51 protein-coding genes and 1 pseudogene (2 of these 52 running past the window's edge) are annotated in these 57,671 nt (G+C 54.8%); 13 read left to right on the top strand and 39 right to left on the bottom strand.

From position 1 onward, the window contains the following. The 5 genes from ACE99V_RS00795 to moaA form a co-directional block, all read right to left on the bottom strand. On the bottom strand, positions 1-325 hold the start of the coding sequence (locus ACE99V_RS00795) for an efflux RND transporter periplasmic adaptor subunit (RefSeq protein WP_400489073.1). Its footprint begins 905 nt before the window's first position; the window shows 325 of its 1,230 coding nt (coding positions 1-325); it begins with the start codon at positions 323-325; its stop codon lies beyond the left edge, outside the window. Between the two features lie 15 nt (positions 326-340). Beyond that, the gene (locus ACE99V_RS00790) at positions 341-3,481 is read right to left on the bottom strand and encodes an efflux RND transporter permease subunit (RefSeq protein ID WP_400489041.1); all 3,141 of its coding nucleotides are present in this window, start codon (positions 3,479-3,481) and stop codon (positions 341-343) included. Further along, positions 3,478-3,936, bottom strand: a complete 459-nt coding sequence (locus ACE99V_RS00785; RefSeq protein ID WP_400489040.1) for a MarR family winged helix-turn-helix transcriptional regulator — start codon at positions 3,934-3,936, stop codon at positions 3,478-3,480. The genes ACE99V_RS00790 and ACE99V_RS00785 overlap by 4 nt, the downstream gene beginning before the upstream one ends. Before the next feature lie 808 nt (positions 3,937-4,744). Next, positions 4,745-5,227: a cyclic pyranopterin monophosphate synthase MoaC gene (gene moaC, locus ACE99V_RS00780; RefSeq protein WP_400489039.1), complete on the bottom strand. Its 483-nt coding sequence runs from the start codon at positions 5,225-5,227 to the stop codon at positions 4,745-4,747. Position 5,228: 1 nt separating this feature from the next. After that, the gene (moaA, locus tag ACE99V_RS00775; protein WP_400489038.1) at positions 5,229-6,236 is read right to left on the bottom strand and encodes a GTP 3',8-cyclase MoaA; all 1,008 of its coding nucleotides are present in this window, start codon (positions 6,234-6,236) and stop codon (positions 5,229-5,231) included. A 175-nt stretch (positions 6,237-6,411) separates the two neighbouring features. On the opposite strand from moaA, the gene ACE99V_RS00770 reads away from it, so the two are divergent. From ACE99V_RS00770 to acnA, 3 genes are all read left to right on the top strand, one after another. Beyond that, complete coding sequence (locus tag ACE99V_RS00770; protein WP_400489037.1) at positions 6,412-7,125, top strand: molybdenum cofactor biosynthesis protein MoaE; 714 nt, start codon at positions 6,412-6,414, stop codon at positions 7,123-7,125. A gap of 6 nt (positions 7,126-7,131) precedes the next feature. Beyond that, positions 7,132-8,157, top strand: a complete 1,026-nt coding sequence (locus tag ACE99V_RS00765; protein WP_400489036.1) for a ThiF family adenylyltransferase — start codon at positions 7,132-7,134, stop codon at positions 8,155-8,157. 298 nt (positions 8,158-8,455) lie between these two features. Then, entirely contained in the window at positions 8,456-11,185 is a 2,730-nt protein-coding gene (gene acnA / locus ACE99V_RS00760; RefSeq protein ID WP_400489035.1) for an aconitate hydratase AcnA, read from the top strand. 119 nt (positions 11,186-11,304) lie between these two features. On the opposite strand, the gene ACE99V_RS00755 is transcribed toward acnA, so the two are convergent. Next, complete coding sequence (locus ACE99V_RS00755; RefSeq protein WP_400489034.1) at positions 11,305-12,042, bottom strand: YheC/YheD family protein; 738 nt, start codon at positions 12,040-12,042, stop codon at positions 11,305-11,307. A gap of 783 nt (positions 12,043-12,825) precedes the next feature. Beyond that, positions 12,826-13,569: an IclR family transcriptional regulator gene (locus tag ACE99V_RS00750; protein WP_400489033.1), complete on the bottom strand. Its 744-nt coding sequence runs from the start codon at positions 13,567-13,569 to the stop codon at positions 12,826-12,828. 213 nt (positions 13,570-13,782) lie between these two features. On the opposite strand from ACE99V_RS00750, the gene ACE99V_RS00745 reads away from it, so the two are divergent. Next, the gene (locus ACE99V_RS00745; protein ID WP_400489032.1) at positions 13,783-14,532 is read left to right on the top strand and encodes a YheC/YheD family protein; all 750 of its coding nucleotides are present in this window, start codon (positions 13,783-13,785) and stop codon (positions 14,530-14,532) included. Positions 14,533-14,779: 247 nt separating this feature from the next. Here ACE99V_RS00745 and ACE99V_RS00740 read toward each other — a convergent pair whose 3' ends face one another. The 8 genes from ACE99V_RS00740 to ACE99V_RS00705 form a co-directional block, all read right to left on the bottom strand. Further along, on the bottom strand, positions 14,780-16,123 hold the full coding sequence (locus ACE99V_RS00740; RefSeq protein WP_400489031.1) for a YjiH family protein: 1,344 nt from the start codon (positions 16,121-16,123) through the stop codon (positions 14,780-14,782). Positions 16,124-16,182: 59 nt separating this feature from the next. Then, a complete protein-coding gene (locus ACE99V_RS00735) occupies positions 16,183-17,181 on the bottom strand; it encodes an agmatinase family protein (RefSeq protein ID WP_400489030.1) in 999 nt (332 codons plus the stop codon). Beyond that, on the bottom strand, positions 17,178-18,461 hold the full coding sequence (gene hutI, locus ACE99V_RS00730; RefSeq protein ID WP_400489029.1) for an imidazolonepropionase: 1,284 nt from the start codon (positions 18,459-18,461) through the stop codon (positions 17,178-17,180). Before hutI ends, ACE99V_RS00735 begins: the two co-directional genes overlap by 4 nt. Positions 18,462-18,473: 12 nt before the next feature. Next, positions 18,474-20,150 (bottom strand): urocanate hydratase, encoded by a 1,677-nt coding sequence (gene hutU / locus ACE99V_RS00725; RefSeq protein ID WP_400489028.1) that lies wholly within the window; start codon positions 20,148-20,150, stop codon positions 18,474-18,476. A 161-nt stretch (positions 20,151-20,311) separates the two neighbouring features. After that, on the bottom strand, positions 20,312-21,802 hold the full coding sequence (locus ACE99V_RS00720; protein ID WP_400489027.1) for a helix-turn-helix domain-containing protein: 1,491 nt from the start codon (positions 21,800-21,802) through the stop codon (positions 20,312-20,314). A 41-nt stretch (positions 21,803-21,843) separates the two neighbouring features. Beyond that, positions 21,844-22,752, bottom strand: coding sequence for a class I SAM-dependent methyltransferase (locus ACE99V_RS00715; protein ID WP_400489026.1), 909 nt, complete (start codon positions 22,750-22,752; stop codon positions 21,844-21,846). 223 nt (positions 22,753-22,975) lie between these two features. Further along, positions 22,976-23,371 (bottom strand): hypothetical protein, encoded by a 396-nt coding sequence (locus ACE99V_RS00710; RefSeq protein WP_400489025.1) that lies wholly within the window; start codon positions 23,369-23,371, stop codon positions 22,976-22,978. 265 nt (positions 23,372-23,636) lie between these two features. Beyond that, entirely contained in the window at positions 23,637-25,973 is a 2,337-nt protein-coding gene (locus ACE99V_RS00705) for a DNA translocase FtsK (RefSeq protein WP_400489024.1), read from the bottom strand. A gap of 186 nt (positions 25,974-26,159) precedes the next feature. Between ACE99V_RS00705 and ACE99V_RS00700 the strand changes: the two genes are divergently transcribed. From ACE99V_RS00700 to ACE99V_RS00685, 4 genes are all read left to right on the top strand, one after another. Beyond that, positions 26,160-27,407, top strand: coding sequence for a hypothetical protein (locus ACE99V_RS00700; protein WP_400489023.1), 1,248 nt, complete (start codon positions 26,160-26,162; stop codon positions 27,405-27,407). A 113-nt stretch (positions 27,408-27,520) separates the two neighbouring features. Further along, entirely contained in the window at positions 27,521-28,750 is a 1,230-nt protein-coding gene (locus ACE99V_RS00695) for a cysteine desulfurase-like protein (RefSeq protein ID WP_400489022.1), read from the top strand. A 120-nt stretch (positions 28,751-28,870) separates the two neighbouring features. After that, complete coding sequence (locus tag ACE99V_RS00690) at positions 28,871-29,170, top strand: DUF3817 domain-containing protein (protein ID WP_400489020.1); 300 nt, start codon at positions 28,871-28,873, stop codon at positions 29,168-29,170. 69 nt (positions 29,171-29,239) lie between these two features. Beyond that, positions 29,240-29,542: a hypothetical protein gene (locus ACE99V_RS00685; RefSeq protein ID WP_400489019.1), complete on the top strand. Its 303-nt coding sequence runs from the start codon at positions 29,240-29,242 to the stop codon at positions 29,540-29,542. A gap of 24 nt (positions 29,543-29,566) precedes the next feature. Here ACE99V_RS00685 and ACE99V_RS00680 read toward each other — a convergent pair whose 3' ends face one another. The 15 genes and pseudogenes from ACE99V_RS00680 to ACE99V_RS00610 all read right to left on the bottom strand — a co-directional run bounded on the left by ACE99V_RS00680 (position 29,567) and on the right by ACE99V_RS00610 (position 43,248). Next, positions 29,567-30,706, bottom strand: coding sequence for a glycerate kinase (locus ACE99V_RS00680; RefSeq protein ID WP_400489072.1), 1,140 nt, complete (start codon positions 30,704-30,706; stop codon positions 29,567-29,569). 420 nt (positions 30,707-31,126) lie between these two features. Then, positions 31,127-31,735 carry an adenylyl-sulfate kinase gene (cysC, locus tag ACE99V_RS00675; protein ID WP_400489018.1) on the bottom strand — a complete coding sequence of 203 codons (609 nt, stop codon included), beginning with the start codon at positions 31,733-31,735 and terminating at the stop codon, positions 31,127-31,129. A gap of 22 nt (positions 31,736-31,757) precedes the next feature. Further along, the gene (sat, locus tag ACE99V_RS00670) at positions 31,758-32,900 is read right to left on the bottom strand and encodes a sulfate adenylyltransferase (protein WP_400489017.1); all 1,143 of its coding nucleotides are present in this window, start codon (positions 32,898-32,900) and stop codon (positions 31,758-31,760) included. A 32-nt stretch (positions 32,901-32,932) separates the two neighbouring features. Continuing rightward, a complete protein-coding gene (locus ACE99V_RS00665; RefSeq protein WP_400489016.1) occupies positions 32,933-33,643 on the bottom strand; it encodes a phosphoadenylyl-sulfate reductase in 711 nt (236 codons plus the stop codon). Further along, positions 33,640-34,722, bottom strand: coding sequence for a sulfate permease (cysP, locus tag ACE99V_RS00660; RefSeq protein ID WP_400489015.1), 1,083 nt, complete (start codon positions 34,720-34,722; stop codon positions 33,640-33,642). Before cysP ends, ACE99V_RS00665 begins: the two co-directional genes overlap by 4 nt. 23 nt (positions 34,723-34,745) lie before the next feature. After that, the gene (gene cobA, locus ACE99V_RS00655) at positions 34,746-36,263 is read right to left on the bottom strand and encodes a uroporphyrinogen-III C-methyltransferase (RefSeq protein WP_400489014.1); all 1,518 of its coding nucleotides are present in this window, start codon (positions 36,261-36,263) and stop codon (positions 34,746-34,748) included. 85 nt (positions 36,264-36,348) lie between these two features. Beyond that, positions 36,349-36,588, bottom strand: a complete 240-nt coding sequence (locus ACE99V_RS00650; RefSeq protein WP_400489013.1) for a DUF3906 family protein — start codon at positions 36,586-36,588, stop codon at positions 36,349-36,351. A 16-nt stretch (positions 36,589-36,604) separates the two neighbouring features. Beyond that, positions 36,605-38,230, bottom strand: a complete 1,626-nt coding sequence (locus ACE99V_RS00645) for a nitrite/sulfite reductase (protein WP_400489012.1) — start codon at positions 38,228-38,230, stop codon at positions 36,605-36,607. Between the two features lie 21 nt (positions 38,231-38,251). Beyond that, complete coding sequence (locus ACE99V_RS00640) at positions 38,252-39,007, bottom strand: sirohydrochlorin chelatase (RefSeq protein ID WP_400489011.1); 756 nt, start codon at positions 39,005-39,007, stop codon at positions 38,252-38,254. 110 nt (positions 39,008-39,117) lie between these two features. Then, a pseudogene (locus ACE99V_RS00635) lies at positions 39,118-39,818 on the bottom strand (potassium channel family protein). Between the two features lie 85 nt (positions 39,819-39,903). After that, positions 39,904-40,341, bottom strand: a complete 438-nt coding sequence (locus ACE99V_RS00630; protein WP_400489010.1) for a DUF350 domain-containing protein — start codon at positions 40,339-40,341, stop codon at positions 39,904-39,906. 18 nt (positions 40,342-40,359) lie between these two features. Continuing rightward, complete coding sequence (locus ACE99V_RS00625) at positions 40,360-41,604, bottom strand: glutathionylspermidine synthase family protein (RefSeq protein ID WP_400489009.1); 1,245 nt, start codon at positions 41,602-41,604, stop codon at positions 40,360-40,362. Between the two features lie 3 nt (positions 41,605-41,607). Then, a complete protein-coding gene (locus ACE99V_RS00620) occupies positions 41,608-41,874 on the bottom strand; it encodes a hypothetical protein (RefSeq protein ID WP_400489008.1) in 267 nt (88 codons plus the stop codon). 13 nt (positions 41,875-41,887) lie between these two features. Beyond that, a complete protein-coding gene (locus ACE99V_RS00615) occupies positions 41,888-42,337 on the bottom strand; it encodes a hypothetical protein (RefSeq protein ID WP_400489007.1) in 450 nt (149 codons plus the stop codon). A gap of 134 nt (positions 42,338-42,471) precedes the next feature. After that, positions 42,472-43,248: an inositol monophosphatase family protein gene (locus ACE99V_RS00610; RefSeq protein WP_400489071.1), complete on the bottom strand. Its 777-nt coding sequence runs from the start codon at positions 43,246-43,248 to the stop codon at positions 42,472-42,474. Positions 43,249-43,402: 154 nt separating this feature from the next. Here ACE99V_RS00610 and ACE99V_RS00605 point away from each other — a divergent pair, with 154 nt between their 5' ends. Next, complete coding sequence (locus ACE99V_RS00605) at positions 43,403-43,780, top strand: hypothetical protein (protein WP_400489006.1); 378 nt, start codon at positions 43,403-43,405, stop codon at positions 43,778-43,780. A 72-nt stretch (positions 43,781-43,852) separates the two neighbouring features. Here the strand turns inward: ACE99V_RS00605 and ACE99V_RS00600 are convergent, their stop codons facing one another. Together ACE99V_RS00600 and ACE99V_RS00595 are read right to left on the bottom strand one after the other, a co-directional pair. Further along, positions 43,853-44,323 carry a PaaI family thioesterase gene (locus tag ACE99V_RS00600; protein WP_400489005.1) on the bottom strand — a complete coding sequence of 157 codons (471 nt, stop codon included), beginning with the start codon at positions 44,321-44,323 and terminating at the stop codon, positions 43,853-43,855. A gap of 59 nt (positions 44,324-44,382) precedes the next feature. Next, positions 44,383-45,327: a DMT family transporter gene (locus ACE99V_RS00595; RefSeq protein WP_400489004.1), complete on the bottom strand. Its 945-nt coding sequence runs from the start codon at positions 45,325-45,327 to the stop codon at positions 44,383-44,385. Positions 45,328-45,594: 267 nt separating this feature from the next. Here ACE99V_RS00595 and ilvD point away from each other — a divergent pair, with 267 nt between their 5' ends. Continuing rightward, on the top strand, positions 45,595-47,271 hold the full coding sequence (gene ilvD, locus ACE99V_RS00590; protein ID WP_400489003.1) for a dihydroxy-acid dehydratase: 1,677 nt from the start codon (positions 45,595-45,597) through the stop codon (positions 47,269-47,271). Positions 47,272-47,341: 70 nt separating this feature from the next. On the opposite strand, the gene ACE99V_RS00585 is transcribed toward ilvD, so the two are convergent. Further along, positions 47,342-47,839: a C40 family peptidase gene (locus tag ACE99V_RS00585; RefSeq protein ID WP_400489002.1), complete on the bottom strand. Its 498-nt coding sequence runs from the start codon at positions 47,837-47,839 to the stop codon at positions 47,342-47,344. 436 nt (positions 47,840-48,275) lie between these two features. Between ACE99V_RS00585 and trmB the strand changes: the two genes are divergently transcribed. Next, positions 48,276-48,920: a tRNA (guanosine(46)-N7)-methyltransferase TrmB gene (gene trmB / locus ACE99V_RS00580; RefSeq protein ID WP_400489001.1), complete on the top strand. Its 645-nt coding sequence runs from the start codon at positions 48,276-48,278 to the stop codon at positions 48,918-48,920. A gap of 620 nt (positions 48,921-49,540) precedes the next feature. After that, a complete protein-coding gene (gene proS, locus ACE99V_RS00575) occupies positions 49,541-51,007 on the top strand; it encodes a proline--tRNA ligase (protein ID WP_400489000.1) in 1,467 nt (488 codons plus the stop codon). Positions 51,008-51,178: 171 nt separating this feature from the next. Here proS and ACE99V_RS00570 read toward each other — a convergent pair whose 3' ends face one another. The 4 genes from ACE99V_RS00570 to ACE99V_RS00555 all read right to left on the bottom strand — a co-directional run bounded on the left by ACE99V_RS00570 (position 51,179) and on the right by ACE99V_RS00555 (position 54,768). Continuing rightward, complete coding sequence (locus ACE99V_RS00570; protein WP_400488999.1) at positions 51,179-52,048, bottom strand: ABC transporter permease subunit; 870 nt, start codon at positions 52,046-52,048, stop codon at positions 51,179-51,181. Then, complete coding sequence (locus tag ACE99V_RS00565) at positions 52,033-52,983, bottom strand: ABC transporter ATP-binding protein (protein WP_400488998.1); 951 nt, start codon at positions 52,981-52,983, stop codon at positions 52,033-52,035. The genes ACE99V_RS00570 and ACE99V_RS00565 overlap by 16 nt, the downstream gene beginning before the upstream one ends. Before the next feature lie 76 nt (positions 52,984-53,059). Beyond that, a complete protein-coding gene (locus ACE99V_RS00560; RefSeq protein WP_400488997.1) occupies positions 53,060-54,223 on the bottom strand; it encodes an anti-sigma factor in 1,164 nt (387 codons plus the stop codon). After that, positions 54,220-54,768 (bottom strand): RNA polymerase sigma factor SigX, encoded by a 549-nt coding sequence (locus ACE99V_RS00555; protein ID WP_400488996.1) that lies wholly within the window; start codon positions 54,766-54,768, stop codon positions 54,220-54,222. The genes ACE99V_RS00560 and ACE99V_RS00555 overlap by 4 nt, the downstream gene beginning before the upstream one ends. 208 nt (positions 54,769-54,976) lie before the next feature. Here ACE99V_RS00555 and ACE99V_RS00550 point away from each other — a divergent pair, with 208 nt between their 5' ends. After that, positions 54,977-55,318: a hypothetical protein gene (locus ACE99V_RS00550; protein WP_400488995.1), complete on the top strand. Its 342-nt coding sequence runs from the start codon at positions 54,977-54,979 to the stop codon at positions 55,316-55,318. Here the strand turns inward: ACE99V_RS00550 and ACE99V_RS00545 are convergent. After that, positions 55,256-56,083 (bottom strand): hypothetical protein, encoded by an 828-nt coding sequence (locus tag ACE99V_RS00545; protein ID WP_400488994.1) that lies wholly within the window; start codon positions 56,081-56,083, stop codon positions 55,256-55,258. The genes ACE99V_RS00550 and ACE99V_RS00545 overlap by 63 nt on opposite strands. Before the next feature lie 278 nt (positions 56,084-56,361). Continuing rightward, on the bottom strand, positions 56,362-57,671 hold the 3' portion of the coding sequence (locus ACE99V_RS00540; RefSeq protein WP_400488993.1) for a hypothetical protein. The gene runs 91 nt beyond the window's last position; the window shows 1,310 of its 1,401 coding nt (coding positions 92-1,401); the start codon falls outside the window, past its right edge; it ends in the stop codon at positions 56,362-56,364.

The following is a 57,671-nucleotide window of genomic DNA, read 5'->3' as shown; positions in this document are numbered from 1 at the left end:
CCTCCGCCTGACGTACGCTGTTCATCAGGTCGTTCTTGTCCAGTGAAAACAGGACCTGGCCTTTTTGAACCTGCTGCCCCAACGCGACGTTCAACTGTACGATTTTCCCGCTCACTTTTGGCGTCAATGCCACCTCCTGATTGGGAGCCAATTTGCCGGTCACACCTGACCGTGTGGCGACACTGCCTTTTTTCACCGTATCCACTTGCACGGGTACCGGTTTGTTTTGCTCTGCCGTTTCAACCGGTGCCTGCTGCCCCGTGCAGCCGGCAAGCACAATCACAACGGAGAGCAAAAGCCCCAGACTGCTTTTGTTCAGTTTCATCATCACTTCCGCCTCCTATCCGACCGTTACGATCTCTTCGTCCGAAGAGGTTTTTGGGTTCCATTTTTGTCTGCGATTCCTGAACTTGCGTCCCAAATCATCAAACCAGGTGTAGACGACCGGAATCAAAACCAAGGTAATCAGCGTAGAGAAGCTGAGACCAAAGGCCACGACAATCGCCATCGGGGCCTGCGACTCGTTTCCTGCCCCGCCGCCAAAGGCAAGCGGCAGTATGGCCAGAATCGTCGTCAAACTGGTCATCAAGATCGGACGCAGACGCCGCGGACCTGCTTGAAGAATGGCTTCGTCGCGATCCACTCCGCGCTTCCGCAGCTGATTGACATAGTCGATCAACACAATCGCGTTGTTTACGACGATCCCGATCAGCAAAATGTAACCGATCAAAGCTGGAACGCTAAGCGGTTTTCCGGTTACAAACAGTCCGACCACGACGCCGATAAACGTCGGCGGGATGGAGAACATGATAATGAACGGGGTAAACAGCGATTCAAACTGGCTGGCCATGACCATGTAGACCAGCACAATCGAGAGGATGATCGCCAAGCCGAGACTTCCAAACGACTCCGCCATGTCCTTGCTCTGCCCGCCGACCTCGACGGTGTAACCATCCGGCAGCTTCAATGCGCTGAGCTTCGCCTCAATGTCTCGCGAGATGGATTGCAGGTCTCGCCCGGCGATATCCCCGGAAATGGTTACCTCGCGCGTCTGGTTCGCCCGCTTGATCAATTGCGGCACGTCCTTGTACACGATATCCGCTACGGAAGAAAGCGCAATTTGCGCTCCGCTTGCCGTCGGGATTCGCAGCTGCTGCAGATAGGTAATATCATCCTGGTACGCTTTTGGCAGCATCACTCTCACATCAATCTGGTCGTCCCCGGTCTGGAAGGTGGTTACCGTCTGTCCATCAAATGCCGTACGGACGTTGGACAAAATCTGGCTGGTCGTCAATCCGTACAGACTTGCTTTTTGCGGATCGACTACGACTTGAATCTCCTGTCGAGTCTCTTCCAGGGAGGTCGTAATATTGCGGGTACCCGGCACCTGTTTTATCTCGCCTTCGATAATCGAGCTGATATCTTCCAATACGGCCAGATCATCCCCGCGAAGGCTGACCTGAAGTGCAGCACCTGCCGGACCTCCTGATTCATCCGTCTCTTTCACTTCGATTTCCGCACCGGAAATGCTGCTCAATTCTTTGCGCAATTGCTCCGTTACCTGTTCGGTTGAAACGCTGCGTTTTTCCTTTGGTACCAGCGTCAGATTCAGCTGGGCCTTGTTTGACGTACTTGTGGCAATGAGGGCTGGTCCGCCGCTGGATCCGATGGAGGTATACAACTGTTTCAATTCGGGCAGATCCTTGACCCGATCTTCTACCTGTGCCACTACTTTTTCAGTCTCTTTCAAAACAGTGCCGTTTGGCATGCTGATCGAGACGGTAATTTTCCCTTGATCCAGCTTGGGAATAAACTCCGCGCCGATCATCGGGGTAAGGGCAACGGCCCCGACAAACAGGGCAATGGTTGCAGCAAAGACGGTTTTGCGGTGCTTGATTGCCCATCCGAGCAGTCTGCCGTAGCCTTTTGCCAACTTGTTAAAACCGACGTTAAACCACACGACCGGGTTGTAGCCTTTGTAGCCGGCCAGCTCTTCTTCTTCCGTCTTTGGCACTTCTTTCAGCCAGCGCGAACTGAGCATCGGCACAAGCATCAAAGACGCCAGCAAGGCTGCGATGTGGGAATACACGACCGTAAGCGCGAGCGGTCCAAACAATTCGGAAGCCAGACCCTCTACGAAAACGATCGGCAGGAACACCGCAATTTGCGCCAGAGCAGACGCCATAACCGCCGTTCCCACTTCCCTGGAACCGAGACGAGCGGCTTCCATCATGCTTTTTCCGGATTGGCGATAGAGAAAGATGTTCTCCAGAATCACGACCGCAAAGTCAACCAGGGAACCGAGACCCAGAGTCAGACCGGAAAGCGAGATCAGGTTGATGGTTTGTCCGGTAAAATACATCAGACAGAAGGTTGCCACGATGGAGATCGGTATCACGATCGATACGATCAGCATGGAACGGGCACTGTTCAGGAACAGGTACAGCACGACAATGGCAAACAGTCCGCCAATCAGCGCGTGTTCTCCTACGGTGTAGATGGAATCCTTGATGAATTGAGAGGAGTCACTGATCACGTCCACTTTCACCGATTTGGGCAGGACAGCCTCAAGCGACTTCAGCTCTTTTTTGACTGCGTCGGCCACTTCGATGGTGTTTCCGCCCGACGCTTTGGTGATGCTGATGCCTACACTGGGTTTTCCGTTCAGGTAGGCCTTTTGCGTAACCTCTTCGTAGGTATCTGCGATTGTAGCGATGTCTCTCAGCGGGATGCTGCCGTTTTGCACGCGGACCGGCGTCTCGCCGATGTCCGCTACAGCGGCGTATTCACCCTGTACGCGAATACTCAGCTTGGTGTCCCCTTGGCGAACCGCCCCGGAGGAACCGGAGACGTTGGTCGCCATCAGCGCTTGCTGCACCTGGTCGATGCTGATGCCATACGCCGCCAGGCGATCAGGGTTCAACACCACTTCAATGATTTTTTCTTTGCCCCCGGAAATGCCGACGGAGGCAACGCCGTCAATTCGCTCCAGACGCGATTTAATCACGTTTTCCGCCAACGACTTCAACTTGACAACATCGTCGTCGCCGGTCAAAGACATCGTCATGATCGGCTGAGCGTTCGGGTCCAGCTTGAGAATGCGCGGCGCATTGGCCGAATCAGGCAAGCGGCCTCGTACCTGATCCACTTTGTCCCGCATGTTAAGCGTAGCCTGATCCATGTCAACGCCCCAGTTGAACTGGAGGATGACCTGGGACGCTCCTTCTATCGAGTTGGATGTAATGGTTTTCACGTTGGGCACCGTTCCAAGCGCTTCTTCGATGGGCTTGGTAACCAGCTTCTCCACCTCTGCCGGCGTGCCCCCGTTGACACTTGTCACCACAACCGCTACCGGAAGATTCAGTTCCGGATACAATTCGACCGCCAGCTTCGGCAGTGATACAAATCCGAATATAAGGATGGCGACGCACAACATGAAGATGGTCACGGGGCGTTGAATTGAGAATCTGGACAAATTCATGGCGATGACTTACCTCCCTTTTGCAGCATATCCCACCGTTTCTGTAGATACGTTGTAATCATGGCAAGAATTTCACTGCATTTCTCCATCTCTTCCTCCGTCATCCCCGCGAACAGGTTTTCAAAGTATCCTTCTTTCATGCAGGGGATTTTTTCCTCCAGCGACTGCAGACTGTCCGCCAGACTGACCCTGACGATCCGCCGATCCTGATCATCCCGGTTGCGAATGACCAGTCCGTTTCGTTCCAAGCGGTCCACAATGCCGGAAACCGTGCTGTACGAAAGGTCCACCAGTTGACTGATCTCGCCGATCGTCTTCGGCCCGCCTTTCAACTTGTCCAGAACAATCAGCTGCGGCATCGTGAAACCGCAGCGCGCCAGTTCCTCCGTGATAATGGCAATGTACAGTTCATTCATTCCGTTCAGCTGCGCTGACATGCGCTGTAATGGCTTCATTTTTTTCCACCCCAAACATTTCGCATCACGAAAATTATTGCACACTAAATATTTCGTGACAAGAAATAAATCGTGAACACGATGTGAAATAATTGGAAAAAATAAGGAAGGCTCTCACGTCCCACGCCTTCCATTCAGCAAACATTCTCTCTCTCCTTGACTTAAAAACAATTTACACCTATCTTACTACACTTTCCTGCCCGTTAAGTGGAGCAAACAAAAAGGCTGACAAAGCAACCGATAATGAACTCTCGATCCCCGTCGTAAATAAGAAAACCCAGCCGACTTAAGCGATCGCTGGTGTCGGCTGGGGCCCCGAACACTTCTCTAGTGGCTGTATGGGATTTCCAAATTTGTAAATTCTTATACACTAAAAATAGGCTCTTATATTGTGATCTAAACACAATGTAAGAGCCTTTCTTTGTTTTCATCAGAAAATGTATAACATTTTCAGTCTGTCGACAAACCCGTATGTATGTGTGAGGGACCGATTTCTCCAGCTACCCGCGAGCTGTGACGACCCGCTAGCGGAGCGGGGTGGGCGCGGGGATCCGCAGCGTCACCTCTGAAACAATATCGTAGCGATGCTACTTTGACGCTGCCCCCGCGAATCGTCGCGGAGCGGACAGTGACACATCCCTGCGGGGAGGAGGGCCGAGCGGAGCGGAGGAATCGATCCCGAATAGACACGAATACCTTTTTCGACAGTCTCAAAATGTATAACATTTTATTATTTTATATCTATTTCATTGGTTTTCCCCAGCCACCAGTTCATTCTATAATAATCAGCCTCCTCTCTTTCCTGTGATTACTCCTCGTTGCGGCGGTAGTCGCCGCTTTTTCCCCCTGTCTTCCTGAGCAGGTAGGTGGGGCCAAGCACCATATCCTTGTCCATCGCCTTGCACATGTCGTAAACCGTAAGCACAGCGGCGGTCGCTGCCGTGAGTGCCTCCATCTCGACACCGGTTTTGCCGGTTGTCTTCACGACAGCCTCGACACCCAGCGTATCGGCCCCTTCGTAGGAGAACCGGATGTCAATCCCGGTCAACGGCAGCGGGTGACACATCGGGATGATGTCCCAGGTCTTTTTGGCCGCCATGATCCCCGCTACCTGGGCCACCGCCAGCACGTCCCCTTTGTCTACCTGTCCAGCCCGGATGCGGCTGAGAGTCTCCGGTTTCATTTTGACCTGACTCCGAGCGAGAGCCTCCCGCTTGGTCACTTCCTTTTCCGAAACGTCCACCATCTGCGCACGGTTCTGCTCGTTAAAATGCGTCAGCTGATCGTTCATGCTATCCTCCAATTTGCGACATGCGCCGCAGCGTCGGCGTGTGGCTCTGCGCCTGTCGTTCCAACGCCTGAGCCATTTCGTGGTTTTCCGGCTTGATCGCCAGGGCGCGGTAAAACAACTGGCGAAGCGCTTCCTTGTCGCCGATGTGCGGCCGCACGTTCAATTCGTCGATCCAGTACAGGCACGGCTTCAGGTGTCCATCGGCGGTCAACCGAAGCCGGTTGCAGTTTCCGCAAAAATGGTCGCTCACCGGGTGGATCAGTCCAATGCTTCCCCGCGCACCCGGCAGTCGGAAATCCTCACTCGGACCGTTTCCTTTTACCTTCTCCGTTTTCTCGGGAGTTAGCCCCAACGCCTTTGCCCGATCAATCACCGCGGACAGCGGAAGGTATTTTTCCCGCCATCCGTCGTCATCGTGCCCGATTGGCATGTATTCAATGAAACGAACGTGAATGGGCCTCTCCAGCGACAGGCGGAGGAAGTCGTCAATCTCGTCATCGTTCATTCCCTTCATTAATACTACATTCAGTTTGATCGGGGAAAAACCAACCGCAAAGCTGGCTTCCAATGCCTCCAACACCCGATCCAGGTCGCCCCCCCGTGTAATCATCGCAAAGCGGTCGGGCTTCATCGTGTCCAGGCTGATGTTGACCCGCGTCACGCCCGCCTGTTTCAAGGCCTCCGCTTTTTGCGCGAGATAGATGCCGTTGGTCGTCAACGCGATGTCCTCAATTCCCGGGATGGCGGAAAGCACTGCCACCAGTTTCTCCACGTCCCTGCGCACCAGAGGTTCGCCGCCCGTCAGGCGCAATCGGCGCACCCCCAGACTGGCGGCTACTTCCACGACCTCGACGATCTCTTCAAAGCGAAGAATCTGCTCATGCGGTTGAAACTCCATCCCCTCGGCAGGCATACAGTAGACACAGCGCAAATTGCAGCGGTCGGTCAAGGAAATACGCAGATAATCGTGTTGTCGGCCGAACCGGTCGATCAGTTGACCACTCGTCAAGAAAAACACCTCCGTTTCCCACTTTCTTCTTTCTATAACCTTAACCTCGCAGGTGTATAAAATCAATGGAGAAATGCAGTCTGTCCTCTCTGTCGTTTGGCACTTCCCAACCGTTTGTGATATCGTCTGAGAAGAGAGATCTGCTTGAATGATGAATGGGAAACGAGGAGGTACTATGCAACTGAATGTATTGTTATTTGCGGGCCTTGCCGAGCGGGCCGGCGAGCGGGAAATTCGTTTGGAACTGAACGGGGAAATCACGGTTCGAGAGCTCCTCGATACCATCGCCAAAAGGTATCCCGCTCTCTCCCCCTTGCTTGACAGCTGCTTTGTTTCCATTAACAAGGAGTTTGCTGCCCCTGATCAAACGGTGCGCCCCGGTGACGAGGTGGCGGTTCTGCCGCCGGTCAGCGGCGGGGAAGAACCGCGCTTTGCCGTCACGCAGGAACCGCTGAGCGCAGACAAGCTGATCCATCTTGTCTCCAATCCGCGCGCCGGAGCCGTGTTGACCTTCGTCGGTACAGTCCGGGAGTTCACCCACGGCCAGCGAACCGTCTCGCTGTCGTACGAAGCATACATACCGATGGCCGTGGAAAAAATGAAGCAGATTGCAGCGGAAATGGAAGAGCGCTGGCCGGGCGTACAGGTGGCCATGCACCATCGGATCGGTGAACTGGCGATAGAAGAGATAGCAGTCGTCATTGCCGTCGCCACACCGCACCGCAACGAGTCCTTTGAGGCCGGACGCTATGCGATTGAACGGCTGAAACAGATTGTCCCGATCTGGAAAAAAGAAATCTGGGAAGACGGCAGCGAATGGAAAGGGCACCAGCAAGGGCCGTGGAATCCGTTGGCCCCGATCGATCCTCCATTCCGCGAAAGGGGTTGAGGCGGGATGCAGACGCGTTACTCTCGGCAAATCCTGTTTCCTCCGATCGGACGAAGCGGTCAGGAGCGGCTTGGATCGAGCCGCGTTGCCATCGTGGGGATGGGCGCACTGGGTACCGTTCTCTCCAACCACATGGTTCGGGCGGGAGTCGGGTTTGTGCGCCTGATCGACCGAGACTTTGTTGAACCGAGCAATCTTCAGCGGCAGATGCTGTACGATGAAGACGACGCCCGAGCGCACTTGCCAAAGGCAATGGCCGCCTACGAAAAGCTGAAACGGATCAACTCCGAGGTGAACATTGAGCCCGTCGTCGCCGATCTGACACCGTTTAACGCCGAATCGCTGCTCGCCGACGCGGATCTGGTTCTGGACGCCACCGACAACTTTCAGGTGAGGTATCTGATCAACGATGTCTGCGTGAAGCACGCGATCCCTTGGGTGTACGGAGGGGCGGTGAGCGCCACCGGTACATTTACTGCCATCCGTCCAGGAAAAACCCCCTGCCTCCGCTGTCTCTTTCCCGAGGCACCCAAACCGGGTGAAATGCCCACCTGTGATACGTCCGGGGTAATCGGACCCATCATCCACATCGTGGCGTCGTATCAAGCAACAGAGGCACTGAAGCTGCTTGTCGGAGCGTCCGAATCTTTCAATCCGTACCTAGAGCACTTCGACTTGTGGAACAACCAGCATCAGCAAGTCCGTGTCAGCAAAGCGCGCCGTCCGGACTGTCCGACCTGCGGAGTACGGCAGTTTGACTTTCTCCATGCGGACACGCAGGAAGGTTTGGCGGTTTCCCTATGCGGCCGTGATACCGTGCAGATTTCCCCTGCTGCGGACGCCTCCCTCGATCTGGACCGCCTGGAAAAGCGTCTCGCTCCGCTGGGCAAGGTAGAGCGAAACAAGTTTCTCCTCCGCTTCCATGCGGAACCGCACACACTGGTCGCCTTTCCCGACGGCCGGGTGCTTGTTCAGGGAACGGATGACGTGAGCGTGGCACGATCCTTACACGCCAAATACATCGGCGCATAATCATCTAAGAAAACCCACCCGGCATTAGCTATCCTCAACCCACTCGGCGTTAGCTATCGCTGAGCCGAGTGGGTTCCCTTTCTGCGCCGGGCGGGGCCCCGAACATTTTTCTAGCGGCTGTATGGGATGTCCAATTTTATACATTCTACTGAAAATGGTTTCCTTTCACGTGTGAACAATTTATGAAATTGAGGGTAGAAGACGAGTAACAAATCGAGTATAATAGGAGCGTAATCGAAGAAACGAAACGACGTTTCACTAGATGAAACCTTAACCGACGTACAAGGAGGTCATTCGATTGGCTAACAAAGATGCTTACAATGTGAAGTCCTCCATGCAGGTAGGCGACAAGTCCTACAAGTACTATCGCCTGCAAGGCCTGGAAGAGCAAGGAATTGGCGAAGTCTCCAAACTGCCGTTCTCCATTAAGGTGCTGCTGGAAGCGGCTGTTCGTCAATTTGACGGCCGTGCCATCACAAAAGAACACGTACAACAACTGGCCAACTGGACAAAAGGCCGTGACGAAAACCAAGAAGTACCGCTCATGCCGGCTCGTATCGTCCTGCAGGACTTTACCGGCGTACCGGCTGTTGTTGATTTGGCTGCGATGCGTATTGCAATGAAGCGCGCCGGCGGCGATCCGAAACGCATCAATCCGCTTGTGCCGGTAGACCTCGTCATCGACCACTCCGTCATGGTTGACGACTTCGGGAACGAAAACGCGCTGGAAAACAACATGAAACTGGAATTTGAGCGCAACCAGGAGCGCTACCGCTTCCTGCGCTGGGCACAAACCGCTTTTGACAACTTCCGTGCGGTGCCGCCCGCAACCGGTATCGTACACCAGGTGAACCTGGAGTACCTGGCAACTGTCGTTGCTACCCGCGAAGTGGACGGCGAACTGGTGGCCTTCCCGGATTCTCTCGTCGGTACCGACTCCCACACCACCATGATCAACGGTCTGGGCGTACTCGGATGGGGCGTCGGCGGTATCGAGGCGGAAGCAGGCATGCTGGGCCAACCGCTCTACTTCGTAACTCCTGAAGTAGTAGGTTTCAAACTGACAGGAACTCTTTCGGAAGGCGCAACCGCTACCGACCTGGCCTTGACCGTAACCCAAATGCTGCGCAAAAAAGGCGTAGTAGGCAAATTCGTAGAATTCTACGGCCCTGGTCTCTCCAACATCTCTCTGGCAGACCGTGCGACCGTTGCCAACATGGCACCAGAATACGGTGCAACCATGGGCTTCTTCCCGGTTGATGCGGAAACGCTCAACTACCTGCGTCAAACAGGCCGCGATGAAAGCCTGATTAACCTGGTTGAAACCTACACCAAAGCACAAGGCTTGTTCCGTACGGATGACACGCCGGACCCAATCTTCAGCGAAACCTTGGAGCTGGATCTGTCCACCGTCGTTCCGAGCCTTGCCGGTCCGAAGCGTCCGCAAGACCGTGTCGAGCTGACTTCCATGAAGGAATCCTTCAACAACAGCCTGCGCACGCCAATCGAAAAAGGCGGTTTCGGCCTCAGCGAAGAGAAGATCAACGCGAAGGCGGAAGTTACCTATCCGAACGGCGAAAAAGCTGAACTGAAAACCGGTTCCGTGGTCATCGCTGCGATTACGTCCTGTACCAATACCTCCAACCCAAGCGTAATGCTGGGCGCCGGTATTGTAGCGAAGAAAGCGGTAGAAAAAGGTCTGAAGAAGCCTCCGTTCGTGAAGAGCTCCCTGGCGCCTGGTTCCCGCGTCGTTACCCAATACCTGATCGACGCCGGCCTGATTGATTCGCTCAATGCGATCGGCTTTAACGTCGTCGGTTACGGCTGCACCACTTGTATCGGAAACTCCGGTCCGCTGCCGGAAGAAACCAGCAAGGCGATTGCTGAAAACGACCTGACTGTCGCTGCGGTCCTCTCCGGTAACCGCAACTTCGAAGGCCGCATTCACGCACAGGTGAAAGCGAACTACCTCGCTTCTCCGCCGCTGGTGATCGCATATGCGCTCGCGGGTACCGTCAACATCGACCTGACAAAAGACCCGATCGGCATCGGCAAGGACGGCCAACCTGTCTACCTGAAAGACATCTGGCCGACTCCGCAAGAGCTCGCAGAAGCGATGGACAAAGCGATGAATCCGGAACTGTTCCGTTCCCAATACGCAAATGTGTTTACGCAAAACAAGGCATGGAACGAAATCGACGCACCGACCGGCGACCTGTACGAGTGGGATGAAAACTCCACGTACATTCAAGAGCCGCCGTTCTTCAAAGACCTCACTGGCGAAGTGGGACACATCGGAGAAATCAAAGGCGCGAAAACGCTCGCTCTGTTCGGCGATTCCGTCACGACCGACCACATCTCTCCGGCCGGCAACATTTCGCCGACCAGCCCGGCAGGTCTCTACCTGCAGTCCAAAGGTGTGGAACGCAAAGACTTCAACTCCTACGGCGCTCGCCGTGGCAGCCACGACGTCATGATGCGCGGTACGTTTGCCAACATCCGCATCCGCAACCAAGTGGCTCCTGGCACTGAGGGCGGTGTAACCAAATACCTGCCGACCGGCGAAATCATGTCCATCTATGATGCAGCGATGAAGTATCAAGCGGACAACACACCGCTGGTGGTATTTGCCGGCAAGGAGTACGGTACCGGTTCCTCCCGCGACTGGGCGGCAAAAGGTACGTTCCTCCTCGGCATCAAAGCGGTGATTGCGGAAAGCTTTGAGCGTATCCACCGCGCCAACCTGGTAGGCATGGGCGTTCTCCCGCTGCAGTTTGTGGATGGCCAAAGCTGGAAGTCCCTCAACATCGACGGTACCGAAACCTTTGATATCGTCGGCTTGAGCGACAACGTCCAACCGGGCCAAAAACTGAAAGTGAAGGCAACCCGTCAGGATGGCAGCACTTTTGAGTTCGACGTCATCGTTCGTCTCGACAGCACGGTAGATGTAGACTACTACCGCAACGGCGGTATCCTGCAAACCGTTCTGCGTCAGCTGCTTGACGAAGAAAAAACCGTAACGGCATAAGAATGAAGCAAAAGGCAGACGTTGTCATGGAACGTCTGCCTTTTTCATGAGCTTGCGAGACCCAACAGCCTTCATGTAATGGAAGGTGCCCTGTGGAATCCACACTGTACCGAATCAGGTTATCTGCGTCTTGATCTGATCCTCCTTACGTAACCGGCTATTTTGCGGTGCAAGGTTCTGTCCGCGTGGAAACGAAAAAGCTTGAATTGCGGCCCGGTGTTTACCTCCAGCAAGTAAATTCTCAGGTTTCGATCGATAGCCAGATCCAGACCTAACTCACGCAGCGAGTATGGATTCATGGCACGTGCGACTTGTAAGCCAAGCGCGAAAATTCTTTGTTCTGTTTTCCGACATTGTTGTTCGGACATGCCCATGCTTCTTCTTAACGAGTTGAACAGCCTGATGGGTCTACCGCCCCGGCAGTAATTGGTGACGATTTTATTGGGGGCGGCCCATTTCCCCATGATCCCCATGACCTCCCAGGATGTTCCTGGTTTTAACACGAGGAGGCGGTAGTCGATTGGACGCCGCTTGATCGTCACCATGGAAATGCCCTGTTGAACCAGGTATCGCCTTCTCCCTGTCAACCGGGTGACAACGGAATACAGCTTGCGCCGATCCTGTACGATTCTGCTTGTGACACCTGCTTGCACATGATAAGCTTTCCGACCGCGTCGAATTCGAATGATACCGCCGCCCCCAGTCCCTCGATCCGGTTTCAGATAGAGAACAGGGTATTTACGGAGAAGATAAAACAGCGTTTGTTGGTTCAGCAGGTGTGTTTCAGGCAGAAAAGGACGGATTGACTGATGCCTTGCGAGGATCCGGTGCTTTTTCAACTTGCTCCAGATGCCCATGAACACATTCCCTCCATTGCATTCGTGTTTTGGTTCAGTATCCTATGATGGTTGCAAACAGCCTGTATAGACCGGTATCTTTCGTGGCGTTTCAGATGTAACCCCGTGATAAAAAAAGCTTCGATTGAAGCCCTCTCGAAGAAGCTGGTTCTTCGTTAGAGGAAACTTTTTATGCGTTCCGGAAAGTTTGTTTCAGGACGCTTTCACACGGTGAAGCCCTTAAACTTTCCTGCACGATAAGAAAACCCAGCCGACACCAGAAAGGGACCCGAACCCTTTCCTTGTGGCTGTATTCGATGTCCCAATGTTATAAATTCTTATACACGATGAGAAAAGAGCCATACCCACAGGTTTGGCTCCATCACGGATTTTCTTTATCAATCAGTAGCAGCGATTAATAACGGCGCCCGTCCCTGCGGCGCCGGCAGCATTCTGGCGGACAGAATCGACAGTGGTCAGGACAGAATCGTCGCCAATCTGGCGGTCGATAGGGGGGGCGGTAGGGAGGCCGTTCTGGCCTTTGTTCCGGCCAAAATGCCGAATATCCAGGCCATTGAGAGCTATGATAAGACATGACATTCACCTGCCTTCGTCTTTCTTTCATTACCCTACTTGTATATTCATGTCCTCTCATCATTGCATAGACAATCGACACCAAGCCAAACAAAAAGAGGTTGCTACCTATTCGGTCTGAGAGTCTCCCCTTCCTTGCAGCGAGAGAGAGGCAAGCGGATCCTAAGCAAAAAACCGTTGAGACCTTGCTCAACGGTTTGTCCTTTTATGCTACTTCACCATTTTTCCCATCCGCCTGGCTGCCTCCATGATGGGGACAGCATATTCGCTCATCATTTCCGGGGTTAAACGGTTGGATGGACCGGAAGCAGCGATTGCTGCGACCAGTTTGCCGTTTCGATTAAAGATCGGAGCAGCGACTGCCGCCGCCCCAAGCTCCCTCTCCTCCACGCTGGTAGCGTACCCCTGCTGGCGAATCTGCTCCAACTGCTCGATGTACGCTTCCTTGTCAATCGATTCCGGCCAGTGGGGATCCTGCAGAACCGCTTGCAGCACTTCCGGATCCGCGTATGCCACAAGTACCTTGCTGGAAGCCCCGACGGACAGCGGCATTCTCGCTCCGACGGGAGCCACGCGACGAATCGGCTGGTTGCTCTGTACGGCCTGGATGCGAATCCGCTCGTTGCCATCCCGCACGTACAAGCTGATCGTCTCCCCTACTACATCTCGTAGCCGCTCCATTTCCGGAAGCAAAATGATTGCCGGATCGTCAGAGTGAGCCAGACTGGCAGACAGCTCCCACAGGCGAAAGCCCAGTCGATACTTGTCCGTCTGCACGTCCCGGATGACGAAGCCTTTGCTCTCCAGCGTCGCCAGCAGCCGGTGCACTGTGCTTTTGTGCAGAGAGACACGTGCGGCAATCTCGCTTAACCCCAGCTCTTTTTCGTCCGTAAAGCAGAGCAGGACTTCAAGTGCCCGCTCCACTGCCCGCACGGTTGATTTTTGTTCCTCCATCGTTCCGCACCTCTTCTTTCATGCTCTCCGTTCGTTTCATTAGATGAAATCATGTTACTTGTCAGTATACAGAAAAAAAAGACAACGAGTAAAGTAGCGAGTGCCAACCTATTTTGAAAAAATAGGGCATCCTCCTAAAGCCTTCTGAAGATGTAGTCATAGTTTAGTAGATGAACAGCTTATCTATTACAGGCAGTAAGGAGCTGGTGCCTGTTGGCAAGAAGTAAAACCAAGTATACCAAGTACGCGGTTTTACGCCGCGAGCCGTCACTGCATCCCGCATTGCCCGAAACTCTCCCGTTGGCACTAGCGAACATGAGCCGTTTGCTCGGCAAATATTCGAAAGTCGTTGCGAAACCGTCGACAGGCAGCAGAGGAGCCGGTGTGATCATGGTCTCCTCTCAGGGGCACAATCGGTACTCCGTTCACTATGGACGAGTGCGGCATACATGTAAAGGTCTGAACAGAACCTATACGCATGTGCGCAGCAAGGTGAAAAGGAGCTATATCGTCCAGCGCGGCATTTCGTTGGCGACTGTGAACGGCCGTCCCTTTGACATCCGGGTGATGGTACAGCGCAGAATCGGAGGGAATTGGGTAATCACCGGCATGTTGGCCAAAGTGGCGGGCCCCGGCTATATCGTCACCAATATCGGGCGAAGCAAAGGAAAGGTACTGCCGCTTCGCACCGCCATTCGCCTCTCCAGCGCATGCCGTCTGTCCCAAGCTGCTATCATCAGAAGGATTCGAAGCGTCGCACTTCGGGCTGCCAGACGGTTGGCCACCTACTACACGAGTCAACGGGTATTCGGTTTGGACATGGGCATCGACAGCAGCGGCAGGGTCTGGATTATTGAAGCCAACCTAACTCCGGATATCACCTTGTTCCTCAAAATGAGAGACAAGCGGATATACCGTACCATCTTGGCCTATCGGCGACAAAACCGGAATCGGAAAAGGTAACCCGCGCTTTGAAACCGGGTTACCTTTGGTCTTTTTCATCCTCCAAATGGTGCACATGGAAGTTACTCACGCCGACTGCGCGGACGTACCCGTTTCAATACCGCGCAGGATGCAACATGTTTTGCCACACTCTCTCCTCCTGCTCCATGAAAACGATAGGAAGTTTACATTTCCACAGTTTACCACACCATTCCATTGATATACAGAAAAAATGCCGACCCGCTGCACATTCAGCGGGTCGGCAAGCTCACGGCAACAACAGATACGCCAGCGGTGTGACCAAGATCAGCGTCAACACGGTACGTTCGAACCATATGACGAGCAGCTGCGGAATACTGATCGGAATTTCTGTGGAGAGGATACAGGGAATGCTGGCTGAGAAGAACAGAACGGACGACACGGATACCACGGCGATGATGAATTTGGTGACGAGCGGTGCTTCGGCCACCAGCAGTGCCGGCAGGAACATCTCCGCGATTTCGATTGCGGATGCTTTTGCGGCAAGCAGCGGTTCCGGGATCTGCAGAAGCAGGGTGATCGGATAGAAAATATACCCGACGATGTCAAAAATCGGGGTAAACTCTGCCAGCACGAGACCGAGCAGACCGACGGACATGATGGACGGCAGGATGCTCATCGTCATGACAAACCCGTCGCGCAGATTTGTCCATATGTTCTTACCCAGTCCGGGAGATTTGTCCGCAGTCAGCATGGCCTCTTTCCAGGCATGCTGCAGACGCTTTTCCGTGATGACTTCCTCGGGATCTCCCTTGCCGTCATAATACTCGTCGCTCATCTTGCTCAGCGGCCAGAGTCGGACCGTTACAGCTGTCACCAGGAACGTGATGACCAGCGATACCCAGAAATACAGGTTCCAGATCTCCATGAGACCGAGAGTTTTGGCAATGACAATCATAAACGTGGCGGACACGGTGGAGAAGCCGGTCGCGATGATCGCCGCTTCTTTTGCGGTGTACTTGCCTTCCTTGAACACCCGGTTGGTAATCAACAGACCAATCGAATAGCTTCCAACGAATGAGGCAACCGCATCGACCGCGGAGCGGCCAGGCGTCTTCCAAATCGGACGCATGATCGGTTGTACCAACGCCCCGATGAATTCCATCAAACCGTACCCAACGAGCAGCGCGAGGAATACGGAACCAATGGGAACCACCAGTCCCACGGGAATGACCAGCTTTTCAAACAGGAACGGTCCCATGTTTTTGTCCATCAGCCAGGCAGGACCTATTTTCAGGTAAATCATCAGAGCCACAACGACACCGAGCACTTTCAGCACGGAGAATGCCATGTTGACCTTGCTTTTGTTCCAGCTTTTGGTCACAAACGGGTAAACGGCTCCCAGCAGGATCACCAAGAGGGCATAGAGTGGAATCAGAGAAGGAACGGATGCCCGAATCCAGCTGACAACATGGTCAAGCGGAATCGACGACGTCGTGCCTGCGGTAATCGGGATAAAAAACATAAAAATGCCGACGAGACTGAACACGATAAACTTCCATGCATTGGCAGAAGTATAATAGGCTGGCTTCTGCTCTGTTCTCGCCAGGCTTTCCGGACTTGGTGCAGCCATTTTCAATATCCCCCTTTGACTTCAAAGTCGTTTCCCACCCGGTCCTATCCGATCATTCTTTATTTCTCTCTCTGTTTGAATCCCGTGAGAAACGTAAGCATGGTGTGGACCGCCGTTTTGACGGTGGCTTCTCCTCTGTCCTTAAACGGATCAAGACAGACCAGATCCATCGCTTTCACTTTCGGGTGTTTCCCCGCGAGGTAAACAGCTTCAAACAATTCGTCGCTGCGCATGCCTCCCGGTGTGGAGGCGGGAACGCCAGGACCGTAACTGATGTCGAGCACGTCCATGTCCACGGTAACATAGATGGTATCCACTTTTGCTGCAAGCTGTTCCAGCGCCTTTCTGACGGTTGGCTCGAGTCCCCGCTTCCGCGCCTGCTGCATGGTGGTATAGCGCACCCCGACTTCATCAGCGTACGTTTTGAGGGACCGGGCGTTGAAAAAGCCGTGGAGCCCGATGTTGTGGACGTCCTCACCTTTGACCACGCCGCTCTCAATCAGATTGCGAATCGGAGTGCCGTTGCTTGGCCCGTTGTCCGTCAAATCCCGCAGGTCAAAGTGGGTGTCCATCTGGAGGATGCCTATGCGTTCCTGTGGGTGTGCGTCATTCCAGCCCTTGACCAGCATGGCGGTGATGGAGTGGTCTCCTCCCATGGACACCGGCATCATATGGGGATGATGGGTCCGCATGTGGAACATCGCTTCCCGAATGTTCCGATGGCACTGCTGGATATCCGTCACGTTCTGACGGACGTCTCCCAGATCGACGACGCGTAGATCGGACAGATCTTCGTCGCAGTCCAGATTGTAGGTGGTAAAATACTTCCATGCCCTGCGGAGCGCGTCCGGATTTTCGCTGGCCGCCGAGGCGGAGATGGACGAACGGGAGAGCGGTACGCCGAGAATGGCGACGTCGTACCGCGTCCAGTCGTATGCTTCCGCTTGCGTGGGGTCAAGCGTCTGGATCCACTCGTTTACCTTTGGTTCCGCGGGGACGGCGCTTTTGTCCCAGACAAAGCTTGGCGGTTTGAGCAATGGATACGGATATGCCTTCACGCCAAACGCCCTCCGTCCACGACCTTCACGCCCGCCTTGATCACGGTATGCACGTGGTTCACGCCGTAGCGATACTGCAGCACCAGGTAGTTGGGTACGTCAAAGATCGCAATGTCCGCCTTTTTCCCCGGCTCGATACTGCCGATCTCATGGCCCCGCTTGATTGCATGGGCCGCATTGATCGTAGCGCCGGCGAGCGCTTCTGCGGGAGTCATCCCCATTTTCAGGCAGCTAAGATTCATGATCAGCGGCAGGGAAACCGTCGGAGATGACCCTGGATTGCAGTCGGTGGAGATCGCGACCGGCACACCGGCGTCGATCATTTTCCGCCCATTGGCCGACTCGGCCATCAGGAAGAAGGCGGTACCCGGAAGCAGGACGGCGATCACGCCTTTTTCCGCCATCATCCTGATGCCGTTGTCAGAGGCCCGAAGCAGATGGTCTGCGGAAACGGCCCCGATGTCAGCGGCGAGCTCCGCTCCTTCGTACGGTTCAATTTCGTCTGCGTGAATTTTCGGCAGCAGGCCGTGCTTCACACCTGCCTCGAGTATGCGCTTCGACTGCTCCGGGGTAAATACGCCCCGCTCGCAGAAGACGTCGTTGAATTCAGCCAGGCCGCGTCTCGCCACCTCCGGGATCATCTCCTCGATCACCAGCTCGACGAAGCGATCAGGATTCTCCTTGAACTCCTTCGGTACGGCATGGGCCCCCATAAACGTGCTGACGATGTCAACGGCGTGCTGCTCGTTGAGCTGTTTGGCCACTTCCAGCTGCTTGATCTCGTCTTCGAGCGTCAGGCCATACCCGCTTTTTGCTTCCACTGTCGTTACGCCGTGCAGCAGGAACTGATCAAGACGCTTTTTGCTCTGTGCAAACAGGGTTTCGTGATCGGCCTTGCGGGTAGCGGACGTGGTGGCGTGAATTCCCCCGCCGTTGTTCATGATTTCCATGTAGGTGGCACCCTGCAGCCGCATATGAAATTCGTTTTCGCGGGTTCCCGCATGGACCAGATGCGTGTGCGGATCAACCAGTCCAGGGGTGACGAGCCTGCCTGAAGCATGTATGATTTCCGCTTCCTGCAGCCGATCTCGGTACACTTCCGCCAGTTCATCATCGCGGCCGACAGCGCGAATGATGCCGTCTTCCAGCCATACACTGCCGTTTTCAATGATCCCAAGCTCTCCCATTCGCTTTCCAACGAGCGGCGCTTCCGAGCCTCCCGCAAGCGAAACCAGTTGGCTTGCGTTCCGGATGAATACGGGTTTCGTCTGCTTGTTCATGGCGTCTCCTTTCTAACATCCACCCTTCAGCATGGGGATGTGCACGCCTTTCTCCTTGGCGGTTTTCACGGCAAGATCGTACCCGGCATCAGCATGACGGACGATTCCCATCCCCGGGTCGGTAGTCAGTACGCGTTCCAGGCGTTTTGCCGCTTCTTCGGTACCGTCAGCGACGATCACCATGCCGGCGTGCAGGGAGTAGCCCATACCGACGCCCCCGCCGTGGTGAACAGAAACCCAGCTTGCCCCGCCTACGGCGTTGATGAGCGCGTTCAGGATCGGCCAGTCCGCTACAGCGTCGCTGCCGTCCTTCATTGCTTCCGTTTCGCGGTTCGGCGACGCCACGGATCCGGAATCCAGGTGGTCGCGGCCGATGACGATCGGTGCCTTCAGTTCACCGCGAGCCACCATGTCATTGATGATCTTGCCGAAGCGTGCCCGTTCGCCGTAGCCCAGCCAGCAGATGCGAGCGGGCAGACCCTGGAACTGAATGCGCTCTTGGGCCATGCGGATCCAGTTGCATAGTCGGGTGTTGGAGCTGAATTCGCGCAGGATCACTTCGTCGGTCTTGTAGATGTCTTCCGGATCACCGGAAAGCGCCGCCCAGCGGAATGGCCCCTTGCCTTCGCAGAACTGCGGGCGGATGTATGCAGGTACGAAGCCCGGGAAGTTGAATGCATCCTCGACGCCCTCGTCCTTGGCCACCTGCCGGATGTTGTTGCCGTAGTCGAAGGTGACCGCTCCGCGTTCTTGCATGTTCAACATGGCGCGTACATGCTCGGCGATACTCGCCTTTGATTTTGCCACGTAGGCTTGCGGATCTATTTTACGCAGCTCGGCAGCTTCTTCCAGGCTCATGCCCACGGGGATGTAGCCGTTCAGCGGGTCGTGTGAAGAAGTTTGGTCCGTCAGCACGTCCGGAATAAATCCGCGCTCGAGCATTTGGTTCAGAACTTCCGGAGCGTTGCCCAATAGACCGATCGAGATCCCTTTCTTCTCGCGCTTGGCCTCTTGTGCCATCTGGATCGCTTCGTCCAGGCTTTCCGTCATGATATCCAGGTAGCGTGTGTCCAAACGGCGCTGGATCCGAGTGCGATCCACTTCGATGTTGATGCTGACTCCGCCGTTGAGCGTGACGGCGAGCGGTTGTGCTCCACCCATCCCCCCCAGGCCGGCCGTAACCGTGATGGTGCCGGCAAGTGTACCCTCGAAGTGCTGACGGGCGCACTCCGCAAACGTTTCGTACGTGCCCTGCACGATCCCCTGGCTGCCGATGTAAATCCAGCTGCCCGCGGTCATCTGTCCGTACATCATCAGGCCTTTTTTGTCCAGCTCGTGGAAGTGATTCCAGTTGGCCCAGGCTGGCACCAGGTTGGAGTTGGCAAGCAGTACGCGCGGCGCATCCGCATGGGTCTTGAATACGGCAACCGGCTTGCCCGATTGAACCAGCAGCGTCTCGTCACTCTCCAGTTTGGCAAGCGTTTCCACGATCGTTTCAAAGCACTCCCAGTCGCGCGCCGCCTTGCCGATCCCGCCGTATACAACCAGATTTTCCGGGTGCTCTGCCACGTCGGGATTCAGGTTGTTCAAGAGCATCCGCAGGGCAGCTTCCTGGATCCAGCCTTTTGCGTGCAGCTTGGTTCCGGAGTATTGTTGGATCAGGTCTTGTATGGTTTGCGTTTTCGTCATGATTTCACCTGCTTTTTCCGAATGTTCTTGCTTACTCATGAGTATAAAAAACAGCCGCTTTTGAAAACAGGCGGCTGTTTTTCGAATTTTTCTCATTATTTACGCATCAAAAAGCAGATCGGAAAACGCTTGCGCGAAAAACTTATCCTTTCTTTCGGTTTTTATTCTTTTTTACGATTTCGAAATGAACGTGGGGTTGTCCCCGTTTTTTCCTTGAAAATCTTGCTAAAGTAGTTGCCGTTGACAAATCCCGTCTTTTCCGCGATTTCCTGCACCGGCCATTTGGTATCCAGCAAGAGCCGCTGCGCTTCTTTGACCCGGATCGCCGTCAGCAGCTGGCGATACGAGCTTCCCTGCTTTTTCGACAGGAGCGAGCTGAAATAGGCAGGACTTCGGTCCACGTGGCGGGCCACATCCTCCAGTCGCAATTCGGGATTGCGAAAATGTTCTTCCATATAGCGGATTGCCTGCTCGATCACGTCTGCGCGGGCGTTCTCCTGATGCATTTTGGCTGAATCCATGACTTCGTACAAAAACAGCAAAAACTCCTGAACGATGCGGTAGAGTATCGGATTGTACAAGATCGTTTCAAAGACGCGGTGGTAGCGCTCTTCCAACGCCCCTTGGTCCAGGAAGTACGACTTCATAAATCGACGCACCTGGGCCAATATGCTGGTGAGCCTGATACGCAGCAACCCCGGTTCAGGGTACGGTTCTTCCTTGTTGAGGAATTGCTGGTACATCCACTGCTTGATTTTCTCCCTGTCCGCGTCATTCAACATGTCAATCCACGTCCGCTGCTCCGCCGGGGTCAAAAACGGGTCGATCATCACCCAGTCCACTTTGTCTTCGACGACGGATATTTGCCGGTAACCTTTGAAAAAGCGGATCTCCAGCGCCTGTCTGGCATGCAGGTACTTCTGGTTCAGCGAGATGGACGGATCATGTGAGTCGTAGACAACCAGCGAGAGCGGCTCGGCATGGTCGGCCTCCCACTCTGCCAGCAGTCGTTTTCCCAGCTGCTTCAACCGCTGCGCAGGCTGTTCACCTGCGAGGGAAAAGACGCAGACGATCAAATCGCTGAGCGGCAGCAAAACCGGAGCCTCCAGGAACGGAAATTCGTCGAGAAACGATAACAGCAGCGGATGCTGTTTCGGATTTTCCAGCTGCAACAGCATCAATTGCAGGTGGCCGCCTGACGCCTCCTGGGGAAGAAACAGCGACCGGTAGGAAAGGGCCGGCTGTTTCGGTTCCACTGCCTGTTCCGCCTCCCCCCTGCTTTGCCCAACCGTTCGACAGCAGCGGGTCAACACACGTCTGATGTGGTCGGGAGATTGCGGTTTGATCCACAAATCGCTGGCGTTCAGCTCAATGCCCTGCATTGCCCGCTCAAACGTGGCTTCTGCCGTCGTAACGATGACAGTCGGCTTAAACCGCCTGGCCAGCTGTTTGAGACGATCCCAGCCGTCTTTGGGAATCATGTCCAGCTCGATGCAGATGACATCCGGCGCTTCGGACTCCAGCAGTTGTACCGTCTCCGGCATGGAACCCGCCGTCAGGATTCGGTCAAAGGGAATGGCATACGAGGAGACCAGCCAGCCGATCCCTGTCCGTTCGTTTGGGTCGCGGTCTGCGATCAGTAACGTCGCCATAGGTGAACTCCTTTTGGACAAAGTCGTTAGTCCTATTGTACCTATTCGACCACTGCCCACGCAAAGTGCACATGCTCAAACGCGCGATAGCCGTCCGTGCGGCCCTGAAAGTAGCGATCCTGGATCTCGGCTGGACTCAGGTTCTCCTGGAGACGCAAACCGATACGCGCAAGATCTGCGGCCAGCGTGGACGGGTCAAAGCCCGTTTGCATCGGCTCGCCCGACCGACGCACAGCCTCCTGCATCCGTTTTACCCGTACAGCCGCTCTCTCGGGAACAAATGCGTCCGTATCCAGATAATCGAAAACGATGGCGCTGCCGGCCGGTGCGATGCCGGCAATCGAACGCAACATGTCGAACACCACGTCGCGTGACAGATAATAGGTGACCCCTAACCAGCTAAAGAAGCTTGCAGTATGCGATTCATACGAGGAATGCTTGAGTGCCGCAACCAGGCTCTCTTTCGTGAAATCCACCGGAACGAAGTGCAGCTGCTCCGGATGTTCCCAGCCCAGCTCAGCGAGACGGTGACGCTTTAACGCTTGCGTGGCCGGATGGTCGACCTCAAACACCCGAAGCTGCCTTGCCATCTCCGGTCTCCGAAACGCAAACGTATCCATCCCAGCCCCGAGGATCACATACTGCTGCACGCCCTGCTTGACGGCTGTTTCCAGGCTGTCCTCCGTATAACGCGCACGGCTGATCGTGATGGAAGTGCTTTGGGCTCGCATGACCAATGCCAAGGCTCTCTCCTGATCCGGGCACGACGCAGCGCTTTCAGGATCAAAAAAAGGAAGCGCCAGCGCCAGATTCCGTCCCAGATTCGTGAATTCTTCCTCCGTAAGCATTTGACCGGCGAGAAAGTCATCAAAGATCTTTGGGGTATCGTGTTTGGCATGATAGGCACGGGAGTAGGCAGATATCAATGCGGTAAGGCTGACTTTGTCCATCAAAAATCCTCCTTGGAACCATTTTTTTGTCTGCTGAATACCCAGATGGAATCACACCCTATTTTTTATCATAATTCCAAAAACAAAGTCAACAAATAAATTTTTATCATATCATAATTATTAAATTTTGTCAAATGTTTTTTTGAACAAAAAAACCGAGGCAAGGCCCCGGTTCTGTTGGGTTGCGATCGGGATTCTCCCCCGATCTCACAAGCGCGCTTCGTTATGACGTAATCGACAGATTGGGATTGTACCGCTTTACGTACGAAAGAATTTCTTCTCCTTCCAGCAGGCGGACGACCAGTTGGATCTGCTGTTCCCCGAGGAATTCCCGCAGTTGTTCCGAACCTCGCTGCAGTCGTTTGCGTGCCGTCTCCGGAAGGGTCAGCACGTGAGGGACAAGCAGCTGCAGGTACCAAAGGCCGGTGTGCTCTTCCGAGATGTCGATTTCCAGTTCCATGTCTTTGCTTTCGAAAGCGTACAGCACATTAAACAGCGCCTCTCTCATAGCAGCGTCAAAGCTCCCCACCTCAACGCGCAGTACGCTCAGGTAGTACTCTTCGTTGAACAGCACGATTTGCTCGTCAATCGGTTGGTACTTCTTTTGCAGATGATCCATGTGAACTCCCCCCATTTGAAAATTGCTTCCTGCCTTAAAAAAAGCTTCGATTGAAGCCCTCTCGAAGAAGCTGGTTCTTCGTTAGAGGAAACTTTTTATGCGTTCCGGAAAGTTTATTTCAGGGCGCTTTCACACGGTGAAGCCCTTAAACTTTCCTACACGATAAGAAAACCCAGCCGACTTAAGCGATCGCTGGTGTCGGCTGGGGCCCGAACACTTCTCTAGTGGCTGTATTGGATGTCCAAATTTATAAATTCTTATACACTTACAAAAGCGTACTGCCTTCCGCCAACGCCTGCGCGTCTTCACGGGTAATCAGCACGGCCCGCGGTTTGCCCCCGCTCTGTCCGGCCACGTGCCCTTCCCCTTCCATCATCTCAATCAATCGGGCGGCGCGGTTGTAGCCGATGCGGAACCGGCGCTGCAGCGCCGATGCGGAGGCCTGCCCCTGCTCCGCCACAAACAGCAGCGCCTCGTGGTAGAGCGGATCGTCACCCATGTCGTAGGATTGTACCTGCTGCTCCAAATCTTCCTTGCTGAAGTAGTACTCCGGTTTCCGCTGCTTTTTGATCATGTTGGTGACTCGCTCGATCTCGTCGTCAGAGACGTAGTTTCCCTGCAGGCGAACAGGCGTCGCTCCGCTCTCGAGGAAAAGCATGTCCCCTCGTCCCAGCAGCCGCTCCGCTCCCGACTGATCGAGGATCGTTCGGGAATCGACTTGCGAGAATACCGCAAACGCCAATCGCGTCGGAACGTTTGCCTTGATGTTCCCGGTGATGACGTCCACGGACGGGCGCTGCGTGGCCAGCAGCAAATGAATGCCGCAGGCCCGGGCCTTTTGCGCAATGCGGATGATGCAGTCCTCCACGTCCTGCGGGGAAACCATCATCAGGTCGGCCAGCTCGTCAATCACAATGACAATGTAGGGCAGCGGTTCATCCGTGGTCAAATTGTAGCGGTCAATATCGCGCACGCCGGCGTCCACAAACAGGGCGTAGCGCTTTTCCATCTCCTCCACGGCCCACTTGAGGGCGGCGGTCGCCTGCTTGGCGTCCGTCACCACAGGGGTAACCAGGTGAGGCAGATGGTTGTACGGCGCCAGCTCCACCATTTTCGGGTCGATCAAAAGGAGGCGAACCTGCTCCGGAGAAGCCTTGTACAGCAGGCTGACGATGATGGAGTTGATACATACGCTTTTTCCCGAGCCGGTGGCACCGGCAATCAGTCCATGCGGCATTTTTTTGATATCGGCGACAATCGGATCGCCGCCGATGTCCATCCCCAGCGCCACCGCCAACGGAGACGGATGGTTGAGGAACTTCTCCGACCCGATGATGCGGCTGATGAAAACCGGCTCGCTTTTCAGATTCGGGACCTCGATCCCGACGGCGTTTCGTCCGGGAATCGGCGCTTCGATGCGAATGTCTTTGGCCGCCATGTTCAGCTTGATATCGTCAATCAGGCCGGTAATTTTGTTCACCTTGACGCCCGGCGCAGGCTGGAGCTCGAAACGTGTGACGGACGGCCCCTTGACGATGCCGACTACCTGGGCACTGACGTTGAAGTTGCTCAACGTCTCCTCCAACAGCTGTTTCTGGTCCAGCGTGTATTCGTAATCGTCTTCACTCAGGGATGGAGACGGATTCAACAGCGACAGCGAAGGCAGCTCGTAATGGCTGACACTCTCGACCGTCCGACTGACAGGCTCTTCTGCCACGCGCGACTGTGCGGGCGGCTGGGGCGGTGAAACCGGCATGTACACCGGACGCTCCGGTTCAGGTTCAGCGACCCGCTCCTCGCTGATCGTCCGTTCCGATGTCTCCTCCCCCGCCCCTGTTTGCCGTGCGGTCGGTTCTTCCTGTTTCGCTGCGGATTCCGCATCCGCATGCGGCTCCTCGACAGCTGACTCTCCTGTCTGCGGCTCCTCGGGCCATTGCCCGTTTGTTCCGTCATTTTTAGGCTGATCAACCACCGGGTTTTCCGCAGGCATCGACTCTTCCTCTGGCACCGGCTCCAGGACCGGTTCCCTCACATCCTGCTCATCCACATCCGGTGTCACAGCGACGTCTTCAACCGTGTCTTGTTCAACCAAATCAGGCCCTGATACGACCGGCTCCATCGAGACAGCCGGTATCGATGCGGCTGCCTCCTTTTTTCCACTTGTCACCTCGGTCGCAGTGACAGCCTGCGGCCGAGCCTCCGTTTCCGCGTTTCTTTGCCGTTCCACTCTCGGCTGGGAGGGGGAATCGACCTTGCCATAAATGGGGGAAATCACTTCTGTCGGTTTATAGGGACGCTTCTCCACAAAAGCAGGTCCGGCGGTCGCCTTATGCACCGCGACCGGTTGTTCCTCTCCCGGCACTGACGCCTGCTCGCGCTTCAGCTTGCGGGACGGTTCGTCGGGGATCACGGGGAAGCGAAACTGCCGCTCCTTTTCCCTCCTTGAGGTGCTCGCCGGAAGCTCGCTCATTCGTTCTCGCGGGTAAATCCTTTTCGTTTTTGCCTGGAGCTGACCGGGGGGAACAGACAGGCGAGCGCTTTTCTGCTGTTCGTCATCTTCTCCCTGCAGGTACCGTATCAGCTTTTGCAGCCACGACCACATGTGCAAATACTTCCTTTCTGCTTGACCTCTTGTTCTCTTTCCTATCATCTTACCATGAAAGTACCGGTTGTTTTTGCTAGATTGCCGATTTTTTTCCGATTTTCCTGAAACGTTTTCCAGATTTGGACGTATTACTCTTGCGGGAATATTTTACCAAACGAATATGGGATGAGGAGGACATGGAGCATGTGGAAAAAAGGAAGCATTCTGCTGCTGGCGTTGATGCTGCTGCTCGTCGGCTGCTCAAGCGAAGCATCGCTGGTACGAGACTCGATCGCAGCGTCGCTGGAAAAACCCAATTATGATTATCACGGCACCTTGAAGCTGACGGGGGATATCGAGAAGCTCCCGCAGGCGCTGGGCGAAGAGGAAAACAAGGAGTTTGCCGCTTTCGCTGCCGCCCTGAAAGCTGGCCTGACCGTATCCGGTTCGCAGAAGGATCTGCAAAACACCAAGCTGGTGCTCAGCGTGAGTGACGATAAGCTGCTGCGTGAAAAGGGCCTTTGGACAGGGGAGAAAAACGCTTCGGTGGAGCTATTGCTCAACGATGATCGCCTTTACATAAAGACCCCGCTGGATCAGAAGCATCTGCTGGTCGACACGCAGATGCAGCAGCCGTTCCCGACAGCGAGCGGCATGAGCGAAACATCCGCCATCGATCCGGTGAAATGGAAAGATTTCCATGACAAAATGAACAAGCTGGTCCTGGACTTCATGAAAAAGTACATCGCCACATACGGCTATAAGCTGTCTGACGCAAAAAATCTCGGTACGGAAACGGTTGCGCTGCCAAACGGCCAAAGCGTCGAAGCGACACACGTAACCATGGAGCTTGACCTGAAGGAGCTGGTTGACATGCTCCTATACACCGCCAAGGATGCGACCACGAATGCCGACGTGAAGACGTTCGCGGTCGACTTCATGGTGCTGACCCAGTCCCTTTCGGAAGAGATGGATCCAGCGGTAAAGAAGACAACAGAAGCGGAAAAACGGGCTGCGGCAGAAGCAACGGTCACCATCGGTCTGACCGCCCTCAAGGAATGGCTCGATACCGAAGGCAAGAAATACACCTCCGACGAAATCGTCAAAATGGCAAAAGCGGAAGGTCTGGATGAACTCAAGTGGAATCTGGACTTTTACATTGACGAAAACAAAATGCCGGTTCGCCAAAAAGGAACATTCAGCGTAACCTTCCACGCACCGAAATGGAAAGAGCCGTTGACCATCGGGTTGGAATCCGATCAGTACATGTACAATTTCGGCAAGGCAACCGCCTATCCCATTCCGAAGGCGGATGAAACGGTTACCGTTGAACAGCTGGAAAAAGACAAAGAGGCCGTCTCCGCTTTCCATGAAACAGGCTTCCTGCGCAAACTGCTTGAATTGGCGCTGGAAGAGAAGAAAGCCCGTCTGAACAAAGGTAGTGCACCCTAACAAAGCATAGGCATGATGGGTTAAGCATCATGCCTTTTTTCATCCCTTTACAGGAATTTTCGGAAAAATCAAGAATCCATTACTCCATGGTACCTTCTGAAGGAGTGATGGATGTGTTGGATGTGCTTCAAAAAGACGTGCGAAACTGCCGTAACGACTTTCCCTCTCTGGCCCGAACCGTCTCCGGAAAACAGGCCGCTTTTTTTGACGGTCCTGGCGGCACCCAGGTTCCCAATCAGGTGATTGACGCGATCTCCCTGTATTACAAAACATGCAACGCCAACGCCCACGGCCCGTTCGTCACCAGCGTCGAGACGGATGAAACGGTAAAGCTTGCACGGGAAGCAATGGCGGCCATGCTGGGGGCTCCCGGACCGGAGTGCATCTCATTCGGAGCGAACATGACCACTCTCGCCTTTGCCTTGAGCCGGGCCTTCTCTCGCCTCTTGAAGCCGGGGGATGAGGTTCTGGTAACCGATCTGGACCACGAAGCGAACCGCGGCCCCTGGCAGACGCTCGCCAGTCATGGGGCTGTGATCCAATCCGTTCGCATGACCGCGGACGGCACTCTCGATATGGACGATCTGTCAGCCAAGCTCTCTGACAAAACGAGGCTGGTGGCAGTCGGCTACTCCTCCAATGCGCTGGGAACCGTAAACGACCTGCTCCACATTCGCAGACTCACCCGGGCGGTCGGAGCCCTTCTGATCGTCGACGCCGTTCATTATGCGCCGCACTTCCCCATCGACGTACAGCAGCTGGACCCCGATGTGCTGCTGTGCTCAGCCTACAAGTTTTACGGTCCCCACGTCGGCGTACTCTACTCACGGCGCGGCCTGCTCGACCGGCTGCCGACAGATAAACTGCGGCCGCAGGACGATGACGCTCCCTACCGGATCGAAACCGGAACGCTGAACTTCGCTTCCCTCGCCGGGGTAACTGCCGCCGTCCGCTACATCGCCGCGTTCGGCAGTGGTGGATCGCTGCGGGAGCGGGTCGTCTCCGGGATGGAAACAATCCACGCCCATGAGCTTGCACTGGCTCGCCGTCTGTACGACGGGCTGCAAGCAATGAAGCACGTTCGCCTCTACGGGCAACCGTTCGGCGAGGAACTGCGGGCGCCTACCGTCTCGTTCGTCGTCGACGGAGTTGATTCACAGCTGGCAGCCAAACAACTGGCAGAACACGGCATCTTCGTATGGGGCGGTCACTTTTACGCCATGCGCGTAATCGAGTCGCTTGGGCTGGAAGAGGCAGGCGGGCTGGTGCGTGTCGGTATCTCCGTTTACAACACGGCCGAAGAGGTGGATCGACTGCTGGAGGTCGTTCGCGCCATGCAGTGAAAAACCAAAGGGAAAACGGAGCAAATCATCCCCAACCCGATGCTGTCTGGTTGGGGATTTCCCTTTCACTGCGCTTGTTCTACGGATATAATGTGAGATGGAAGCAGAGGGGGTGATCACTTGTTGCAAACAGCTATTGGACGCTTGCGTGTCATCGGGTTTCTCGAAGGAATCTCTTATCTGATTCTCCTCGGAATTGCCATGCCGTTGAAATACTTTGCCGGGTTGCCCACGGCGGTTACCGTCATCGGAATGGCTCACGGCGTGCTGTTCGTGTTATTCGTACTTGCCGTTCTGCAAGTGATGTTCAAACATCGCAAGTCCATTCTGTGGGGCATAGGCGCTTTTGTGGCTTCATTGGTCCCTTTTGGCACCTTCGTGCTCGACGCACAAATTCGCAAGGACATCCATTCATCATAAGCGGATGCTCCCTTCACGAAAGTGGCTGCCTCCGTGGCAGCCCTTGTATTTTGGAAAGGATGAAGCGCAGTGGCATTCGGGATCACAAGAGAAGAATTGAATAAGTGGAAAGAAGCGGTGACCAGGGGGGAGATTGCTTTTTTGACTCATTATTGGTTTGATCCGCGTTTTCCAGACATCAAAACCGTGACAAAGGTGGGGTGCAAGAATCTCAAGATCCTGTCTGATTGGTGCCAAGCCCATGGACTAAATCCCGCCTATATTCATGACCGCCCTCCGTTCCCCCACTTCGATCTGATGGGTCCCAAGCAGAAGGAAATCCTGCTAAAGGAAAACATCCGGGAGCATTTGACCCGGTTTCGCATGCTGTAATATCGTCTGCTTGATTTTCATGCTTCATTTCCTCCCCTTCGCCAAATACGTTCGCAATACTTGTTCCGCCTTTTGGGCCAACAATTCCGGCGCCCGTTCCATCGCTTCCTCAAGCGTCATGGGACCGTTTACAATGCTATGGATACTCTGAATTCCATACTGATAGAGTTCTTCAATTCCCTGTCCAATCGATCCGGCAAGCACAAACGTCGGGATTCCTGCTTTCTGAGCTTCTTGCGCCACGCCCATCGGCGTTTTCCCTGATGCCGTCTGAAAATCAATTTGGCCTTCACCCGTAAACACGAGATCCGCTTTTTGCAAGACCTCACGCAAGCCGGTATAGCGAATCACGATATCAATCCCCCGCTCCATGGCAGCCGGGAAAAAAGCCTGAAAGGCGCCGCCTATTCCGCCTGCCGCACCTGCCCCCGGCCTGTCATGGAGCCGTACACCCGTCTTAGCTTCAACCAGATCCGCCCAGTGGTTCAGATGTCGGTCCAGGAGCTCTACCATTTCCGGCGTGGCTCCTTTTTGCGGGCCGAACACGCGGGATGCCCCATTCGGTCCGATCAGCGGATTTTGTACATCCGAGGCGATCACAAATGTGGCTTCGGCAATTCGTGTATCCCAGGTGCTGTCGTCTATGACAGCAATCCGCTGAACTTCTGCTCCCCCGAACCCAACCGGTTTACCCGTCGAGTCGAGCAATTGCAGACCTAAGGCTTGCAGCATCCCGATGCCGCCATCATTGGTAGCGCTTCCGCCAATCGCTAAAATAAATTGACGGTAGCCTTCATCCAGCGCTTTTTTAATGAGTTGGCCGGTCCCAAATGTGGTAGTCATCATTGGATTTCGCAGGTCTGCCGGAACCAGCGTCAATCCGGATGCACTCGCCATCTCAATCACACATGTCTTCCCGTCTCCCAGCACACCGTACTCCGCCTTCACCTGTGTGTGCAGGGGGCCTACAACGGTTACCTCCATCTTCTGTCCTTTCGTTGCTGCAACCAGACTATCCATTGTCCCTTCTCCGCCGTCCGCGACCGGTACCAAAAACGTCTGTGCATCCGGGAGGCATTTTTTTATTCCCTTCTCCATAGCAACAGCCGCTTCCATAGCCGAAACGCTTCCTTTAAACGAATCAGGTGCAATCACAATGTTAATTCCAACCACCACCTTTTTTTCTATTTTCATTATATCTTGCAGTGCCTATGAAATCTTCCACAAACGTGTTTTCATGTAAACGGCGCATACACACAGGTTCCAAACAGCAGCACTGACAAAGATGGAGGAAGTGCCCCACCATACAATCATCCAGCCGGAGAAATACATCGTCACCGGCAATTCCGATCCGGAACAGGGTCCCGGTGATTCCGCCGATTCTTCCCATCAGATCCTCCGATCCCCGAAGCAGACAAGACCACTGCCAGGACCGATAACTCCCGACGATTGTCTCGACAAAGGAAAACTTGATAAGCCCCATAGTGGGCTGGCAACGAAGCGAAGCAAAGAAACGCCTCCGTTTTCCATATAACGGAAGCGTTTTTGCAGTGCTCTCCCCTAACTGAGGCTGGTTTTATTGTTCTACAATCGGATGCCGCGATCAAGCAGAAAATGAATCACGTGATCGGCCGCTTCCTCTACGGTCATGACGGCGCTGTCGATCACGATCTCCGGGGCGACCGGCTCTTCATACGGAGAAGAAATCCCCGTAAACTCCGGGATCTCTCCCTTGCGCGCCTTTTGATACAGCCCCTTCGGATCACGCCGTTCGCACTCTTCCAGCGGGCACCTCACGTAAATTTCCACAAATTCGCCGGGTTCCAACAGCCCCCGGGCCAAACCGCGATCTTCACGGTACGGCGAAATGAAGGCAGTTAGTGTAATCACGCCGGCATCGACGAACAGTTTGGCCACCTCGGCGATTCTGCGGATGTTTTCCCGGCGATCCTCCGCACTGAACCCCAGCCCTTTGTTCAGACCATGCCGGATGTTGTCTCCGTCGAGCACGTAGCTGTGCAATCCAAGTTCGTACAGCCGTTTGTCAACAGCGTTGGCCAGTGTGGACTTGCCGGAACCGGACAGACCGGTAAACCACAGGACGCAGCTTTTGTGGCCGTGCAGGCGATGACGTTCCTCCTTTTTTATGGTGGTTTGATGCCAAACGATATGGGCTGTCGTCTGCTTGGACATACAGCTTCCTCCCCTGGTGAAATTAGTAGGACAGCGCCCGCAGGCCCTTGACGAGCACTTCAACAACCTCAGGGCGGCTGAATTCCGGCGGCGGGGCTTCTCCTTTGCTCAGCATCTCCCGTACTCTTGTCCCGGACAGCGTCACGTGGTGCTCCTGGCCGTGCGGGCACGTTTTCGTCGACGCCATGCTGCCGCACTTCCGGCAGTAGAAGCTGTTCTCAAAGAACAGCGGGGTAATTCCCAGCTCTTCCGGGGTAAAGTGGCGGAAGATCAGCTGGGCGTCATAGGTACCGTAAAAGTTCCCTACGCCGGCATGGTCGCGGCCGACGATAAAATGCGTGCAGCCGTAGTTTTTTCGCACGAGCGCATGGAATACCGCTTCCCTCGGTCCGGCGTAGCGCATCGCAGCAGGAAAAACGGCGAGAAATACGCGGCCTAGCGGATAGTAGTTTTCAAGCAGCACCTGATAGCTTTCCATCCGAACGTCCGCCGGAATGTCGTCTGCCTTCGTCTCTCCTACCAGCGGATTGAGGAACAAGCCATCGACGATCTCCAGGGCAGACTTTTGGATGTATTCGTGCGCCCGGTGAACCGGATTTCTCGTCTGGAAGCCCACGACGGTTTTCCAGCCGCGTTCGGCAAAAATCTTGCGCGTGTCGATCGGATCCAGATAAAAAGACGAGAATTTCTGTTTTTCAGGCCGCCGCACCAGCGTCACCGGCCCTCCCAGGTAGACGTCGGGGCGGTCCAGCAATTTTTTCACACCGGGATGTGCGGTATCTGTTGTTCCGTACACGTGCTGCGCTTCTGCCAGCTTATCCGGACGGTAGATTTCCCGCAGTTCCAGAAGGCCGTAGACAATGCCGTCGTGGACCAATTTGACCCTGTCTCCGACGGCGAGGCGACCAGCCGATGCTTCCGTCACGGGAAGCGTGATGGGAATGCTCCAGACGTGCCCGCTTTGAAGCCGCATCTGCTCCACGACAGAGCGGTAGTCTGCCTCCCCCAAAAAGCCGTCGATCGGACTGTATGCGCCGATTGCGATCAACTCGAGATCCGACAGGGCGAAGCTGTCCAGCTCCACCTCACTGTCAACAGACCGAGCGTCTGCGTGCGGATTAAATCGATTGACCAGCGTTCCGCCGTGTGGTTGAATCGTTGCCATTCTCTCCCTCTCCTTTTCCAAGCCGAATGTTTCTATGTCTGATGCAGCCCGCATTCCGTCTTGCCGCTTGCTGCCCATCGACCGGCGCGGGAATCCCCCTCCCCTTCGACAGGCAGCGTGCACGTCTCGCAGCCGATGCTGGGGTAGCCCTGGTCATGCAGCACGTTGTAGGTCAATCCAAAGGCGCGAATGTAATTCCAGACGTCCTCCCACGACCAGTGAATGAGCGGACATATTTTCAGCGACTGGAACTTGTGATCCGGATTGATGTACTGGATGTGAGCCCGCGTCGGTGACTGCTCCCTTCTCAGACCAGACATCCACGCTTTGGCCCCGGTGAGCGCGCCGGCCAACGGCTGTACCTTGCGAAGCCTGCAGCACTGATCGGGATTGCGTTTCCAGAGCTCGTCACCGTACTCGGCCGCCTGTTCGGACAAGGACTGTTCCGGTTCCAGGATGGTGATCCTCAAGTCGGGATATCTCGCTTGTACGCGTTCGATCAGCTCGTACGTTTCGCGAAAGTGAAGATGCGTGTCCAGAAACAGGATGGAAGCGTCCTTGCGCACCTGGCTGATCAAATCAATGAGAACGATTCCCTCCGCTCCGAAACTGCAGGCGTAGACCAGTTCATCACCGAACTGACCGTATGCCCATTTGATCACATCCAGGGTGTCTCCCTTTTCCAGCTCCCGATTGAGTGACGCGATCGAATCTTCTGTCAATGTAGCGTACGACAAACTCATATGCCGCCTCCTTGATCGTTCACTGAACTTCTCTCGCTTCGGATGAGTCTCATCAGACTGATCGTGCCGACTGTTGCCACGAACACACTGACGATGACGATGATTATGTAGACGTCGGAACGCAATACGAGGTTGACCAGCCCGAACGAGACGACCAGCGAGGAAACAGGAGAAACGATCCATACCATGAGGATTTGTTTGATAATGCCCTTTTGCCAGAGGCGGAACCCAGTTTCAGCGGTTCCCACCCCGAGAATGGCGCAAGTGGTAGCCTGGGTCAGCGGAACCGGGATCCCCAACAGGGAGGCGGCGATGACCAGCGTGCCCCCTGTCGCCGACACAGTGCTTCCCTGCAACAGGGACAGATTGGTGATCTTTTTGCCGTTCGTCTCCAACACTTTGCCCCCCAACGCGATGCAGCCGAGCGCCACGGCCACTCCGCCCAGCCAAATTCCCGCAGATGTGGAGAGCATGCCTGCGCCGACTAGCGGACCGACGGCGTTGGCGACGTTGTTCATGCCCGCGGAAAACGCTTCGTAGATGCCGCAGGCCACGAGCAGCCATCTCAACCAGCGCTCCCAGCGCCCTGCGCCCCGCAGTGCGGGCCAGCGTTTCTCGGCAGCAGCTATGGCTTTTCCCAGAAAAAAGGCACCGGCAAAAGCGGCGGCGGGTACCATCACCCAAAAGGAAAGGATCACAAGCAGATTTTGAACAAATACCGTTTGGTAGGCGATGCCGACCCCCACGATCGAGCCGACCGTCACCTCACTCGTGGAGAGCGGAATCCCGAGCAGGTTGGCTATAAACAGCGTGAGGGCGGATGAGGCCAGAATGATCACAACCGTATGAACCGAAAGCAGTGAGGTCGGGATGATGCCCCCGCTAATGGTTTTGACTACCTCTCCACCGCCGACAACGGCCCCAATGAGTGCGCCGCCGGCGACGAGGAACATGGCAAGCCGCTTGCTGCGGATGGCCCCGCTTCCGTATGCCGCCCCCATGGAGGCGGCGGTTCCGCTGGCTCCGATATTCATGGCAAAAAACAGTGCGGTGAGTATAGCGATATACGTCCAGGTCACAAGTTACCATCACTTCCAATCATTCATATCAGAATACTGGGTTTTATCGCAGCACGAAGCCCTGGACGTTCATCTTCCTGCAGAGAAAGGATGGCGTCCGCAACAAAGGCGGCTCCTTTTCCCTGCGTCCAAAACGCTGTTCTCCCCAGCGATCTCGCCTTTTCCGCCGTCTCCTGTCCGATGCAGATCAATTGCCCGTCCGCCCAGTGGCCAGCCCGTTCGTTCAACGCTTCCAACGCCAACGGGTCAGCTGCAACCAGCCAATCGAAACGGATGCGCTCCAGCTGATCGTAGGCGGGATGAGACAAATCCAGACCGATGCGGTACAGACTGGTTTTTGTCCATGTCGCACCGATGGCTTCATCATTCGTCACACCGTCCCGGTACGCCTGATGGAGCAAGAGAACCCGATCGCCGAACAGGAGTGGTAGATTCTTGCGGACCGATGCGAGCGGAGTGTCGGCGGGCCATTCGATCTCGACCTGCAGTCCTTTCGCAGCCAGCTCTTCCGCCGCTTGTTTCCCCAGCGCGACGAATTTTGCCTTCACCTGACGGATGTCGATGTCAAGCTCGCGCAGATTGTGGAAGAAATACCGGACTTCCCACGAATCGGCAAGCACGATCCAGTCGAACTGCCCCGCCTGTCTCAGCACCTGCTGAAGTGCATCGGATGAAGCCGGCCGTGCAGCAACCGGCAACGGCCATACCTCTGCCCCCAAATCTTCCAGGATTCTTCCATAACTGTCATCCGAAAGCGGATGGGCCGCATAGGCCACCGTTTTGCCAAACAACGGCTTTTGTTCGAACCAGTTCAACCGATCCCGCAGCCGGACCACTTCTCCGACGACAATAATAGCCGGGGCGGTAAACTTCGCATCCGCTGCTCTTTGCACGATATTGTCCAAATCTCCCACCAGCGTCATCTGCTCCGCCAGCGTTCCCCAGCGAACCAAAGCGACCGGCGTCGACGGCGATTTTCCGTGCTGGAGCAGCTGCTCCCGGATCTGAGGGAGATTTTTTACTCCCATGTAAATCACCAGCGTGTCAACACCGGAGACTTGTTCCCAGTTGATCGGTGTCCCCTGGTTTTTCTCGCAGAGGTGTCCTGTCAAAAAGGCGACGGACGAGTTGTAATCGCGGTGCGTGAGGGGAATGCCCGCATAGAGAGGAGCGGCTATCCCTGAGGTAATCCCCGGAACAATCTCAAACGAAACAGAGTGCTTTCGGCATTCCTCCGCTTCTTCCCCCACCCGACCGAAAATACTGGGGTCTCCCCCTTTTAAACGAACGACGGTACGTCCCTGACCTGCTTCCCGCACCAGAATCGCGTTGATCTCTTCCTGAGGAATGGCGTGGTTGCTCGATTCCTTGCCGCAGTAAATAAAACGGGCGTCTTTTTTGGCATGGAACAGCAGCTGGGGATTGGCCAAACGGTCGTACACGACGACGTCCGCCTGCTGCAGCGCCTCCACTCCGCGAACGGTCAAGAGCTTCGGGTCTCCCGGACCGGCGCCGACAAAAAGCACTTTTCCTGTCTTCATTTCGGCCAATCCTCCTACCTAGTGGCGATTCTGCGTTGAAATTTCAGCCCTGCGAAGCCACATCCGGGTGCCCGCAGGGTGCCTTCTATGAAAAGCGGGACGTTTCTACGACGTAGCCCACACCGCTGCGTCCCAGCGGCTTTTTCTCCACGATGCTCAGCTGCTCCACTTTTGGCGGGGTCACGGTGTGACGCAGCAGGTGGTTCTCTGCTGAAGTGAACGCTTTCTCATCCGAAGAAGCGATGACGATCACGGTCAGCAGCCGATTCTCTGCCAGAACCGCTTCCAGTTTGTACAGGTAGGTTTCCGATTGTTGTTCAGCCATGCTGCTCTTCCTCTCTTTACGCCCCGGCAGCCGAAGCGAGAATCTCATCGACTTGGGCCTGAATGGCATCCACCCCAACCCGCTCCACGTACTGCCAGTACTCTTCTCCCTCCAACCGTTTCTCCCGATAGAGCGTCATCAGTTGGGCAAGGAACGGGCCAAGCTTGTCGACAGTAACCCGAGCGTTCAGCTTTTTGTTAAAGCGCGCGTCTGCGAGTGTTCCGCCCACGTGCACGTCGAACGCTTCGACCATGCCGCCCGGTGTTTTCACCAGTGCTCCCTGCAGACCGATATCGGCGATCTGCCGCTGTCCGCAGGAGTTGGGGCAGCCCACCATGTGAATGCGTACAGGTGTATCCAGTTCCACGGTCTGATCAAGGTATTCGGCCAAAGAGCGCATCCGTTCCTTCGTTTCCACAATCGCCAGGTTGCAGTACTCGATACCTGTGCAGGAAACCGCGTACCCGATGAAGGTGTTGGGTTTCAGCTTGAAGCGGTTGACGACGATCGGCTCCGCCTGAAACGCCTCTACCTTTTCTGCAGGAATGTGGCGAATCAGCACGTTCTGCGTGTTACAGGTGCCGATTGTGCCGTCGCCGTACTCGTCGGCAAGACGTGCCAGCTCATCCAGTTCGTCTGCGTTCATGCGGCCTACCGGGACGGACAGTCCGGCGTAGTAGTACCCTTTTTGCCGCTGCTCGTGGATGCCGTAAAAGTAGCCGGCATTCCAGCCCTTTAGCAGGTCTTCGCCTTTTGTTTCCAGATCTCCCGTGACTTTCACCAGCTCTTCACGGAATTTCTCCACCCCCCAGTCGGCAACGAGAAACTTCAAGCGGGCATGCGTCCGTTTTTGGCGGTACCCGAAATCCCGGAAAATCGTCGTCACTCCTGCCGCCACCTTGACCACTTCTTCCGGGCGGACAAAAACGTCAAGCTGCTGCGCCAGATACGGTTTGGCCGACAGTCCGCCGCCTACCCAGACGTGGAACCCGATCAGCTCTTCGCCGTCGATCACCTTTTTGGCAGGGGTAAAGGCCAGGTCGTTGATTTGAGCATGGGCGGCATTGTACACGTTGGCGGAAATGGACATCTTGTACTTGCGCGGCAGGTTGGAAAATTCGCGGTTCAAAAGAAAGAATCTCTCCAATTCTTTGACAATGGGGCGGGTGTCGATCACTTCATGCGGATCGATGCCGGCGAGCGGGTTGCCCATGATCGTCCGCGGGCAGTCTCCGCACGCTTCAAAAGAGGACAAACCGACGGCAGCCAGGCGCTCGAAAATATCGGCAAGCGACTCAACCGTCAGCCAGTGAAACTGTACAGCCTGGCGGGTGGTTACGTCGACCAGGTCGCGCCCGTAGTCTTTGGCGATGGCGGCCAAAGCCCGCGCCTGCTGACTGCTCAGGATGCCTCCGGGAATGCGGACGCGCATCATGAAGTGGCCGTCTTTTGGTCGCTGCTGGTACACACCGGCCCATTTAAAGCGGTCCATGTCGGAGGCCTCAATGGATGCAAACCCCTCTTTGGAGTAAGTGTTGATGATCGTTTCGATCACATCCAGACCGTCTTTTTCCAGCTTGGTCAGCTCCATTTTGTTCAGGTTCGGGTCGTCTGCCCATTTCCATGTTCTCTGTTCCGCCATACTCACAACACTCCCCTTTTTTTATTGTTGCGGCTGCAACACCGAATGCACGGATCTCTCAATCCATTTGGCGACCAACGGATGCGGCAGATAGGTCTTGCCGGAATATTCGTACGCAGTATCTCCCAGCCTGCCGGGAATGACCTGTCGGGTGAAGTATCCCTGGCTGACAAAAACCGGCAAGACAAGCAGCCGTCGATTCCTCGCCGCCTCCTGCGCTCGCTTCCAGACCGAATCGGGCCGCAGTGTCGCATAGGAGGCGAATGGAAAGCCGTATGCTTGCTGCAGTCGTACAGCAAGTCGCTGAAGCAGAAGCTCCCAGCGGTCGCGAAAACCGGGCAGGTCGCTTCCGTGTCCGATGAGGAGCAATCCTTCCCGGGACGGGAGAAGAGACAATTCCTCTATTCGTTCCCCGAGAATTCGCTCCACCATGACGTCGTCTTCCAGCGGCGGGCACCAGATGATCCGCGCCGTCACCGGAATGGGGCGGACATCGGTAGCGAAGCCAGGAGACGGGAGAACACCCAGCATGTACTGGATCTCACTGACGTGCGTGCTCCCTATGGTGACAAACAAGGGGACGCAGATGATCGTGCGGACGCCCATGCGTTCCAACCGCCTGACCTCATCGGCAATGCCGCGGTTTTCCACGCTGCCCAGATAAGCAACCCGGACCGGCAGCACCAGCTTTGTTTGCCGGACGGTTTCCTCCACCAGCTGGTTCCAGTCGGGATCGGGCGAACCGTGGGCAATGACCAGAACGGCGGTGTCGGACATGGAGGCTCACCCCTTAAATTACTATTCCGATATGTTTACTAGGGATTATATAGCCGAATATTCCTCCCGTCAATAAATAAAAAAAGCTGATCGAGCCAGCATTTTGCCCATCAGCTTTTCTCCTGTTCGCTTTTCGGTTTATACAACAAATCAAGTGTCTGCACCAGCGTTTGGTACTCCGCCGGACTGAGCTCATCAATCTGCTGCACATAACGGACAGCGCTCTTCTTCAGCTCGCTGCGCATACGATCCTCGGGCGATTCCCCCGTCTCGAAAAACTCCGTCCAGTGATTGACGAAGTTGGCCGTCAAGGCGCCTAGTAGTCCAATCCCCGTCAGCATCAGGATTGCCGCAATAATCCTTCCTCCAATGGTAATGGGAGAGATATCGCCGTATCCCACTGTGGTCGTGGTCACGATCGACCACCACGCCGCGTCGCCCACATTTTTGATATTCGGATTCACTCCCGCCTCAAGCAAGTAAATCCCGGTGGAGCTCCACAGCATGATCAGACTGGCGATGGCAAAAATTCTGCGCATCGGCTTGGACTGCAGCAGTCCCCACAGCAACGGAGACGCCTTGACGATGCGAACCAGGCGGATGATCCGCATAAAGCGGGCGGAATAAAATAATGATCAATCGGAATCATGGCAATCAAATCAAACCAGTTGGAGACCACAAACTCTCGCTTCCGCTTCGCCCTCCACAAGCGCACAGCGTACTCGACTATGAGAAAGACAATGAGTACCATGTCTATTTCCCGCATCAGCTCATCCGTCAACTCCGGATGTCTGGCCGGATCGGCGAACACCAGTATGGCGTAGGTAATGACTAGCAGGATGATGAAAATTTCATAGAGTACGCGCCAGAACAAGGAAACTCCTCCTGCCGCCAGACTAGTAGCTGATCAGCGCCGCCATCAGAAGTCCGGCAGCAATGCTCAGTCGGGAAGCAAAAATACCGACAGAAACGTTGCCCTTGGGAATCTCCGATACGACTTTGAACGGGGTGAGCAGCTCAAACAGATAAAACACGATTACCTGGAATACGGTGCCAACGACTCCCCAAATGACCAGATCCCACAGATTGACAGAATGGAAAATGGCTGATGCGAGCACAATGGCCAGTCCGATCATCTTGCCGCCCAGATCGTGTGCCGCCGCTTTTGCGGCAGCCATCTTCTGCGGATCGTTCGTCTCTGCGCCGTTCTTGATCAGTTCGTACTCCTTGTACGGCGTTGTGAAGGCAAACACAAAGATGCCGAATGCCATGAGCGGCAGGGTCACCCCGAGATACACCAAAAAGTTCAACAGATACATCCATTGCGACTCCATACTTGCTACCCCTCTCCTCTACCCGTTTTGTATGCCAATCGGCAAATAATACGATAGGTTGTTCGTGATCGGACCGCCGACCCGGGCGATTACAGCCGACGCATCGCCCCCGATGAGAAACGAGCCCCACAACAGACGTCCGGTGTATTCGCCTTTTGCGGTCTCTACCGTTACCAAAGGCAATTCCGCCCGCTGCTGGTAGATCATCGGCTGCTCCCAGTACAGCTCTTCCCGGTCCCGGTCAAGCGGATTTCCTTTGGCGTCGTACAGTGTGACGCCTCCTCCCTCCCGTCCGAAAATCGGCTTCGTTACATAGTCAGCCGTTCCCAGAAAGCGATTCTCAAAGTACGTTGGCAGCATGTAACGGCCGATGATTTCCCGTTCATCCCCGTCGAAAAATTCCCCCGCCTCGTACAAGCTCCAGATCAGCGCCTGCAATGCCTTCGTCTGCATAAGAAAGGCGGAGGGCGGATTGATGATCGCCAGACGCTTCCCGGCTATCAGCTCCAGCACATGAGCTCCGGTCGGGTATCCGTCCTCGTCTCGTTCCTCCGCCAGTTTTTCCAGAGCGTGCAGGCGATAGAGGACGTCAACCGGTTCCAATCCGTCTTCCTTCTGTATGTACAAGCGGTCACCCTGTACGCGAAGCTGTTCCAGCGGAGCAAAGCGGGCCCCAAGTCCGGACTGCTCCATCAAATACAGCGTCGTTCCTTTGTCTTCTTCATGCCAATCGAGCGAACTGAACCAGATATGACCGGTATCGAAGCCCACATTCCGATAGGAGCCGATGATCTTCTGAAACGCAGGCCCAATCTGCGCGGACAGGCCGGCGTTGGGATTTTCCTCGTCAAAAAAGCGGCAAACGAAGTCGTTGACGAAAAACGCTTCCACGATTCCGGTCGGCGTGTCGCTGTTGAACTCCAGCATTTTCAGGCCTTCTGGAGTGTGGGCAAAATCAAACCTCCCCACAACCGTAGGAATCTCCACAGAGACCATGGTTCGCACCGCAGCCAATGCCTCCTCCGGAATTCCCAGTTCCCGCAGCAGACTGTCGTCCGCCCGCTGCAGCACGGGCACCATTTTGGCAAAAATCCGCGCCAAGTGGGTGGTCGCCAGCGACAGCTCCTGACGAAAGGACGGGGAAATCAAGTGAAGAGAAGCCAGGGCATACTCCTCTCCGTACATCCAGTCCCAGGTAAACGTCCCGCTTTCCCGAAGCGGTTGATACAGCCGTTCGCGCCGCTGCAAGTATGTGAGCGTCATGCCTTACCCCGAGCTGGAGTAACCGGAACTGCCGATGCCGCCCTTGGCCCCGCTGGTGACGCCGGTGTACATCCGCTTGTACTTTTTCTTTCCATCCACGTCGATATAGGAACTGCCCGATGTCTGGCTGCCGTCGTCGTCGCAATAGCCGTCGTTGTTCTCGTCGAGGCAGTCGTCCCCCTGATAGGTCTCCTCGGCGGAACATCCGCTCACCGCCAACGCGGCAGCGAGAAACAGCCCGACGACCTTATTTGTCTTGGTAAGTGACATGATCCTTCTCCCCCTACGATGTCGGCTGGGCGTAGTAGACGTACACCTGCCTGTCTTCGTCCACCTCGGTCGAGGTCTTCTCCCATTCGCGGCCATGCAAATACAGGTAATCGCTCTGCAGATGCAGCAGCGCATCGTCGTCGTCCTTAAAATAGTAGGTGTGGACCAGCGGGTAAACAGTGGTTCCTTCCTTGTATTCGCGAAGCTCGATCCGCACGCTTCCCCAGCGCGGCGCAGCCGTATGCGCGTAATCCACCGCCTGCTCCTGGTCAGAACGCTTCACATATACGACATAACGGTCCGCCTCAACTGCACAGGACGTCTTCTCGTACACCATGTGACCTTTCACAAAGTAGTCGCAGGCAAAGCGCCGCGACACTTCGTCCTTGTCGATCTGCTCATAGTAGTAAAGGACCGGATACTGGTTCGCTTCGTCCAGCAATCGGTATTCTAGCCGTGCCATTTGTTCAACACCTCACCAACATTATACGCGATACATCGTTTTACGAGGAAAGAAAAGATTGGTTTCTTTTCTATTGGGAAATAGAAAAAAAGGAACCCCCAACGCATTGATGCATACGTCGCTGGGGGTCCCACTTATTGGGAAATGAGTCGGCGAATCTCTTCATGCAGATGGCCGTTGGAGGCCATAATGGAAGGCTGGTGTTCATCCTGGAACGGCTCGTGACGGTAGGGAACTCCCTGCCAGTCTGTCACTTTGGCCCCCGCTTCCTGGGCAATAAGAATACCGGCAGCTACATCCATGATACCGGAACGCTGCATCACGATGTAATCGATCCAACCGTTGGCAAGGAGGCACCAGTCGAGAGCAGGTGCGATGTTGCGCATCAGCCGTTTGGTATGCAGCACAAACGGTCGGGTAAAGTCCAGTTCCTCTTCCTTGGTGACGGTATCGCGGCCGCGGATGTAGGTTCCCACCGCTTTGTTCAAATCGAGGCGCGTATTGACGTTGAGCCGTTTTCCGTTGAGAAACGCCCCTTTCCCTTTTTCTGCCCAGAACAGCTGGCCTGCCACCGGGTTGTATACGACGCCCAGCGCCAGGTCTCCTTTGTGCTGCAGTGCAATGGAAATGGAGAAGTACGGATGCCCGATGAAGTAGTTGTTGGTTCCGTCCAAAGGGTCGACAATCCAGACGTATTCCTCGTCGCGCCGCACTACGCCGATCTCTTCGGAGTAGATGGTGTGCGCCGGAAAATGACGGTGCAGCACCTCGATAATCCGCCGCTCGCTCTCTTTGTCCTCCGGCAGTTTGACATCGTTGTGCAGCTCCAGATCCGGGATCAGCTGCTCTGCAAAGCGCTCTTTCAAATAGGCACCTGCCGCCAGGGCCGCTTCCTTGGCAATCTCAATCATCACGGTAGACGCTCCTTTTTTCACTCGGTTTTTCCATCGTACATGACAACCGCCTTCCCCTTCAAGCTCCAGGTCCAGCATTTTCCCTTGCGAATCCCCCCGTGAGTCTCTAGAATGAAAAGAACACGCAGTTTCCCGCAGAAGGGGGTTCAGGATGAACAGCGATTTTATTCGTCTCAAGAACCTGGAAGGCGAACTGAAACTGACCCAGATGAACAAAAATCTCGGCTGTTCCGTCACCAGCAAGGAGCTGGTTTTTCAAAAACCGCATACCACGTACCATCTGTTCCTGCGCGATATTGTCAGCATGGTGCCGATCAAACTGGATTCTGCGCCGGCCATGTTCCGCCATCAGAGTGAAACGATTCGCTCTGCGTTTGGATCGGACTACTACAAGCTGGTGGTAAAATGGGCCCGCATCGTGACCCGCTCCGGGATCGTGGAACGGGAAAACATGGAATTCATCGTGCCGCTGTCGCGAAAAATGCTGCAGTATATCGCCCAGTACAGCGGATTGGTGGTCATATCGTAACGGAAAAAACCTCTATTCTCCCCTTTTTGGCGTAAAAAACACGGCTCCTTAATGTGAAAGGAGCCGTGTTTTTTACCTTTTCAAAAGCATAAACGTCCCTGTCGCATGCGCCAGCAGCTTGTCACGCTCATCGTAGACGCTTCCCTGGCAGACGACCAGCGTCTGACCGCGGTGCAGGATGGACGCCTCGGAGCGAAGCTGCTCCCCTTTGCCGGGACGAATGTAGTTGACCTTGAGTTCCGTCGTAACCGCATACTGATCGGAAGGCAGGGATCGGTTGATCATCGATCCCATGGTCGAGTCGATCAGCGTGGCCAGCACGCCTCCGTGAACGACGCCCAGCGGGTTGTGCATGAACGGCGTAACCGGCACGATAAACTGATAGGTTCTGTCATCCAGAAAGGTGCCTTTTAACCCTAGAAAGCCGGAGAGAAAGGGGCTGTTCCGCTCACGCTTCTGCTTAATCGCTTGAACCGCCAGCTCTAGGATCTGCCGCTCCTCTTCACTCCCCTGCTCCATGATCTGCATCATCTCTTCTACCATCTGGCTCACTCCATTACAAGTCTTGATTCTTTTCATTGTAGAGCAAGCCCGTCACATTTTCACGCATTGACTTCCTGGGGTACGCCTGTCTCTCCCTGTTCCCGCACCTTCGGGACCGAACGCTTCGTCAGCGAGGACAAGTAGACACCAGCCAGAATGAACATGCCGCCCACCGCTTGCGCCACCTGCAGTCGTTCATTTAGAAACAGCACGGAAAAGAGCGCGGCGAAAACCGGAATGAAGTTGAGAAACGGGGAGGCTTTGCCTGGCCCGAGGAGCGCGATTGACTTGTTCCAGCAGAGAAACGATACGACGGAAGCAAACACGCCCAGGTACAGGACGTTCCATGCTGCAGCTGGCTGAAACAGCAGCACGCCTTGGCCGTATACCTCCCAAAGCGTACCTGGCAGCAAAAACAGCAGGGAGACGGCAATCGACAGGGTAAATCCCCTCATGCCGGTCAGTCTTGGATCCGCTTTGCGGATGCGAATGGAGTACAGCGCCCAAATGACGTTGGAGGCGAGCATGATGATGTCACCCGTATTCCAATGGAACTGGCCCAGCTGCGTGATGGCGCCCTTGCTCACGATCCAGAGCACTCCCATCAGCGAGACGATGAACCCCGCCAGCTGTCGCCCGGAAATTCTGTCGCCCAAGAGCACGAAAGCCATGAGTACGATCATCATCGGCGACGAAGCGGCCAGCATCGCAGCATTAATGGTGGATGTATGTAGAATGGAAAGGTAGACCAGCGGAGTAAACGCAGCGATACCAAGCAATCCCAAAAAGGAAATTTCCTTCCATTGCGAACGATAAAAAGACGCCTCGCTGACGATCCCCCGCCAGGTAAACGGAAGCAGCACCAATAGCGCGATGCTCCAGCGCAGAAACGACAAGCTGAACGGTGGCAGTTCGTCCAAGGCGGCTCGTCCCGCCACAAAATTGCCTCCCCAAAACAACGCGGCAATCAACGGAAGGGCGTACAGGCTCTTGTTGTTCCACATGACAGCAGTTCACCCTCTCCCTACGATGTATCCTTGCATTCTTTTTCTACTTTACCATGCGAAAGTCAGAAAATCGGTGTTTTCAAATGTTTTTGCAATTGCGCCTATGTTTACCGCTTTTGTCTTCCAAAGCCGCAAAGCGTCGAAGCAAGGATGTATCCTGAACGAATGTTCAGATTTTTGCGGTTGTTTCCACCTGTCCAATAATGATAAGATTATTCAAAAAATCGTAGGAACAGGTGTACAGGAGAAGGGAGTATCAGATCCATGACAAAAAGAAGAAGCGACATGATCAAAAAAGGTTTTGACAGAGCCCCTCACCGCAGCCTGCTGCGCGCGGCCGGCGTCAAGGAGGAAGACTTCGACAAACCGTTTATCGCCATTTGCAACTCCTATATCGACATCATTCCGGGGCACGTTCACCTGCAGGAGTTTGGACAAATCGTCAAGGAAGCCGTTCGGGAAGCAGGCGGGGTGCCGTTTGAATTCAACACGATCGGCGTCGACGACGGCATCGCTATGGGTCATATCGGGATGCGTTACTCGCTGCCCAGCCGGGAAATCATCGCCGACAGTCTGGAGACGGTGGTAGCCGCCCACTGGTTTGACGGCCTGATCTGTATTCCGAACTGCGACAAAATCACTCCCGGCATGATGATGGGCGCCCTACGCGTCAATATTCCCACGCTGTTTGTCACAGGCGGCCCGATGAAGGCCGGCAAAACAAGCGATGGCCGCGCGATCTCGCTCGCATCCGTCTTTGAGGGTGTCGGAGCCTATCAGGCAGGCATTATCGACGACAACCAACTCACCGAGCTGGAGCAGTTCGGCTGTCCGTCCTGCGGTTCCTGTTCCGGCATGTTTACCGCCAACTCCATGAACTGTCTGGCGGAAGCGCTGGGACTCGCTCTCCCCGGCAACGGAACCATTCTCGCTGTTTCTCCGGAGCGCAAGGAACTGGTGAGAGCGACTGCGAAGAAGCTGATGGAGCTGATCGAACGGGACATCAAGCCGCGCGACATCGTCACGTTGGAAGCCATCGACGACGCTTTTGCCCTGGACATGGCGATGGGCGGCTCCACCAACACCGTGCTGCACACACTGGCACTCGCTCACGAAGCGGGCATCGACTATCCGATCGAGCGAATCAACGAGGTAGCCAAACGCGTGCCCCACTTGTGCAAGCTGAGCCCGGCTTCCGACTACCACATTGAAGATTGTCACAACGCCGGGGGCGTTACCGCCATTTTGAACGAACTCTCCAAAAAGCCGGGAACTCTTCATTTGGACCGCATCACCGTCACCGGCAAAACGTTGGGCGAAAACATCGCCGGAGCCGACATCCTCGACGACAAGGTCATTCGCCGACTGGATAATCCGTACAGTGAGACGGGCGGTCTTGCCGTCTTGTTCGGAAACCTTGCCCCGCAGGGCGCGATCATCAAGACGGCGGCAGTAGATCCGTCCATCAAGCGTCATGAGGGTCCTGCCATCTGCTTCGACTCGCAGGAAGAAGCGCTCGCCGGCATCGCCAACGGGCTGGTAAAGGAAGGTCACGTGGTGGTAATCCGCTACGAAGGTCCAAAGGGCGGACCGGGAATGCCGGAAATGCTCGCTCCTACCTCCCAGATCGTCGGAATGGGGTTGGGCACCAAGGTAGCGCTGGTAACCGACGGACGCTTCTCTGGCGCCTCCCGCGGCATCAGTATCGGACACGTCTCCCCGGAAGCGGCTGAGGGCGGACCAATCGCTTTCGTGCAAGACGGCGACATCATCAGCATCGATCTCGTGGAGCGCACCATGCAGCTGCAGGTGTCACCGGATGAACTGGCTCGACGCCAGGCGAACTGGTCCGGTTTTGAGCCGAAGGTAAAAACCGGATACCTCGCCCGCTACTCCAAGCTGGTTACCAACGCAAGCATGGGCGGCGTGATGAAGATATAAAAAATGCGGGACATAACAGGAAAGAGCACCCACTTGAGGTGCTCTTCCTTTTGCCCTATTATGTTGTTGACTACAACACACGGCGCGCCGTAACAAAACGCTTTTCCCACGACGTCCCTCGGAAAGTGGAGAACGTTACGCCCGGTTTCCCGTACGTATGCAGGATCCGGTTGTTCCCTGCGTAAATGGCTACGTGCGTAATCCGATTGGAATCGGTCCATCTGTTGGCTTTAAAGAAGATCAGATCTCCCTTTCTCAGGTTGCTCTTGGCTACGCGGAAGCCGCGTTTTGCCTGGTCGCGGGAAGTGCGCGGCAGGTAAATGCCCATGCGGCTGTATACGCGTTTGACAAACGAGGAGCAGTCAAACGTACGTGTGGTATAGATGCTGGAGCCGAATTTATATGGTGTTCCCAGATATTGTTTCCCAATCGCAATGACTCTGTCAGCGCGAGCCTGTGTCCATTGTGCCGAAGCAACTTCCTGGTTCATCGGGAGCGGAGCAACGACCCCCGTGATCCCTACTGTGATCCCCAGAAAAACGCCAACGAGTGATTTACGCAATTTCATGCTTCTTTCATCCTCCCTTTCTTGTTGCGGGGTTCGTTAACCCTTGTGCGAACAGTTTGGGTACCCTTGTCCGGTAACTACTTTACCATCAACCGACAGCGTATTTAATTGCCAAAAACTTTCCAATCCTGCTAAACTGGATTGGCTGAATTTACCGGTAGACACGTTCGTACCCGTTGCCAAGCGACATTTCGCAAATTTTCAGTTAATTTCCCTGCCAAGATTTACTAGAGATGAGCATTAAATTTTACCAGAAAATCTTGCTCATTCTCCTGATGTCATACGACTTTTGCGCTGCCCAGAAAGGAAAATACCCCCTGTTTTTTGTAAAATCGGAGGATCAAACTGGAAAAGCCAATGGTTCAGGTCACTTGCAACCTGTTGTGACACGTCGTAATCTAATAGAAGCTTGTTTACTAGCTTTGAGGAGGTACCTATGCGACTGCGCAACATTCCCGGAGCCGAAGAGGCCCTGCGACAATACCCTACTTTTGTGGATCAACCCGCCCGTTACAAAGGGCGCTGGAAGGAACGGTTCGGCAACGATCACCCGATCCATGTGGAAATCGGCTGCGGCAAAGGGCGCTTCATCACGACGCTGGCCGCTCGCCATCCGGAAACGAACTTTATCGCCGTCGAGCTGAAAGCGGAGGTGGTTCTCCGCGCTGCCCAGCGGACAGAACAGCGGGAGATTCCCAACCTCGCTTTTGTCCAGTTCAACGCGGCGATGCTGAACGATTTGTTTGCAGAAAACGAAGTGGACCGGATCTATCTCAACTTCAGCGATCCCTGGCCGAAAAAGCGCCACTACAAGCGCCGCCTTACCTACAAGAGCTTCCTGGACGTGTACAAGCAGGTACTCAAGCCGTACGGAGAAATCCACCTGAAAACGGACAACGAGAACTTGTTCGAGTTCTCCCTCAATCAGTTTTCCAACGAGCGTTTCCGCCTGCGCAATATCACGTTTGATCTGCATCATTCCGCGCTTGCTGAAGAGAATGTGATGACCGAATACGAAGAGCGCTTTTCTTCACGCGGACAGCGGATTTACCGGACGGAAGCGATTTATTTGCCGGAGTAAGAAAACCCACCCGGCATTAGCTATCCTCGACCCACTCGGCGTTAGCTATCGCTGTGCCGAGTGGGGTCCCCTTCTTCGCCGGGCGGGGCCCCGAACACTTTTCTAGCGGCTGTATGGGATGTCCAAATTTATAAATTCTTATACACTAAAATGAACAGGGCAGCTCCCCAGTGGCTGGGGGCTGCCCTGTTTTTCATCAAGTTTTATAGACCAAAATGGAAACGTCTGGATTATCGAAACAAATTTTAAACCTGGTATGTTCCTGTTTCATTTTCTGGAAGACAAAACGATGTATCGCACAATGAAAGGGTTGCATTGAAAATGTTTTCCTGTCCTGCTAGAATAGATAATCAAGAAAGGCAATGAAAGGACCCGCAGGTATTGGCTGTGTTTTAGAGAGTCGACCCATGGCTGAAAGGTTGATGCACAGGCGTATCTGTATCCCATCCTGGAGCCGCTGGCGATGAGCCGTGCCGGATACCCTTCCGTTATCGGGGATTTGAGTGGATCGTGACGACGGAGTCGCGATCAATTAGGGTGGTACCGCGGGAGTTTTTCCCCCGTCCCAATTCTGGGATGGGGGATTCTTTATTTTTCACGGATAAAGGAGTGTGCAGAAGATGGCAGATGAGAAGGCTTTTGTGAAGGAGATTACGCCGCAGTCGGAAGACTTTTCCCGATGGTATATCGAAACCATTACCAAAGCGGATCTGATGGATTATTCCCCTGTGCGCGGCTGTATCGTCTTCAAGCCGGATGGCTTTGAACTGTGGGAACGGATTCAGGCGGCGATGGACAAGCGCTTCAAGGAGACAGGGCACCGGAATGCCTATTTCCCGATGCTGATTCCGGAGTCTTTCTTTCAAAAAGAGAAAGAGCATGTGGAAGGCTTCAACCCGGAGCTCCCCTGGGTTACCGAGGCAGCTGGCGAGAAGCTGGAAGAGAGGTTGGCGCTCCGTCCGACCTCCGAGACGATTATCGGCCATATGTACAGTCAATGGATCCAAAGCTACCGCGATCTGCCCGTGCTGATCAACCAGTGGGCAAACGTCTTCCGTTGGGAGAAGCGGACGATGCCGTTCCTTCGCACGTCCGAATTCCTCTGGCAGGAGGGGCATACCGCCCATGCCACGGAGGAGGAAGCGCGTCAGGAGACGATGCAGATGCTGGAGATTTATCGAGAGGTCGTCGAGCAGGAGCTGGCCATCCCGGTGTGGAAAGGGCAAAAAACACCGAGCGAGCGGTTCGCCGGTGCCGTTGACACCTATTCGATCGAAGCGATGATGAAAGACGGCAAAGCCGTTCAGGCGGGTACCTCGCACTATCTGGGCGAAAAATTCGCGCGTGGCTTTGACATCAAATTCCTTGACCGCGACAACCAGTTTAAATATGTGCATACCACTTCATGGGGAAGTTCAACACGCCTCATCGGGTCGATGATCATGGTTCACGGTGACGACCGGGGGCTGGCCCTGCCGCCGCGAATGGCTCCGACCCAGGTCGTGATGATCCCGGTCGGCCCAGTCAAACTGCGGGAAAAGGTGATGGAGAAGTTTGATCCGCTGTTTGATGCGCTGAAGGCAGCGGGAATCCGTGTAAAGGCTGACCTGCGTGAGGAGACACCGGGCTGGAAGTTTAACGAATGGGAGATGCGGGGCGTTCCGATCCGTCTGGAAATCGGTCCGCGTGATGTGGACAACGGGCAGGTCATCCTGGCCCGCCGGGATACTGGCGAAAAGCAAACGGTTGCCATGGACGGAGCGGTCGAAGCGGTCTCCAAACTGCTGGAAGACATCCAGCAAAACATGTTCCAGAAAGCGCTGGCCTTCCGTACTGCCAACTCTCACCTGAACATAGATACTCTGGATGAATTAAAGGCCCATATTGCCAAAGCGGAGAGCGAAAAGGGGATCTCAGGCTGGGTATTGGCCGGCTGGTGCGGCGACGACGACTGTGAGGCGAAAGTAAAGGAGGAGACCAAATACACCTCCCGCAACATTCCTTTCGAGCCTCCGGCCACGAAGCATACATGTATCGCATGCGGCGGCGAATCCAAGCACACCGTCTGGTTTGCGCGGGCCTATTGAAGAAAACCCAGCCGACTTAAGCTAGGCTCCACCCACCCGACTATAGCTTTTGCTGCGCCGGGCGGGGCCCCGTATGCGCCGGGCAGTGCCCCGCATATACTAAAAATGGCGAAATGCACGTAATGTCCTGATTACGTGCATTTCGTTTTTTCCATAGACAGGTTCCAGGTGCTACACATCCCTTGCGACAAAGGTGCGTACCGCCAGCCAGAGGGCGACTGCCCCGTACAGAACGGTGTAGACGAGCATCGCGTCACTCGGTGCTGACAGGCTGCCGAACAGCCCCTGGGCAGCCAGCGACAACGGGTTGTCCGGTTGGTCAAACAGGAGGATCGTCATTTTGCGAAAGAGCGCGTCGATGGGAAACACGAGGCTGGAGATGATACCGATGTTGACCAGTTCCGCCTTCTCCATGAGCGCCCCCAGCTGCTCGATAAAGCCTCCGATAAATCCGATCCCGTATAGGATGATCAGGACAATGCCGCCGGTTACAGTTGAAGCGGTACAGCTCAAGAACAGCGCCACACTGACCAGAATGACCGGCTGCAGCACGAACAAACCCGCTGCCTTGAGGATTTGCCCTGCGGTTACGTCCACCGCCAGCACTTCGCCCCCGACCAGCTGATTGGTCAGGATAATGCCGGCGAACATCGCTGCCGCATACACGACAAGCAGACTGCCGAGCCCGATAAACTTCCCCACCAGATAGGTTCTTCGCGGCAGCGGCCGGGCCAGCCACGTATCGATTTGGTGGCTGTCAATCTCTTGGGCGATGCTGCCCACGCTGCTGAGGATGGCAAGCAGTGCTGTGATGAAAGAACCGAAGTACAGCCCCACCCCCAACAGCTGCGTGGAGATAAAGCCCTGCTCCATGATCAGATCGGCTGTGGAGCGCCTGCCCAACATATCGCTCATCTGTCCGGCAGCGAAGTATACAGCCACCGCGTACAGCAGCAGAAAGGCGAGTGACATCAGCAAGGTAATGGAAAAGATGCGCTTCGACAGCATCTCCCGGTACGATATTTTTACGATCGGCCACACGAAAGCTCTCTCTCCTTTCGATTTACCCAGTAAAGGAAGGCGTCCTCCAGCGACTGCCGTTTCCGAATCACCTCGTGAATCGCCGCTCCCCTTGCAACCAGTGCTTGAATCAAAGCCGGGACGTTATTCTGATCCTTCACAGTAACGAGCCAGCTTTCGGTCCCTTCCCTTTGCGACAGCCGTTCCGCATGCAAGACGATGTCGGGCATCCCCTCCCACATTCCATCTGGAACCAATTCCAATACAATTTCAACCTGTGGCTGTACTTCCGTCAGTTTTCGCCAGTCGCCTTGCACGACCAGCTCCCCTCGGTGGATGATAGCGACGTAATCGCAGATACTCTCGACTTCACTGAGCAAGTGACTGTTGAGAAAGACAGTTTTCCCCTGGTTTCGAAGCTCAACAATCAGTTCGCGCACCTCTCGTCTTCCGATGGGGTCGAGTGCGGAAGTAGGTTCGTCCAAAAACACCAGCTCCGGATCGGAGATAAGCGCACAGGCGAGCCCGATTCGCTGCTGCATGCCTTTGGAATACCCGCGGATTTTTTCGTCCGCTCGCCCCGTCAGACCCACCCGGTCGATCAGACGATGGATGGCGGCTTTCCGCTCCTGACCATACAGGCCGGACAAATCGGCGTGCGCTTCCAGGAGCTGTCTGCCGGTCAGCCAGTCGGGGTAACGAAACAGCTCCGGCAGGTATCCCACCCGGCGCCGCGATTCCACGCTACCGATCGGGTGGCCCAGCATCACTGCCTTGCCCGAGCTCGGCTTCAAGAGCCCCATCATCGTTCGGACAAACGTGCTCTTCCCCGCTCCGTTTTGCCCTAAAAAGCCGAATACCGATCCACGCGGCACCTGCAGGGTGATGTTTCGGCAGCCGGCTTGTCCGTTATACTGCTTCGACAGCTCCCACGTCTCCAATACGTAGTTTGACACCATGCTTCCCCCTTTGCTGCAAAAACGACTGGGCAGAGCCTGCCCCAGGTTGGGGGACGCTCTGCCAGGCCGCATGCTAATTCAGTTGTTTGGCGACAGCCAGTACCTGATCCGCTTTCGTGCCGTAACCGTTCAGCATGTGGATGTGTCCGTCCCGCTGCCAGATCACCGACGTGCGATACTCTTCCTCCGTCAACAACGCCTTCGCCCCGTTGAGTTGAATCTCTTTTGCGCTGTTTTGACCGTCGGCCAGGAACGGCATGGGCAAGGTGTGCTGCCAGTCGTCAATGTCAATCAGCTGCTGCTTCACGTTTTCGGGGATAAAGGGGAGTGCGAGGATGGTGCTGCGCAGCTCACCCACGTCCACTCCCTCTGGCGCGGTCAGTTTCGGCGCTTCGACCACGTTGTAATCCAGGTGGGTGTCGCCGTTTTTCAGCTGCATCCGGATCGCTTTCGGCACTTCAAGTGAGAACTGCTTGCCGTTCAGTTTTTCGTCAAAGCGGGTATCTACCTTCAATTGGGCCAACAGCTTGTTTGCCTTTTCCGTATTCAGCTCCAGATTCAAGGTAAAGCGGGGAATCGCTTCTATATACTCGACCCGCCATTCACTCGGCAGCTTCGGCACTTCATGTCCTGCCTTCACTGCCTTTTCCACGCTGTCAAACGATTGCGGTTCGCGTAGGCCTCCCTCGTCAATCCACAGCCTGCCAAGACCTTTGAGCTCCATTTCTCCCGCTTCCCCGGATTGAAGCCAGCGCTCCACCTCTTGGAAGTCTTCCTGCGTCAGTTTTACAAACTCTACTTTATCCATGCGGAAAATGGACAGAAACTGGTTTGCTGCCGCTTGCACCTGCGGGAATGTCAGCGCGCCGAGCAAAATGGCAGCGGCAGATGCTCCTGCAACCCAATGCTTGACTGATTTGTTCACGTTTTTCCAACTCCTTTTTGTCTGATTCGGCCAAAGAACCCCCGAAGAAGGAACCGGACTTGGTCGACTGGCCCGCAGCTTCAGTTGAAACGTCTGCCAGGCCTCTTTCGTGTCAATCGGCACGCCCTTCACCTTTGCGGGCATTCCCGCCTGTACCTGCTCAGACGTCCAGGTTTCCAGCTCAAGCAGCTGTTCGAACCGCTGCTGACAGTCTCCGCACTGCAGCAGATGCGCGGCAAACGCTCTCGCTTCCTCACCGCTGCACTCTCCGTCGATATACGCCTGGATAAACCCATCATCCCTGCAGCTCATGCCTCTCCCCTCCTCATTCGTTCGTACATGCTGCGAAATTTCCTTTTTGCCCGGGCCAGCAGTGTCCCGACCGAACCGGGCTCTACCCCTGTCACCTTCGCCAGGTCGGCATAGCGGAAACCGGAATATTTCATCAAGAGCAGCGTGCGTTCCCGCTCGGGCAGCTCCTGCAGCACCTCCCGCACCCTCTCGATCTCCTCTTGTTCCAGCCAGGTCTCTTCCGAGGACGGCTGCATCAGCGGCAGCCTTGCAGCCTCCTGCTCGTGGCGGAGCTGTCTCCGCTTTTCTCCCCTGATGTGGTTGTACGCCACATAGATCGCCGCTTTTGCCAACCAGGCGGGGATGTTCTCGATCTCAGAACGCTCTGCGTAATAGAACTGAAGAAACACGTCCTGTGCCAAATCTTCTGCCGCACTCTGATCGCGGATGACGCGGTTGATCTGCCTGACGACGTACGGATAATAGGTTGAAAACAAGTCCTGAAAATCATCATCCGCTTGTCGAATCTGCGTTTTTCCCATCATCAGTTCTGCCTGCACCTCCACACCCTTCCTCCTTTCATCGTGGCGCTCCTACCTCGAATTACTGCCTTGGCAAGCCACACCCAGGTCCCCGCAGGGGGCTTCCTTGCTGTTCACTTTAAAGAAACCGCACAGGTGCGTTTTGTGACAGACAGCCAGAAAAAAAGAAAAGGAAATTGATAAAAATTTTAACCACCCTGTCCGATACTGTTGGATAAGGGGGGAGCAGCCGGTGAACAAAAGCCAATTTCTTCGGAAGAAGAGCGCTTTTTATCTCAAGCACCCGGAACAGGACGACCTGTTTTTTTACCGCTCGTTCGTCGAACAATACCCAGACGCTGCGATCGGTTGGTTCCATTTGGGCAGGGAGTGGGAGCTGCGCGGCCAGGAGATGCAGGCGTTGTCCGCCTACCGCAAAGCACTGCACACGGGGGCAGATGAATACGCAGCAGACGCCCGCGAAGCCTACCATCAACTGCTGCGAAAGCGAAGAAACCGCCAGCGATCCGCCCTACATTCCCTTAGACAGGGTCAAGCCAGATCCGAAGCGGGTTGGGTCGTTATTCCCAAATAGCTCTTGTCGTGTCGGCAACTCCGCTTTCCCAACGCCAGGGATGTCGATCGTCTTGCCATACTCCGGATACAATTGGTTTGCGATCATAGGGCCAGCTGGAAGGTTTATAAGTACCTCGCCGGCCAAGATACCTGCCCTCTGTACCGATGATAAGCTTTCAGCCGTGGCGGCATCTGCAATCGCGTCAATAGGGTCAAACAGGATACCGGAACCCCTTGTAGCCTCCATGCCTTTATTCAGCAAGTAAGCTCCGAGGTACAACCCCACAAGTCCTCCAAAGTCTTTCGCCTTGATGAAATCTTTTTGGACTTTCCAAAGGCTCGCAACTTCAAGCGTAAATGGCATGAACAGCTGCACCATTTTCGACTTCTGAGCAAGTGGTACTTCCCCGATCCCGCGACCGGCGATTAACCGCCTGGTTTCGTCATCTGCATATTTCACCGGGTTTTTAACACCCTCGGCCAAACCCTTTGCGTTTGCCGAGTTCCAGACAAACTCCGTTCCGATCCTCTCGGTTGTTTCCATCATCCATTCGGCCAATCGTTTCGGCTGCTCGATCAACTTTGTATCAAACTGACGATACAGCTTCCGAACATAACGCTCGTTCATGAAACCTGATTGTTTCATCGCCTGATTTTCCATGCCTGGCATTAAAGACTTTAATGTCAAACCAATGCCTTTTATCGAGTGTTCTTTAGCAAAAGCCGCACCTACAGGGATGTTTGCCAATTGCGCCAGTGTAGACGAGAAGTTGCCTAAGTTCACCCGATTGTTAAGGAAGCTCAGGGCATTGAATGCAGCCCTCCCTCCGGGAATTGCCTCTTGCGGCCATCGATCAACTGGGTTTGTTTTTCCGGCTAAGTCCTGTGAAAACTTTTCAAGGAAGTTAATAAAGCCGTTCAGATGGCGGAAAGCCCCTTAAATACTTCAATGTGCGGATCGATATGAGTCGCGTATGAAGCTCCCGGCAAGTATTCAAGGAATCCGCCGACAGCGTCACGTTTAAACGGTCCTAATCCGCGCTTTTGCATGAAACCCTGGAATTAACTTTTCGGCAGTGTAAATTCTGAGGTTCCCACCAACTTCGGATCGATTTGAGCTGGTGTATCAAACATGTTCTTTAAGCCGGTGAGGCCAGAAAACTCCTGAAAATGTCGATAGTAGTCGTTGCGCTTCGGCACAAGCTTGTCCGGATTGTTCGGGTAGATCCTTGCTCTCGTTGCGTTAACCTGGTCGAGAAGCGCGTCGTACGCTTGTCTAAACCATTTATCCGCCTCAACGACCTTTTCCCAGTCTTTAGTGATCGCTTTTAATTTGTCTAAGCTGATTTCCCCTTCACCGAACTGCTGTACCAGAGCAGACAGTTTACTGTCTTTCGTGATGCCCAGTTTTTTAACAACTTCCGTCTGCAACTTGTCGACCCAGTATTTCTGCATATCGGTATAGGATTTCTTCGATGCATCAAAAGGATCTAAAACCTTTTCTTTTATCGCAGGATAATCCTCGCCAAAGACATTTTTGAAGTTTCGATACACATCGTTGCCGTATGCTGCCGCACCGCTGATGTCCTTCATCTTTCCTGGATTAATATTGAAGACATGTTTGATGTCAGTTGCTGGCACGGAAGCAATACTTGGTGAGCTTGTACCGGTTGCAGGTGCCGGCGAAGAATTAATTCTTTCCTTGCCGAACAGGAAGGCTAACGGATCTTGCTTAGCTTCTGCAGGGGCTTTCCCTTGTTTCTCCGCCCTAAGTGTTCCTATCAGTTCGGAGATGCGCCCTTTGTTAGTTGTGACTGGCCCTGCTGGAACCAAAGGCCCTCCACGCAAGACGAATGTTGGTTCGTCGGTTACTATCTCCGTCACCGGTCGCGTGTACCTCTCCGTCGGCAATCCTTGCAGCGGAGAGATGCCGGATTGCTCCATCTTTTGTTGTCTATTTTTGGCTGACTGCATGATTTCATCCAAAGGATGTTGTCGCGTTGCTTGTTCAACCAACTCGTCTAATGAACCAGCATTCGGCGGCGCTATGCTTGACCAAATATCTTGCAGGGCTTCGTACTCTCTTCCTGGCGGCAGTCCCGTTTGTTCCGCAATCTGATAGACACGCTTCAATTGTTCCTCCGCCGGATTCGCAACGCGAGAAGCGCCGGGCCTTACATATTTTGCTCCTCTTGGCCTTACAAACTCTTCGGCTACTTGAATTGTCGCTGGGGCCTGCACATATCCGCCGGTTAGTCCGGCCCGTTCGTTGATAGCCTTGCCCAGAGGCAAGAGTAACTGCGGCGCAGGTGCTGCTTCCTGTGTCGGCTTTCTCAACCGTTGCAGAAGGTTGCTAAGCCCACGCGCAGCAG

Source organism: Brevibacillus soli (assembly GCF_044759095.2).
Classification (GTDB): Bacteria; Bacillota; Bacilli; order Brevibacillales; family Brevibacillaceae; genus JBIYSM02.
Note: the sequence above shows the minus strand (reverse complement) of the source record. Positions and strands in the feature narration are given on the sequence as shown.

What these genes read in the sequence shown, in the direction of transcription:
- ACE99V_RS00650 (WP_400489013.1), bottom strand. Translation starts at nt 36,588, where the DNA reads ATGGCTGAACAACAATCGGAAACCTACCTGTACAAACTGGAAGCGGTT.
- ACE99V_RS00605 (WP_400489006.1), top strand. Translation starts at nt 43,403, where the DNA reads ATGAACAGCGATTTTATTCGTCTCAAGAACCTGGAAGGCGAACTGAAA.
- ACE99V_RS00600 (WP_400489005.1), bottom strand. Translation starts at nt 44,323, where the DNA reads ATGGTAGAAGAGATGATGCAGATCATGGAGCAGGGGAGTGAAGAGGAG.
- ACE99V_RS00585 (WP_400489002.1), bottom strand. Translation starts at nt 47,839, where the DNA reads ATGAAATTGCGTAAATCACTCGTTGGCGTTTTTCTGGGGATCACAGTA.
- ACE99V_RS00645 (WP_400489012.1), bottom strand. Translation starts at nt 38,230, where the DNA reads ATGGCGGAACAGAGAACATGGAAATGGGCAGACGACCCGAACCTGAAC.
- ACE99V_RS00785 (WP_400489040.1), bottom strand. Translation starts at nt 3,936, where the DNA reads ATGAAGCCATTACAGCGCATGTCAGCGCAGCTGAACGGAATGAATGAA.
- ACE99V_RS00765 (WP_400489036.1), top strand. Translation starts at nt 7,132, where the DNA reads ATGCAGACGCGTTACTCTCGGCAAATCCTGTTTCCTCCGATCGGACGA.
- ACE99V_RS00665 (WP_400489016.1), bottom strand. Translation starts at nt 33,643, where the DNA reads ATGAGTTTGTCGTACGCTACATTGACAGAAGATTCGATCGCGTCACTC.
- moaC (WP_400489039.1), bottom strand. Translation starts at nt 5,227, where the DNA reads ATGAACGATCAGCTGACGCATTTTAACGAGCAGAACCGTGCGCAGATG.
- ACE99V_RS00790 (WP_400489041.1), bottom strand. Translation starts at nt 3,481, where the DNA reads ATGAATTTGTCCAGATTCTCAATTCAACGCCCCGTGACCATCTTCATG.
- ACE99V_RS00630 (WP_400489010.1), bottom strand. Translation starts at nt 40,341, where the DNA reads ATGGAGTCGCAATGGATGTATCTGTTGAACTTTTTGGTGTATCTCGGG.
- cysC (WP_400489018.1), bottom strand. Translation starts at nt 31,735, where the DNA reads ATGTCCAAGCAGACGACAGCCCATATCGTTTGGCATCAAACCACCATA.
- ACE99V_RS00720 (WP_400489027.1), bottom strand. Translation starts at nt 21,802, where the DNA reads ATGGCGACGTTACTGATCGCAGACCGCGACCCAAACGAACGGACAGGG.
- ACE99V_RS00710 (WP_400489025.1), bottom strand. Translation starts at nt 23,371, where the DNA reads ATGGATCATCTGCAAAAGAAGTACCAACCGATTGACGAGCAAATCGTG.
- ACE99V_RS00755 (WP_400489034.1), bottom strand. Translation starts at nt 12,042, where the DNA reads ATGGGCATCTGGAGCAAGTTGAAAAAGCACCGGATCCTCGCAAGGCAT.
- ACE99V_RS00705 (WP_400489024.1), bottom strand. Translation starts at nt 25,973, where the DNA reads ATGTGGTCGTGGCTGCAAAAGCTGATACGGTACCTGCAGGGAGAAGAT.
- hutI (WP_400489029.1), bottom strand. Translation starts at nt 18,461, where the DNA reads ATGAACAAGCAGACGAAACCCGTATTCATCCGGAACGCAAGCCAACTG.
- ACE99V_RS00770 (WP_400489037.1), top strand. Translation starts at nt 6,412, where the DNA reads ATGCAACTGAATGTATTGTTATTTGCGGGCCTTGCCGAGCGGGCCGGC.
- hutU (WP_400489028.1), bottom strand. Translation starts at nt 20,150, where the DNA reads ATGACGAAAACGCAAACCATACAAGACCTGATCCAACAATACTCCGGA.
- ACE99V_RS00715 (WP_400489026.1), bottom strand. Translation starts at nt 22,752, where the DNA reads ATGGACAAAGTCAGCCTTACCGCATTGATATCTGCCTACTCCCGTGCC.
- ilvD (WP_400489003.1), top strand. Translation starts at nt 45,595, where the DNA reads ATGACAAAAAGAAGAAGCGACATGATCAAAAAAGGTTTTGACAGAGCC.
- trmB (WP_400489001.1), top strand. Translation starts at nt 48,276, where the DNA reads ATGCGACTGCGCAACATTCCCGGAGCCGAAGAGGCCCTGCGACAATAC.
- ACE99V_RS00640 (WP_400489011.1), bottom strand. Translation starts at nt 39,007, where the DNA reads ATGTCCGACACCGCCGTTCTGGTCATTGCCCACGGTTCGCCCGATCCC.
- ACE99V_RS00615 (WP_400489007.1), bottom strand. Translation starts at nt 42,337, where the DNA reads ATGGCACGGCTAGAATACCGATTGCTGGACGAAGCGAACCAGTATCCG.
- ACE99V_RS00620 (WP_400489008.1), bottom strand. Translation starts at nt 41,874, where the DNA reads ATGTCACTTACCAAGACAAATAAGGTCGTCGGGCTGTTTCTCGCTGCC.
- ACE99V_RS00740 (WP_400489031.1), bottom strand. Translation starts at nt 16,123, where the DNA reads ATGGCTGCACCAAGTCCGGAAAGCCTGGCGAGAACAGAGCAGAAGCCA.
- ACE99V_RS00595 (WP_400489004.1), bottom strand. Translation starts at nt 45,327, where the DNA reads ATGTGGAACAACAAGAGCCTGTACGCCCTTCCGTTGATTGCCGCGTTG.
- ACE99V_RS00750 (WP_400489033.1), bottom strand. Translation starts at nt 13,569, where the DNA reads ATGGAGGAACAAAAATCAACCGTGCGGGCAGTGGAGCGGGCACTTGAA.
- sat (WP_400489017.1), bottom strand. Translation starts at nt 32,900, where the DNA reads ATGGCAACGATTCAACCACACGGCGGAACGCTGGTCAATCGATTTAAT.
- proS (WP_400489000.1), top strand. Translation starts at nt 49,541, where the DNA reads ATGGCAGATGAGAAGGCTTTTGTGAAGGAGATTACGCCGCAGTCGGAA.
- cobA (WP_400489014.1), bottom strand. Translation starts at nt 36,263, where the DNA reads ATGAAGACAGGAAAAGTGCTTTTTGTCGGCGCCGGTCCGGGAGACCCG.
- ACE99V_RS00610 (WP_400489071.1), bottom strand. Translation starts at nt 43,248, where the DNA reads ATGATTGAGATTGCCAAGGAAGCGGCCCTGGCGGCAGGTGCCTATTTG.
- ACE99V_RS00700 (WP_400489023.1), top strand. Translation starts at nt 26,160, where the DNA reads ATGTGGAAAAAAGGAAGCATTCTGCTGCTGGCGTTGATGCTGCTGCTC.
- ACE99V_RS00625 (WP_400489009.1), bottom strand. Translation starts at nt 41,604, where the DNA reads ATGACGCTCACATACTTGCAGCGGCGCGAACGGCTGTATCAACCGCTT.
- ACE99V_RS00560 (WP_400488997.1), bottom strand. Translation starts at nt 54,223, where the DNA reads ATGAGCTGCAGGGATGATGGGTTTATCCAGGCGTATATCGACGGAGAG.